Raw genomic sequence first — 57286 nt, 5'->3', positions numbered from 1 at the left:
CTTAGGATAATTTTCAGCGCAGTGTTGCCAACGGCATCCGCAGCGGTAGAGCCAACGCCGCGAAAGCTGCTTACTGGCACTTTACCTAGATTAACCGTTGCATTGTTACCACCGGTAGCGGAACCAATATTAACGGTACAAGAGGCATCTCCGATCTCTCCTGTGAAATTGACAGTACCATCAACCGCAGCAGCATTACCGGCTACTGACATCATGCAGCTTGCTAGAAGCGCTGCTGAAATAATATTTCTTTTCATTTTAACCAATTCCTTTTTAAATTAAAAATCATCACAACGATTGTGCTGTGAATGTCATTTTTCGAATGCCGATTTTTATGAGGCTAATAAAATTGGGCAAATGATTTTTTGCCTACCTCATTCCGCCATTCGCCAAGAGAATTTATATTTATTTGGTGGTTTTTGTTTAGTGAATAATACTTCACTGATAAGTATTCATATTTGTTCATTTTTATCATGCATGATTTAAGATTAGTTGGCCGTGGTTATGATGATAAATATGGATATTGATTTTATTAACTAGGGTGATAATAATTTGGTAGTCACCTTTGCTATGTTTTTATAGGTGATTAGTGAAAATTCATCATTCATCACATTAGATTCATTTTGAGAACGGTCTCTTTAATTATAAATTCAGATCGATTTAATGAAGTTCGGTTTTTGTTTCTTTCTTATAATTTTCTTATAAATAAACTATGCTGTTGTTATCAACGTATGATTTTATGGCTTATTATCTCTGTGAGATAATGATAAATCATATTACTTGCTTAATTCTGTTGGTTAACTGCTTTTATAATCACATGATTATGCTAATTGCATTATAATGGTATAAAAACTAACCAAGAATATCTGTGTCTGGATCTGAATTTATTGAATTTTATATATTACTGTTATAATTCAAAGGTTAAATGTAATTTATTCACGGCATCACTTAGTTATATTTAAGAAATTCATAATATAATGGATGGTATTTCTTAGTGTCTGGTAAGTAATGCCTTATAAAACGGGCAGGGATGAATGTATGAATAGTCGGTCATGTAAGTACTGTGTCATTAACAATGAAATAGCTTATTTTCCTGAGGAGAATAAATTAGCATCACTGGATATCATTGAGCAAAAAATCGCTATTAATGCACCTGCAAGTCGATGCTTTCAGCTTTTATTAGAGAAACGGGGGCAAGTTGTTTCACGAAATGAATTTCTTGAAGTAGTGTGGAAATCTAATGGCGCATATGTGTCACTAAATACTTTTTATCAGAATATATCTTTATTAAGGAAGTCACTTAAGAAAGTAGGGCCAAACCAAGATATTATTATTACTGTGAGGCGGAAAGGTTTTGCTTTAGCACCCAATACTATCGTTGAGCAGGTAACAGAACCAAAGACCAATGTTTATTCGAGAACTACGGTGTTAGAACCAAGAAAGTATGAACTTAGTGCAATGAAAAAAATGGTTAAAATGAACGTAAAGCTGCGTGAAATTTGTCTAAATATAAAGTACTTACTTATTGTGTTTGGGATGTCATTGCTTGTTATTATACAAATGTCATTGTTATATTTGATATTAGCACTATAGATTAAAATTATCTGATTGACTGTTTTTGATTTGAGTTTACTCATTGCCTGTCATTGTTAGCTTGATACTCATTAATTGAAGGATATCTTATTTGGTATCCTTAATTTTTATAGGAAGAGGAATCACCTGAAATAAGTGAGACTCATATCTTAATAAACTTGTTGATAATTTCTTATGATGAAATATTGAATATATTAATGAACTGGGCGCTATTACGTTATTGGATATTAAGAACCTATGAAATGAATTATTACATTTAATCATGGCTGATTACATCATGATCAAATCATTTACTTTAGACAGCGAATATAATCCGATGCGTAATTATATAACTATTTAATTGGCGAACATTTCTTGTTTCCGGTTATTTCGTTTTGGTCTTTTTAAAGGAAATTATGTGAAAAAGATTCTTGCAGTCTGCAGTTTGTTATTGGCTTTTCAAGTGAGTGCAAACGGTAACTCACCCCATTGGGAATATAGCGGTGAAGCTGGCCCTGAGCATTGGGATACCATTGCGCCTGAATTTGCTTCTTGCCATGCCCTGAATCAGTCACCGGTTAATTTGACCGGCGCGGTAAAAGCGTCATTAAAGCCGTTTCACGTTAGCTATAAAGCGGGTGCCGAAACGCTGGTGAATAATGGTCATACACTACAGGTTAACTACGCCAAAGGCAGCAGTCTGGAAGTCGATGGTATTCCTTTTGAGCTTAAACAGTTCCATTTCCATTCGCCGAGTGAAAACCAGATCAATGGTAAAACTTACCCGATGGAAATTCATTTCGTTCACGCCAGTGAAAAAGGTGCTTTGGCCGTATTAGCGGTGATGGTGAAGGAAGGTAAAGAGAACGCGGCTCTGGCTAAACTGTGGAAAGAAATACCGAAAAGCGGTACCGAAGTTAAACTTGACCAGAGCATTAACGCGAAAGAGCTGATGCCGGCTAATATGCATTACTATCGCTTTAGTGGTTCGCTGACGACTCCGCCTTGTACCGAAGGAGTTCGCTGGTTGGTAATGAAAGCGCCGATTACTGCCAGTAAGTCTCAAATTGATGCGTTTCAGGCGCTTATGGGTCATCCGAATAACCGCCCCGTTCAGCCAATCAATGCCCGTGAAGTATTAGAAAACTAATTCATTTTATCCGGTAAGCGACCGCCAGTTTGCTGGTGATGTTGGTCTCTTACCGGATCCTTTCTTGTCCCCACTGACTAAATGCTCCTTTTGGAAAGTTGTTAAAATATTATTCACAATAATGCCTTAGCTGAGCTTTATTGCTTCATCTTTGCAGGTTCCTGACGGCGGTCTGAGCCCGTTGGGATATAATATTTGATCAATGCGGTAGGGTGAAAAGATGCTGGTTGAGCAGAAGTGCCTGTCGATGAATCAGAAACTAGAGGAGGTATGCCGGCTGTGAGCGGTTTGTTGCAAACGCGGAACTAATTTTTCGCTTTGGCCTTAGCCTTGGTGTTAGATTTAGGATGCCCTGAACCCTTTAGCAGCCCTTTAGCATTTTTGTCTTTTTCAGAGGTTGATAGAATTTCTCGCGGGGATTTTCGGCTGTTGGTAGAACGGTAATAGTCATAGGGTAAAAGTACCGTATCCAGCAACGCAGTGAACGGCAAATCAACCATCAGCATAGAGCGCATCATCCAGCCATTGTCGCTGTCAGCGATCATTTCTGCGTCGTTAGACGTGCCAGCATAGTAACCCTCGTAAGGACCTACGTGCGCCATAATGCTGGAACAACCGCTCAGGGCCAATATCGATGAGCAGGCGCAGATAGGCAGCAAAGAGCGTTTAACACTGGTTATCATGTTATGTCGTCCACAAGATATATAATCAGACCCTTTGGGCCAGCCACTTACTGAGGCTAGTGTTATAGCACCCGTAAGGAAAAATTAGAATCACTAACGTTAGATTCTCTTACCACGCTTCTAAATTTAGCCACAAATATAAATTTTGCTATTGAAATATGTCAATGCACACCCATTTATTAAGTGTAAATACTTAAGGTTCTGCCGAAAGGGTTGCCTGTTTACACTAAGTGCGCCTGTCCTGTAGTGGAAGGCGGTTATATTTCCCTCGCTGGTTTTTTAGGAGGCGTTTAATGCGCAATTTTGATCTCTCCCCGCTATATCGTTCAGCCATTGGTTTCGATCGTATGCTGAATGCTCTTGAGTCCGGCCAAAGCCAGAGTAACGGCGGCTATCCTCCTTATAACGTTGAATTAGTTGATGAACATCATTATCGCATCGCTATTGCAGTTGCTGGCTTTGCTGAAAGCGAATTAGAGATTACCTCACAGCCTAACCTGCTGATTGTTCGCGGTGCGAAACAGAATCAGGAAAAAGAGAAGGCTTATTTATATCAGGGGATCGCCGAGCGTAACTTTGAACGTAAATTTCAGCTGGCTGAACATATTCAGGTAGAGGCAGCCCATCTGGAAAACGGCCTGCTCTACGTTGAACTGGTGCGGATTATTCCCGAAGCGTCTAAACCGCGTCGTATCGAAATTAAATAGTTTGATCCTGCCGACGTATTGCGCCACAGCAGTACTCCGGTGCAACACCGCAGCTCGCCGTAAAGGGGGCTAATATTACTCGCTTCAAAGAGGGGGTTTTATGATGAGTAACTATGATTTATCACCTTTATTTCGCCAATGGATCGGTTTCGACAAGCTGGTCAATGCAATGAAAAGCAGTGGCGATCCACAGGGGTTTCCGCCTTACAACATTGAGAAAAGTGACGATAACCACTATCGCATCACGCTGGCCTTAGCCGGATTTAAACAAGATGAGCTAGAGATTGAAACCGAAGGCCCGCGTTTGACCGTACGCGGCAAGCCGGTGCAGGTACAAAAAGAAGTGGTGTACCTGCATCAGGGGCTGACCTATAAGGCCTTCGACCTGAGCTTTACGCTGGCTGAGCACATGCAGGTTTCCGATGCGACATTTGATTTGGGCCTGCTGCATATTGATATCGTACGTGACGTACCGCAAGCGCTACAGCCTCAGCGTATTGAGATAGGCTATGCGAACAAATCGGACGCCGGGGTGCTGGGGCATCAGGTCTAATACTTGATTTGGCCAATATAACGATTAAAAAAAGAGGCAGTGACTGATAAAGCCACCGCCTCTTTTTACTATGAGTTACTACAAGGTCTGCAACTCAACCTTCCCGATGCGCCCGCTCAAGCTCTTCTGCCAAAATGGCAATACCCCGTTCAATCAGCTCCGGCTCCGGTACGTAATTCATCCGCATACACTGTTGGGTATGCGGCCAGCCTTCTTCTAAACCGGGGAAGAAATAATGGCCGGGCACCATCAATACGCCGCGGGCTTTTAATCGCTGATACAGCGTTTGACAACTGATAGGTAAATCTTTAAACCATAGCCAGAGGAAAATAGCCCCTTCAGGCTTATGAATTAAGCAGCGCGAGGCGGGAATATAGCGGCGAATGATTTCCATTGTCTGTTCAACCCGCTGCTGATAAAACGGCCGTATAACCTGCTCTGATAGCCTAAGCAGATCGCCGCGTTTAATCATCTCTAAGGCTATCGCCGGGCCGACGCTGCCGGGCGATAGGCTAATAATGCCGTTGATATTGCTCAGCGCCTGAATAGTTTGCTCGTTGGCGATGACGATCCCGCATCTGGTGCCCGGCAGGCCTAACTTTGACAGGCTCATGCACAGGATAGTATTCGGATTCCACAGCGGCGTTGCCTGACTGAAAATAATACCGGGGAACGGAACGCCGTAAGCGTTATCGATAATCAGCGGAATGCCTTTCTGATTGGCAATGGCATCTAAGCGCATCACTTCTTCATCGGTGAGCACATTACCGGTAGGGTTGGTCGGGCGGGAAACGCAGATCGCGCCAATATCGTCACCGATGCTCAGATGATCAAAATCAACGTGATACTTAAACAAGCCGTCAGGCAGTAGTTCGATGGTGGGTTTATACGACACCATCATTTCTTCTTCCAGACCGCAATCGGCATAGCCAATGTATTCAGGCGTTAGAGGGAATAGTACCTTTTTGACCTGTCCATTGGGCTGACGGCCAGCAAACATATTGAACAGATAGAAGAATGCGCTTTGGCTGCCGTTAGTCAGGGCAATATTTTTAGCTTCAATCGGCCAGCCTAATTCGTTGCTCAGTAGCTCAGCCAGCGCGGTTAGAAAGGTATTTTTGCCCTGCGGGCCATCATAGTTACATAGCGCATCCGCGAGCGCCCCTTCCGCCAGCAGGTCGGCACATAGCTTAGTGAAATAGTTCTGCATTTCAGGGATTCTCGCCGGGTTTCCGCCGCCAAGCATAATTGCGCCGGGAGTACGAAGCCCGTCGTTTAAATCGCTCATTAGCTGAGTGATGCCAGAGAAACGGGTAAATTTATTGCCAAAAGATGAGAGTGTCATGTTCACGCACTAATGTCTTATACCCTTCATGCGTCGAGCTGCCGGTGCGTTAGCTGCCGTTGTACCACTCGAATTATTTGGGGTAGGGGGTGAAATATAGAATAACGATACCGACAGATAGCTACGGGTGCAACGGGATAATATAAACAATGAGCTAATAGTAAAAGCGAATAGGCGCAAGCCACTCCTCCGGCTCCTGTATTCTATTGCTAACCAATCGCCTGCGGATTAACGCAGTTTTCTTTGATATTGCCGGTCATTGCCGCAATCAGATTATCCACCGGGTATTTTGCGTGGTGTTTCATTCCCGCTTTGCCAGCGTGGCATCGACAAAGGCGTGGGTTGATGCGTTAGAAGGCAATCGGCCGATTGGGCGCGATAGCATTTGGGATTCTTATCGTCGGGCTCACGGCCTGTTGGCTGTGGAAGCGAAGCGGTAATATAAAACGATAATATAAAAAAACGGAGCGTTTTACGGCTCCGGTTTCTGGGCTGAACCACTTATTTCAGCTTTTCTATTTATAACTACATGACTACGTTTACAGCGGGCTTAAGGTGATGGTCACGCGACGGTTCTGAGCCTTACCCTGTTCTGTGTCATTAGACGCAATTGGCTGGTCTGGGCCTGCGCCCATAGAGTGAATCCGGTTAGCGCCTACACCCTGAGTAATCAGCGAACTGGCTACGCTGTCAGCACGCTGTTGCGACAGCGTCATATTCAACGCGCGGGTACCGGTGCTATCGGTGTGACCAACGATATTCACTGCGGTTTTATTGTACTCTTTCAGTACCATGGCTACGCCAGTCAGCGTATTGGCACCGGCAGGTTTTAGCGTGCTGCTGTTGCTGTCGAAGGTGACATTGTTTGGCATATTGAGAATAATTTGGTCGCCCTGACGGGTAACGCTTACGCCAGTTCCTGCCATTTTTTCACGCAGCTTGGCTTCCTGTACGTCCATATAATAACCAGCACCGCCACCTAGGGCTGCACCGGCTGCAGCACCAATCAGAGCGCCTTTGCCCCGATCTTTCTTCGATGAAGACAGGGCGCCAATACCTGCACCTACGGCAGCGCCAATTCCGGCCCCGATGCCGGCTTTTCCTGCTTGAGATTCACCCGTATAAGGGTTAGTGGTACAACCGGATACTGCCAGCGTGCCGCTGATAATCAGGGCGATGGCGATGGTATGCTTTTTCATATTTTTTCCTTACTGTTGCGAACCGGAGCTACTGCCTAAAGCGGCTCCTGAGGCTGCACCAACCGCTGCGCCAGCGGCAGCACCAATTAGTGCACCCTTTTTATAGTCTTTGTGCGAAGAAGATAATGCGCCGATGCCAGCTCCCACTACGGCCCCAACGCCTGCTCCGACACCCACATTTCCGGCCTGATTACTTGACTGAGCGTTGCCACCATACGGGTTGGTACAACCCGACATTGCCATAACGGAAGCGGAAACGATGGTCATTACGGCGATAAATTTTTTCATTTTAAAACCCTCACGGAATCCTCTTTCTACTACCGCAAATTAAAGCCAAAAACTAGCAGAATGGAAGTTTCTTTACACAAGTTTTTCACTTGTCGGACACTTCTTTAACAATGCACAAAGCTAAGTTTGTTGTTCTATTTGCCGGTATTCGAATGGCTATAAGAGGCACCGGTGCTAATTATAGCAGTGCAAATCAATGAGGTAGGGTGAAAAATGCTATCGCTAGTGGTTTCCGCTATTTATTTAGCAGAGCTGTTTTAATTAGAACCGTTATTTGCATCAGATTTAATATTATAGACCAGCGCTGTACTTCTTAACTATCAACGATAGGGCTATTAATACTGCGATAAATCTGTCATCCATTGCATGATTAATGTGATTTGATGGGTTTCAGGATGCGGTTGCCGGCTGGCAGTTGAGAAGCCCATCGCCTGATAGAAACCAACGGCAGCTTGATTCTGCTGATAAACTTCCAACAGCAGCTTAGGATAGTTCTCCTGAGCTTGCCTCATCAGCGCTTTGCCCGCGCCTTTTCCTTGCTCTGACCGGCGGACAAACAGCGCACCGACAAACTGTTGCTCCATTACGCTGATAAATCCATCGATATTACCGCTATGGCTATACACCCAAGTGGTGGCCGCAGGCAGATAGACGTTGCGTATCAGCGGTTCGCTGATACGCCAGTGGCTTACGTCGATAAAGGGGTGCGCTTCAGTGGTGGTGGTTAACCACAGGTTCATCAGCGGTTCGAGATCCTGTGGTTGGTACTGGCGAATCATTTAACGTTATCCGGATGACAAAAACACTCGATCACGTGGTCGTTAATTAGCCCCATTGATTGCATATAGGCATAGCAAATGGTGGTGCCGACAAATTTAAACCCACGCTTTTTTAACGCCTTAGCCATGGCATCAGACGTTGGCGTGGAGGTCGGAAAGGTTTCTGGCGTTTTCAGCGAGTGGTGGTTAATGACCGGCTGATTATCAACAAATGACCAGATAAACTTAGAAAAATCATCGCCTTGGTCCTGCATGGCTAAATAGGCTTTGGCGTTATTAACAATCGCTTCCAGCTTTCCTCTATGGCGAATAAGCCCGGCATTTTGCATCAAAATATCAATATCTTCGGCGGTCATCGTGGCGATTTTTACCGGATCAAACTGGTGAAAACACTGGCGATAGGTTTCGCGCTTTTTGAGTACGGTAATCCACGATAGCCCGGTCTGCTGGCCTTCAAGACAGATCTTTTCAAACAGTTTTTTGCCATCGCGAATGGGTTTTCCCCACTCGGAATCATGATAATCAATATAAAGCGGATCTTGATTTACCCAACTGCAACGTTGCATTTTTTCATCCTAATATGTAAGAAATCCTATGCCTAATATGGATTTGAGCTGTATATCTAGCCGTCTATAGGTATACTGATCCACTACATTTAAATCCACTTAATATCGCGTGCGGATCCAACATGCAGAAGTTTGATAATAAAACCTTTCAGGGATTAATCCTAACGTTACAGGATTATTGGGCGCGTCAGGGCTGTACCATTGTCCAACCATTGGATATGGAAGTCGGCGCCGGTACGTCACATCCGATTACCTGTTTACGGGCCTTGGGGCCTGAACCTATTGCTGCGGCCTATGTGCAGCCGTCTCGTCGTCCGACGGACGGGCGCTATGGTGAAAATCCTAATCGCCTACAGCACTATTACCAGTTTCAGGTGATTATCAAGCCTTCACCGGACAACATTCAGGAGCTTTACTTAGGCTCATTGAAAGAGTTAGGCGTAGATCCGACCATTCATGATATTCGCTTCGTTGAAGACAACTGGGAAAACCCAACGCTGGGTGCCTGGGGCCTGGGGTGGGAAGTGTGGTTAAACGGAATGGAAGTGACCCAATTCACCTATTTCCAGCAGGTTGGCGGCATGGAGTGCAAACCGGTTACCGGTGAGATCACCTACGGTCTTGAGCGCTTAGCCATGTATATTCAGGGCGTAGACAGCGTTTACGATCTGGTCTGGTGCGATGGCCCACTGGGCAAAACTACCTACGGTGATATTTATCATCAAAACGAAGTGGAACAGTCCACCTATAACTTTGAATATGCTGACACTGACTTCTTATTCACCTGCTTCGATCAGTATGAAAAAGAAGCCCAGAAGTTACTGGCATTAGAAACCCCGCTTCCTCTGCCTGCCTATGAACGCATTTTAAAAGCGGCGCACAGCTTTAACCTGCTGGATGCCCGTAAGGCGATCTCTGTGACAGAACGCCAGCGCTACATTCTGCGTATTCGTACCCTGACCAAGGGCGTGGCTGAAGCTTACTATGCTTCCCGTGAAGCGTTAGGTTTCCCTATGTGTCACCCATCAGATAAGAAAAAGGTTTAAGAGGACGCCATGACTCAACAAACTTTCCTTGTGGAAATCGGCACAGAAGAGCTGCCACCGAAGGCGCTCCGTTCTCTTGCTGAATCTTTTGCTGCGAATTTCACGACTGAATTAGATAACGCTAATTTGGTTCACGGCGACGTCGAGTGGTTTGCCTCGCCGCGCCGTCTGGCGCTAAAAGTTGTCGATCTCGGCGCTTTTCAGCCCGATCGCGAAGTTGAAAAACGCGGCCCGGCAGTGTCCCAGGCATTTGATGCCGAAGGCAAACCAAGCAAAGCGGCTGAAGGCTGGGCTCGCGGTTGCGGCATTACCGTCGATCGGGCTGAGCGTTTAGCCACCGATAAAGGTGAATGGCTGTTATATCGTGCTAACGTCAAAGGCCAAGCGGTTCAGGCTCTGCTATCAGACTTAGTCGCTCAGTCACTGGCTAAGCTACCGATTCCCAAGCCAATGCGCTGGGGCGATAAAGAAACTCAGTTCATTCGCCCGGTTCATACGGTGACCATGCTGTTTGGCAGCGAGCTGATTGCTGGCACTATTTTGGGCATTGAATCTGCCCGCACTATCCGCGGTCATCGCTTTATGGGTGAGCAGGAGTTCACGATTGAAAACGCCGATCTGTATCCACAAATTCTGATTGAGCGCGGCAAAGTTATTGCCGATTACGATACCCGTAAGCTACTGATCAAACGTGATGCTGAAGCGGCGGCTGAAAAACTGGGCGGTATTGCTGATATCAGCGAAAGCCTGCTGGAAGAAGTGACCTCATTGGTTGAGTGGCCGGTAGTGCTCACTGCCACCTTTGAAGAGAAGTTTTTGGCAGTGCCTTCTGAAGCGCTGGTGCACACCATGAAAGGGGATCAGAAATACTTCCCGGTGTACGATAAGCAAGGCAACCTAATGCCGAACTTTATCTTTGTGACCAACATTGTGTCTAAAGATCCCCAGCAAATTATTTCCGGTAATGAGAAAGTTGTCCGGCCTCGCTTGGCCGATGCAGAATTCTTCTTCAAGTCTGACCGCAAGTTCCGTCTGGAAGATCGTTTACCGCGTTTAGATACCGTGCTGTTCCAGCAACAGCTTGGTTCACTGCGTGATAAAACCGCTCGTATTGAAACGCTGTCAGGCTGGATCGCCGGGCAAATTGGCGCAGACGTAAATAAAGCCGCTCGCGCCGGTTTGCTGTCTAAATGCGATCTGATGACCAATATGGTATTTGAATTTACCGACACTCAGGGCGTGATGGGCATGCACTATGCGCGCTTTGACGGTGAAGACGAAGAGGTTGCGCTCGCGCTGAACGAGCAGTATATGCCGCGCTTTGCTGGCGATAACCTGCCTGACTCACTGGTTTCTTGCTGCGTTGCTATCGCCGATAAGATGGATACCTTAGCCGGTATTTTCGGTATCGGTCAGCATCCTAAAGGCGATAAAGATCCGTTTGCCTTACGCCGTGCGGCGCTTGGCGTGTTGCGAATTATCGTTGAGAAGAATCTGCCGCTTGATTTAGCCACCCTGACTGAAGAAGCGGTGCGTTTGTACGGCGATAAGCTAACCAATACTAAAGCGGTCGAAGAGGTGGTTGAGTTTATGCTGGGCCGCTTCCGCGCCTGGTATTTGGATGAAGGCTATAGCATCGACGTTATTCTGTCGGTTTTAGCCCGTCGCCCAACTAAGCCCGCTGATTTTGATGCCCGCGTTAAGGCCGTTTCTCACTTCCGCACGTTGGAAGCATCATCGTCTCTGGCTGAGGCAAACAAGCGGGTCGCTAATATTCTGTCTAAGTCAGAAGATACGCTGCATGACACCGTTAATGCTGCCCTGCTGAAAGAGCCTGCTGAAGTGCGTTTAGCCGTTCATCTGGCGGTGTTGCGCGATAAGCTAGCGCCAATTTTTGCTGAAGGCCGTTATCAGGAAGGCTTGATGGAGCTGGCTGAGCTGCGTGAGCACGTTGACGCTTTCTTTGATCAAGTGATGGTTATGGATGAAGATGCCAGCCTGCGAATTAACCGTTTAACGCTGCTGAGCAAACTGCGCAGGCTGTTCCTGAAAGTTGCTGATATATCGTTACTGCACTGATAACGCATTGGAAAGGCCCACCGAGTGGGCCTTTTGTCTTTATGACATCTGCCCGAAGGGTGAGATTAGCGAATCATCTAGGCTTTAACCGGTAAATTAGCGTTTAGTTTTGTTCTTTACGTGGGGTTCCCCCTGTTAATTCGGCTATAGTTTTATAAACGCCGCATTTATTCACGCAAGCCTTTATTTGGGCTACGCTGAATGTTAACGTATATGGCGTTTTCCTGTGGCGTAGCAGCTCAGGTACGTCAAACATTAATGGATTTAGTGAATTTCACTTTTGGAGTAAGTATGTCTTTAACTAGTAAAAAAGTATGGGCCCGTTTTCTAACGCCTTTATTTGTTCTTGGATTGGTATTTCAGCTTGCAGGCTGTGGTGATAAAGAACCTGCACAGCGTAAAGCTTTTATTGAGTTTTTACAGACTTCCGTTAACAGCGGTACAAAAGTTAATTTACCAACGCTAACCGAAGAGCAGAAAAAATCTTTTGGCAACTACACCAAAGATTATGAGTTATTGACCGGTTTCACCAACCAACTGAATACTGCCTTTTCTGCTTCTATGCAGTCTTCAATGAATGAGCTAAGAACGCTGAACAGCATGAAAGCCATGGTTGAAGGTCGCGACAAAGTAGTAGCCGCGCAAACAGAAGTTAAGGCCGTTCAGGCTAAACTTGATGAAAACATCAAGAAAACAACCGATAGCTATGCAGCTCGTAAACTGCCTGACGATCTAAAAGCGGTTTACGATCAGGCTTACTCAAAAGTCGTTACCCAACAGGGCGACTTAGCTAAGCAAACGCTGGTTCTGCTGAACTCAACCTTTGATGACATCCTGAAAATCTCTGATTTCCTGAAAGCTCAGGGCAACAAGATTGAATATCAAGGTCAGGTTGTTCAGTTCACCGAACAGGCTGCGTTGGATCAATTCAACCAAATGAACCAATCTTTGCAAAATAATCAGCAGCAGCTGATGGCCGTTGCACAGAAAATTTCTCAATTAATGTAATATTCCTCGTTTTTTCAGGAATGCATTAAGGCAGGCCGCATCGCAGGATGCGGCCTGTTTTTTTATCCTGAGCCTGTCCATATTGGTAACTCTTTTTTTTAAACCGATCTCTCTATTAGTACTGGGATGGCGTTACGTTTATACTTTACCCAGACAATTTGGTTTCCGGGGTTTCATTACCCCATTTAAGGTCAGGTTTATGAAACAGCAAGCAGAAGAAATTAAACGGTTAAGCGATAAGCTTGATGCATTAAATCGTAAAGAGAGAACGATCATAACCACCGGTGTAGAAGGCGATTTAGCCGCCATCGATGCCGAAAAGTTAGTTTTGACCACCGAAATTGAAAGGTTGCGCAAAGAGAAGAGCAAGGTATTAAGCGTTAAGGCCCAGAAAATTCAACAGCTGGCCTTTAGCCGCCCGATAACCAAGGCTGAACAGGCCGATATGGGCGCGCTTAAAAAGACGGTCAAAGGTCTTGAAGTGGTTCACCCGATGACGGCGCTGGGCCGTGAAATGGGCCTGAAAGAAGTGACCGGATTTGCCCGCGGTAAATTTTAACCTCGAGCTTACCGGGCTTTTAAAACGAAAATACCCGCAACATGCGGGTATTTTCGTTTGTAGATAGGCTGCGATGAATATCGCCTGTTAAACTAGCCAACCAAGCGCCGCTCAAAGTCTTCAATGGTTTTGGTCAATAAACGCATTTGCATATTTTTACTCCAGCTGGCTGAAAGCCCGGCGGCGGCCAGCATCCGGTGATACTGCTCTGCATCAAACGGTGAATTAAACGCGATAGATGTGGCCTGCGCCACGGTGATATCGCTATTACGGCTAACCAGCTCCAGCGGCTGTTCGGTGTTGACCTTGCCAGCGACAATTACCCGATATAGCCAGCCGCAGCGGCCGTTATTTTGCATCAGGCGGGCAAAATCATTGATATTGCAGCGAACGTTGAGTTTGTAGCAAGGCGAACGCGGCTGAGTGATTTGAATCAGAGCGTTATCCCAACGGTAAATATCACCAATATAGACATTCTGTTCCGTGAGGCCAGTGGTTGAGATATTTTCACCAAACAGCGGAGCGATAAACTGCTCTGCCCGCTCCGGAAATTGATTACGCCAGTATTCATAGTGTTCACGGGGATAGTGGCACAAAGCCCGATCCGCGCCGCCGTGATGGCGCATGTCTGCCTGCTCGTCACCTTCAAACCCCAGCGTTGTTAACATCAGCTCACCGCTCATCTCTCGCTTTTCAATAGCGCTGGGAAATTGCCCGGCGTAGGGCGCAATTTTACCGATATAAACGTTTGGGCTATGCATGGCGGCCTCATTTTTTTGATGGAATTTGATGACGTAGGGTGATTTAGCCTACTGAGCGTCGAGGAAGTAATCTAGCAGATGTAGCGTCACCAAAAGGTGATTATATTTTATGACGGTTCGATTTTTTAGCGGTGAATAGCCCGGCTAAGATAAAACAACGCCACCGGTTAATCACTTAACCCGCGGCGTTGTCAGACTAGCATCCGTTATCAGACTTTTTTAACGAAGCAGGCCTTCAACATGATGCTGGTATTATCGATTTTACAGTCGATTTCATGGTCGCCGTCTACTAAACGAATTGGCTTGCTCTTGCTGCCAACTTTCAGCACGGTGGACGAGCCTTTTAGCTTTAGATCTTTAATCAGGGTTACGCAGTCGCCGTCGGCCAGAATGTTACCGTTGCTGTCTTTAACTACTCTTTCATCACTATCTGAGGCCGATGAGTCTGTAGGATCCCACTCGTGGGCGCAGTCCGGGCAGATGACCATTGATCCATCCGGATACGTATTCTCTGATGAACAGACCGGACAAGCTGGAATAGTGTGCATGTCAATTTTCCTAAAAGTATACCCTTCATTCTTCAAGCCTGATTGGAACGTGCTTTGTTGCCGCCTGATATCTGTTAGGTAATAGAACGTAAATAAAGTTAGGCCGCTATTCTACTACAAATGGCCACTTTTATCACAGGGATAAACCGGCAGCTTATGAGCCAGTCAGGAACTGGGGGCAATGTTAGGAAAAGGAAAATACAATTTTAACCAAGGAAAATGGCTATTTATAACCAGAATAGACAGGTTTTTGCCGCTGGAAGGTATCAAAACTAACGAAGGTAAGATAAGTGAATATTTATGACGGAGACCGCGGTGCTAGCCCGTTTGTCTCCGTCATTCAAAGTAAACTTAATCTGAAAGATTATTTCTTCGCTTCAGAAAAACGCTTAGCGGCTTCGTCCCAGTTCACCACGTTCCAGAACTCTTTAATGTAGTCCGGGCGGCGGTTTTGGAATTTCAGGTAATAAGCATGTTCCCATACGTCGAGGCCAACAACCGGGAAGCCTGAGGCACCGGCAACGCTTTCTCCCATTAGCGGGCTGTCTTGGTTTGCCGTGGATACTACGGCAAGCTTACCGTCTTTAACCACCAGCCATGCCCAGCCAGAACCGAAGCGGGTTGCTGCAGCCTGTTCAAATTTCTCTTTAAAGCCGTCAACGCTGCCAAAGTCGCGCTCAATGGCGGTTTTCAGATCGCCTTTCAGCTCGGTGCCTTTTTTCAGACCTTTCCAGAACAGGCTGTGGTTAGCGTGACCACCGGCGTTGTTTCTCAGCACCGTGCGCTTTTCAGCAGGAATTTTATCTAACTGGGCAATCAGCTCTTCGGCCGACAGCTTCTTCAGATCGTCCGACAGCGTTTCCAGCGCCGCGTTGGAATTATTCACGTAGGCCTGATGATGCTTACCGTGGTGGATTTCCATAGTTTGTTTATCAAAGTGAGGTTCCAGAGCATCGTAAGCATAAGGCAGGGTAGGAAGGGTATAACTCATCGTATCACTCCTCAAAAGTGGTTTTACGCCGTGTATAAGACAGCACATTTTATGGTTGCTTTTGAGTATAGCACCGAATATGAATTGATAATCATTATCATAAGTGTGGTTATTTTCTATCAATTTAATCAGCGAAAGCGTTTAATTTGTTGCCGCAGAGAAGGGGGACAAACGCTAGGTATTAACAGCCGCCTGCCCGAAATCGGCGGCTGTTAATTTGGCGAACGGAGGACTAAGCCAAGTCTGAGGGGCCGAAAGAGTAAGGCAGAAGTTCACCGATAGACGTTTGCACGACATCGCCCTTTAGATTCACCATCAGAATCGGCATATCCGGCGCACAGAACTCATTGATTACCTGACGGCAAGCGCCGCAGGGAGAGATCGGGCCAACGGTATCACCGATAATCACCAGCTTTTTAAACTGGTGCTTACCTTCAGAAACCGCTTTGAATATAGCGGTTCTTTCCGCACAGTTGGTTAAACCATAAGAGGCGTTTTCAACGTTACAGCCTAAAAAAACCTGACCGTCATCGGAAAGCAGAGCTGCGCCCACTGCAAAGTTGGAGTAAGGGCTATAAGAGCTTTGGCGGGCTTTTTTAGCCTGTTCAATCAGTTCGTTATCGGTCACGATGAATTCCTTTATTGAGTAATAACCGTATGGATAAGTTTAGGCGCCTGCCCGCTGTTAGATATCTCAATGCTGGCATACAGTTTGTCCATAACGCTGGCGACGTCTTCACGATTGGCATAAATGGTTACCAGTGAGTCACCGGCGTTAACGCGATCGCCCACTTTTTTACGCAGCATTAGGCCCACGGCTAAATCGATTTCGTCTTCTTTAGTGGCCCGCCCGGCCCCCAGCAGCATGGCCGCTACGCCAATTTCGTCGGCAATCATGTTAGAAACAACGCCGGAGGTTTTGGCCGGTACCTCGATTTTGAATTTAGCCTGAGGCAGCTTTTCGGGAGAATCGACAATGGAAGCGTCACCGCCCTGATTGGTTAAAAACTCTCTGAATTTTTCCAGCGCTTTGCCGCTGCTAATCGCGTCTAGCAGCATTTGGCGCGCTTCTTCCAGCGTCTTGGCTTTCTTGGCTAATACCACCATCTGGCTACCCAGAACCAGCGTCAGTTCTGTTAGATCGGCCGGGCCTTGGCCTCTTAAGGTATCAATCGCTTCTTGAACCTCCAGCGCGTTACCAATGGCGAAACCAAGCGGTTGCGACATATCGGAGATCACCGCCATGGTGTGCCGACCTACGTTATTACCAATGCGTACCATCGCTTTAGCAAGCTCAAGGGCGTCTTCATCGGTTTTCATAAACGCGCCCGCACCGGTTTTTACGTCTAGCACGATAGCGTCAGAGCCTGCGGCAATCTTCTTGCTCATAATGGAGCTGGCAATCAGCGCAATAGAGTTAACGGTGCCGGTAACGTCGCGCAGGGCGTACATTTTTTTGTCTGCCGGGGTTAAGTTGCCCGACTGACCAATAACCGCGACCTTATGACGGTTAACTAAATCAACAAACTGCTCTTTACTGATTTCGATATGAAAACCTTTAATTGACTCCAGCTTGTCCAGCGTACCGCCGGTATGGCCTAAACCTCGGCCCGACATTTTAGCCACGGGAACGCCAACCGCCGCCACCAGAGGGGCCAGAACCAGCGTGGTGGTATCACCGACGCCGCCGGTAGAGTGCTTATCCACCTTAATCCCATCGATGGCCGACAAATCGATGGTTTCACCGGAATTAACCATCGCCATCGTTAGGTCTGCCCGTTCCCTGTCGTTCATATCCTGAAAGTAAATGGCCATCATCATGGCGCTGGCCTGATAATCAGGGATGCTCCCTGTGGTATAGCCTTGAATAAAAAATTCGATCTCTTCCGTAGTCAGCTCTTTGCCATCGCGTTTTTTGGCAATTAAATCAACAATTCTCATGATGTTCATCCTGTTATTCAGTCAATAGCCGTTTAATAAACGGCTAGCTAGTTAATGCGTTAGCGCTCTATTTTATTGATGAATCAGCCCGACTACCGCCGCGCTAAGAAAGCTCACCAGCGTTGCGCCATACAGTAATTTAAGGCCGAAGCGCGATGCAACGTTACCCTGCGGGGCATTCAGCGCCTTGATAGCGCCGCAGATAATGCCGATAGAGGAAAAGTTAGCAAAGGAGACCAAAAATACCGAGATAATCGCTTTGGTGTGTTCTGAAAACAGCAGCGTACCGCTGGTTAAGCCTTGCTTGAGCTGGTCCATCGCTACGAATTCGTTACTGACCAACTTGGTACCCATTAGCGTACCTGCGCTAATGGCTTCATCCCACGGCACGCCCACTAAGAAGGCCAGCGGCGAGAAAACGTAGCCCAGAAAATCCTGGAAAGAGATGCCAAACAGAGCGCTGAAAATGGCGTTCACCATCGCAATAATGGCAATGAAACCGACCAGCATTGCGCCGACGATAATCGCAACCTTAAAGCCGTCGAGAATGTATTCGCCCAGCATTTCAAAGAAGCTCTGTTTTTCTTCGGCGACCACTTCTAACACGTCTTCTTCTGGATCAACACGATACGGATTAATGATAGAGGCAACAATGAACCCACCAAACAGGTTTAATACCACTGCCGTTACCACGTAGATGGGATCCAACAGCGTCATATAGGCACCGACAATCGACATTGAAATAGTCGACATGGCCGATGTACATAGGGTATAGAGGCGTTTTTCTGGCAGCAGCCCCAGCGTTTTCTTCAGTGAAATAAACACTTCAGACTGACCGAGAACGGCGGAGGCAACGGCGTTGTATGACTCCAGTTTGCCCATACCGTTAATTTTGCTTAGCAGTACGCCAATTCCTTTAATGACCATGGTAAGAAACGACTGACCTAAAAACTCGGTGGACGTGCTGCCGCCTTTGACTAAGCCTGACTTGGTTAATAAGGCATTGAGGCCGGTAACAACTTTGGTCGGCAGGTGAATAAATTGCAAAATGCCGATAAGCGCTGAAATGAAAACGATAGGCAGCAATACCATGATAAAGAAAGAGAAACTACCGTTATTCAGCAGCCCGCCAAAGACAAAATTTGCACCTTCAGCGGCGTATTTCAGCAACTTATCAAATACGCTGGCAATGCCGCCGATCAGGGCGCTACCCCCGGTGGTATTGAGCAACAGGAAGGCCAGTAAAAACTGCAGAATAATCATAATAAAGATATAACGATATCTGATACTTCTTCGGTTGTTACTGGCAAGTGAAGCAAGGGCTAAGATAACAATAATGCCCGCAATTCCAATGAGATATTTCACATTACGCTCCGTAATCCACATTAATCGACCAAGTCGTATAAAATAAGCACTGAGCCTGATATTTCACTTTCTAATCGAATATCAATTTCGGTGCTTATTGTTAATTCGTTAACATTAGATTCTACCTGATGTTTTTTCTGTGACATTTATCCCAATATACAATCATTAATAACTTTGATTTTAAATGTATTCTATGATGTTATTTAAATAACATTGCTGTGGCTTTGGGTGTACAACCGGCTTTAGTCCCCCTATCAGTTTGAATAGAAAAAGGTTAAATGATGAATCAATCAATCCGTTATGAGCAGTATATTGACCATACGTTATTGGCGATGAATGCCACCGAGCAGCAGATTATTCAGCTTTGCCGTGAAGCGCGCGAATACCGTTTTTTTGCCGTGTGCGTCAATTCAGGCTATGTGCCGTTGGCGAGTGCTCAATTAGCCGGAAGCTCAGTCAAAATATGCAGCGTGATTGGCTTTCCTTTAGGGGCCTGCCTGACTTCGGTAAAAGCGTTTGAGGCGAAAGCTGCCATCGCCGCTGGCGCTCAGGAAATTGATATGGTCATTAACGTCGGCTGGTTAAAAAACGGCTGGATTGATGAAGTCACCGCCGACATCAAAGCGGTTAAAGACGCCTGCGCCAGCACCACGCTAAAAGTGATTTTGGAAACCTGCCTGCTTAGCGACCAAGAAATTGTGCAGGTGTGTGAAATTTGCCGCGATTTACAGGTCGATTTTGTTAAAACCTCAACCGGTTTTAGCACCGGTGGCGCAACGGTCGAGCACGTCGCCCTGATGCGCAGCACCGTTGGCCCTGATATGGGCGTGAAGGCATCGGGCGGTGTTCGTTCAAGGGAAACTGCCGCTGTGATGATCGATGCAGGCGCAACCCGAATTGGTACCAGTTCTGGCGTTAGCATTGTGTCAGGCCAGCAAAACGGAAGCAGTGGCTACTAGTTCTTCGGGGGCAGAAATGAGCAGTCGTCGGACGGAGCGTATATCGCAGCTCACCCAGTTTTTAAAAGACAGCGATAAAATTTATTTGCGCGATGCGGCACAGCGGCTGAAAGTGTCTGAAATGACTATTCGCAGGGATTTAAGCGCCGAACCTTCATCGCTGATCCTACTGGGGGGATATATCGTTGCCGATCCGAAGGCGAGCGTTAACCACTACTTTTTTTGCGAGCAGCAGTTTAAGAATGTGGATGAAAAGCGCTATATCGGTCAGCTTGCTGCTCGGTTAGTTGAGCCAGATGAGGTAGTGTATTTTGATTCCGGCACCACCATGCCGTTTATCATTGAAAATATCCCTGACGAGTGCCGCTTCACCGGGATTTGTGCTTCACTCAATACCTTTATGGCGTTACAGGAAAAGCCTAACTGCAACGTCATACTGTGCGGCGGTGAGTTAAAAACCAGCTCTTACATTTTTACGCCGATCAACGGTCACAGTGAGCTGAACTATATTCATCCAAATAAAGCCTTTATTTCGGCGGCGGGAATTTCGCTAACACAGGGGGTGACGACTTTTATTCTGGATGAGATTGGGTTGAAAAGCCGTGCCATGGCGGCTTCCCAACAGAATATTCTGGTGGCCGACCACCATAAGTTTGAACAGATTAGAGTGGGGCGTTTTGCTACATTAGACGCTTTCACTCAGGTTGTGACGGACCTTCAACCCGACGTCCCGTATCAGCGTTATTTTGAGCAACGGGGCATCAGTATTTTGTATTAGGAATCGTCAAATAGGTTACTCGCGCTGCTGTCAGAGCGCCTTATCTGAAGGATATGAGCAATGAAACGCGTTTTTATTATGGTTCTTGATTCGTTCGGTATTGGTGCCACGCGAGACGCTGATAAATTTGGCGATGTGGGAGCAAACACGCTGGGCCATATTGCACAGGCCTGTCAGCAGGGTAAAGCCGATATCGGCCGCAGCGGGCCGCTTACGCTGCCTCATTTAAGCCAGCTCGGGTTAGGAAAAGCGAATCAACAGGCGAGTGGTTCATTCCCTCCGGGGCTCGATCCACAGGCGGAAATCATTGGCGCTTATGGGTATGCCGAAGAGCTCTCTTCCGGCAAAGACACGCCTTCTGGCCACTGGGAAATCGCTGGCGTACCGGTGCTGTTTGACTGGGGCTATTTCAGCGACCTTAACAATAGCTTCCCCGAAGCGCTACTACAGCGGCTGGTGGAACGGGCAAAGCTGCCGGGCTATTTGGGCAACTGCCACTCATCCGGTACGGCGATCCTTGAACAGCTGGGCGTTGAGCATATGCAAAGCGGCAAGCCGATTTTTTATACCTCCGCAGACTCAGTGTTTCAGATTGCCTGTCATGAAGAGAGCTTTGGCTTAGAGCGGCTATACGACCTGTGTGCGCTGGCGCGCGAAGAGTTGACCGAAGGCGGCTATAACATCGGCCGAGTCATTGCCCGTCCTTTTGTCGGCGACGGGCCAGAGAACTTTAAGCGTACCGGCAATCGCCACGACTATGCGGTAAAACCGCCGTCGCCCACCGTACTGAATAAGCTGGTGGACGAAAAGCAGGGTCAGGTGGTTTCGATCGGTAAGATTGCCGATATTTATGCCAATGAAGGCATTACCAAAAAGATTAAAGCCACCGGCATTGACGAGCTGTTTGATGCCTCTCTGCGTGAAATTCAGCAGGCGGGCGACAACACCATTGTGTTTACCAACTTCGTTGATTTTGACTCTTCCTACGGTCATCGGCGCGACGTTGCCGGCTATGCGGCAGCGCTGGAACATTTCGATCGCCGTTTGCCGGAGATGTTGGCGCTAATTCAACCCGGCGATCTGCTGATCTTAACCGCCGATCACGGCTGCGATCCTAGCTGGTCGGGTAGCGATCATACCCGCGAACATATCCCGGTGCTGGTTTATAGCCCTGACGTTAAGCCCGGCCCGCTGGGGCTGCGGCACACCTTTGCCGATATAGGCCAAACGGTAGCCAAACACCTGAACCTGTCGGCGATGGATTACGGCAAAGCGCTATTTTAATCCTATTAACCGGTTAACTACTTTGTGAAAGGAAACGCATATGGCAACTCCACATATTAATGCTGAATTGGGCGACTTTGCCGACGTGGTATTTATGCCCGGCGACCCGCTCAGAGCCAAACACATTGCAGAAACCCTGCTGCAAGATGCTCGATTAGTCACCGACGTCAGAAACATGCTGGGCTATACCGGAACCTACAAAGGGCGGCGCGTTTCGGTGATGGGCCACGGTATGGGCATTCCGTCCTGTTCCATCTACGTGAAAGAGCTGATTACCGACTATCAGGTGGATAAGATTATCCGCATTGGTTCCTGTGGGGCTTTACTACCGCAGGTGAAAGTGCGGGACATCGTGATCGGAATGGGAGCCTGCACCGACTCCGGCGTAAACCGCACCCGCTTTAAAGGCCATGATTTTGCCGCGATCGCCGATTTTGGCCTGCTGCGCAATGCGGTAGCGGCGGCGGAAGCGAAGAGTATTCCGGTTCACGTCGGCAATATGTTCTCTGCCGATCTGTTCTATAACCCCGACTCGCAGCTGTTTGACGTGATGGAAAAATATAACGTTCTGGGTATCGAAATGGAGGCGGCGGGCATCTACGGCGTAGCGGCAGAGTATGGCGCTAAAGCGCTGTGTATCTGCACGGTGTCGGACCATATTCGCAGCGGCGAATCGCTATCGTCGGAGCTGCGGCAGACGTCGTTTAATCAGATGGTTGAGATTGCGATGGATTCGGTGTTGTAGGGGGCTGGCGGATATTGGCTCGTGCTTAATTTGGGGTCCTTGCTGTTTCCAAACTACTACCGTACGGCGCATTGCGATAGGGCTAGAAAGAGTCGATGGTCTTGATGCCATCGGCTTCATAAACCTCTACTTTAAAGGGCTATTACAAATGGAAGGATTACGACATGGCTAGATGCACAGCACCAGTAAATGGTCACCGCACATCGAGTGGGGCAGCAGCCTGCCCCGCATGTAGTAGCCGTTATAGCGGCTACCGTTCATACTCACATTCATCCTCGTCTTACTCCTCGTTGGGCAGTAGTGGGGGAAGCTATGGAAACAGTGGCGGTGGGTCCAGTAGCAGTTCAAGGCCGCGCTGGTCGAAAGCGGGTTCGTCCGTGTCGTATACACCTGCCCAAGTGCAGTCACTCGCGCCAATCCGACAAACTGTTGAGGCACGAGCAGCGGAGCAACCTGATCTTCGTGACGTCTTTCTGTGCCACGCGTGGGATGACCGGCAGGGCGTAGCCAAAGAGTTACATGATTTACTCGAAGCAGCTGGTGTCAAAGTCTGGTTCAGCGAGAAGGATCTTGGTCTCGGAGTTCCTATGATGCGCGCCATCGATAAGGGCTTAGCAAATTCGCGAATCGGGCTTGTGCTGGTGACCCCTGCACTGCTGAACCGCCTCCCCAAAGAGGGCGTCGCTGACAAAGAGCTTTCGGCACTCTTGGCGGGGAACCGGCTCGTTCCAATTATACATAACACGACGTATCAAGCGCTCCGTAATGTCAGCCCCTTACTCGCATCACGAAGCGGCTTGGACACTGGAGAAGATTCAATGACAGTTGTCGCGACAAAAATCGCTGAACTGGCTGCCCTCTAGTCCTTCGGTCAATCTGGCCTGCCGGAGGCAGGCTAGTTACCTTCAACGTTACTGTTCTCTTCTTGCTCATAGTCGATTGTCAGATTTAGCAATAAAAACTGACAAGTGGGCCCCTAACAATGACTATTACAGGGGGAGGGCACAAACACCCCCCCCCCCAAATTCCTGCGATACAGATTCCAAATCCGCATGCAACTCCATGTAAATCCATCCCGCCTATTTCATTGTCAAAAGCTCAGGCATATAGTCATCTGGCTGCGGCAAAATCCGTAGCCAGAATTAGCGTTCTGACTAAACATGTGAAACGGTACTATGTCATAATGCCTGACGCTTTTGTTCATCCCGAATAATGGCGGTTCAGGCAGAGGCTTCGAAAGAAGCACCGGTTTCCCATATGTTCCGGTAACGCTAACTCTGTCTGAGCTGCCACCCAAGTTTAGCGTCTTGAGTGGTCATCTAAATTTTAAAATATGGGACTTAAAAGATGACTACTACTGAAACCACCAGCCAAGAAACTTCCATCACCATCCTCCGCTCACTAATCGCCGATCTGCAATTCAGCCAACTGAGCGACCTCCAGCTGCACGATCTCAGCGCCATCGCCGCCGAATCCGCCGAAGGACTGTGTCATGGATTACTCTATTTAGCGGAGTCGCTGGAAAATGGAACCCACGCTTCACCACAAAGCTCCGGGCAGATTAGCGCATGGCTGAAAGCCTCCGCGCATATTATTCCTGTGCTGCTTGAACTTTACGAACAGGCGAACAGCCAACTATTTCAGATGCAGAGTGCGAGCTGAGGTTAGTGGAACCAGTTCAGAAATGGGGTCCAGCCCTTAGGCTAAGTGCTAATTTGTTAGCTAAAACCTGGATCCCGACTTTCGTCGGGATGACGACAAGGATATGTTAATCAACGGGGAACCACGGCGTCGTTATCGATACTTTTGCTTTCAGAACGTGCTGGCATTATGGGCTTTGACCCACTCTTCGCTGACGGGATGAACAAAATGCAGCTCACTGGCGTGCAGCATCAGCCGTGGCGTCCGTTCGGCGCCCGGCAGCAGGCGGCCGCCATACAGGTCGCAGCCCAAAATGGGGTGACCCAACTGCTGACAGTGGATGCGGAGTTGATGAGTGCGTCCGGTCTCCGGGGTTAGTTCTACCCGCGTCAATGGCAGTAACGTCCCGTCTTCCAACTCATGATAAAAGCGCTCAACGACCCGATAGCAGGAGCGAGCGGGCTTGCCGTGGATTGCGCAAATTGACATCAGCGGGAACAACGCGGGGTCTTTGGCAATCGCAGCTTCTATCACCCCTTCGTTGTTGTCCAGATGTCCGCAGAGCAGTGCGCTGTACACTTTGGTCACTGTGCGCTGGCTGAACTGTTGGCAGAGGGCGGCATTGATAGCCTTACTGCGGGCAATCACCATCAGTCCGGAAGTACCAAAATCAAGGCGGTGGACCAGAGTACAGCCGGGGAATATCTGTACTAGCCGATGATGCACCGAATCGAGATTTTGCGGATTTTTCCCCGAGAGGCTGAGCAGCCCGGTGGGTTTATTGATAAGCACCAGATGATCGTCCTGATAGAGAATCTCTATCTTGTCATGGCACGGCGGGGCAATAAAGGTATCGATAATCTTAGACATCAGGTTACCCGGATGGAGAGCGGGAACGGATGATACCGAATTTTAAACCGACTGGCGAATCTGGTCGTTCCCCTCGCATCCCAGTAATTTATCATCCAGACTTAAACCAAAGGCGTAGTCTGTGCAGCCATTGTGCTTTACACTGCGCGTTGCAAAAACTGAGTTGATAAACGATTAGGTAGGCGATAATGGCGATGAATGGAACGATCACAACGTGGTTTGAAGATAAAGGTTTTGGATTTATCAAAGATGAAAACGGTGATAACCGTTATTTTCATGTGATTAAAGTCGCCAACCCTGAGCTGATTAAGAAAGGTGCGGCGGTGACTTTCGAACCCACCACGAATAACAAAGGTTTGTCAGCTTATTCTGTAAAAGTCGAACCGGAAAACAAATACATCTATATCGTGGGCGAGCGCCTTAAGCTTACGTCGATCAAGTCTTACCTGGTTTACAGCGAAGAAGTACCAGCCGATACCCATATTGATAAAGACAATGTAGTGCTTTCGGTGGGTGTACTGATGAATAGTATCAGGCCGAAATCAGCCGCTAAGCCCGGTGAAATGCGTTCGCTGAAAAAACTAGCGATCACCACCTTTCAGGGAGCGACGTTAATCTTCTCGGAAGATGAGATAGACGTGGATGCTACGGTGAAACTGTTCAAGGTCTGAGCTAGTACAACTTATAACAAGGCCAATTACCCGGAAAATTATTCTCTGCTTTCCTAATTTTCCTGTTTTGGCGGCGTTAATGTTCGCCTCTCGCTCTTAGCTGACTGTCAGATTTAGCAATAATGAGCCTCTAACAATGACTATTACAGAGGCTCACAAACAATTTCCCAATTTCTGCGATACTGATTCCATATCCGCCTGAAACTCCACGTAAATCCCCCCAGCCTATTTCATTGGCAAAACTCAGGCATATGGTGACTCAACTGAGCGACATCCAGTTCCACGATCTCAGCGCTATCGCCGCCGAATCTGACTAAGGGCTGTGCCATGGATGACTCTATTTAGCGCAATCGCTGGAAAATGGAACCCACATTTTCACCACAAAACTCCGCGCATATTATTCCCGTGCTGCTTGAGCTCTACGAACAGGCAACAGCCGGCTATTTCAGATGCAGAGCGCGATCTGCGGCTAGTCAGTATAGGTATGAAGAAAGGGATAGAATTGGCTATTCCCTTGATTTTTCCAGCCCGGCCTAAGGAAAGATCGGTAAGTTGTGATAGCTATCACCTTCATTTTAATCATATAGACAGGGTTTGCCGTTACTGGTCCATAGATCTAAGGAAATGGTCAGTATGCGGTCATAAGATGTGTATCAAGAGAAAAAAGCAGCGGCTAAATTAGGCGCATAGATACCTTCGTAAAGTTTATGGACAAGTCATGATGAACAGCACACTGAGTGGATTTATTTCACCATCACTGATCAAATTAAATGCAGCGTATAAGGATCAGGATGATTTTTTCACCCATTCTCATCAGGATCTTTACTTCCAGCAATACGTGGAAGCCAGCTATCTCAAGAAGATTATCGCGCGGGAAAAAGAGTACCCGACCGGGTTAGCCACTGCCGGGCTAAATATAGCCATCCCGCATACCGATCCTCAATACGTTAAGAAGCCCTTCGTTGCGATAACCCACTTGGCAAAACCCTTGAGCTTTTCCGTTATGGGGACCACCGATGAAAAAATAGACGTTGACTGGATTTTCTCTCTTGGCGTGACCGAGGCCGAAAATCAAATCGATTTACTGCAAAAATTGATGTCGGTGTTTGCGCAGCGGCAACGGGTTAAGACGCTGGCCGGGCTAACATCGGTAGAAAAGGTTTATGAATTCTTCCTTTCGATCTAAATACAAGGTGATGACATGATTATATACAATATTAACGAGGCGCCTTTCATTAAGGAGATGTGTGATGTCACTCTCAAGCTTTGGGAAAAGGGCTGGGCAGAAAGAAACGGCGGTAATATTAGCTATATTTTAAAAGAAGAAGAGGTCACACCCTATCTGGACACGCATCAAGCCATTGATGAGACTGAGCTGCCCATGCCTCTTCCTGAATTGGCTGGTAAAATTTTTCTGGTATCCGGGTCAGGCAAGTATTTCAGAAATGTCATAAAAAACCCCGCTGACGCCCTGGTGATTTTAAAAATATCTCAAGATGGAAAATATTATCAACGGCTTTGGGGATTAGCTAACGGCGGTAATCCGACCAGCGAATTAGCTTCTCACTTAAAATGCCATGCGATCCGTTTAAAACACGATCCCGACCATCGCGTTATTCTGCATACGCATGCGACCGCAACAATAGCAATGACCTTTGTGCACGATCTGGATGAAAAGAAATTCTCCAAAACGCTATGGCAACAAATTACCGAATGTCTGGTGGTTTTCCCGGAAGGCGTTGGTATTGTTCCGTGGATGGTCGCCGGCACGATTGACCTTGGCCTGGCATCCGCAGCGAAAATGGAATATTGCCGCATCGTTATTTGGGCTCATCACGGAATTATGGGGGCGGGCAGTAATTTAGACGATGCGTTAGGTTTGGTTGAAACGGTTGATAAAGCCGCAGATATATATTTACGGTCATCGGCAGCTATTACCGGAATTAAACAATCTATTACCAGCGATGAATTAAGAGCATTAGCAAAAACGTTTAATGTTACACCGCGGGAAGGCATTTTATAACCATACCTGATTTATTATAAAGGATAGTACCCATGAAAAATATCAATGTAATTTCAGTTTGTGGTTCAGGGACTGTGACAAGTTCGATGGTTGCAGAAAAAGTAAAAGATATATTAGAAGTTAATGGCTATAAGGCGAAAACGGTTGAAGTTAATCCCGCCGGTGTAGAAGGACAATTAAGTTCAGGAAAGTGGGATATTATTGTTCATACTAGTCCGTTGAAGGATAAATATAATATACCTACGATCAATGCCGTTGGTTTATTAATAGGAACTGACGAAGACGGTTTTATTGAAAAATTATTAAATGAAGTTGGAAGACTCGAAATTTAACGATGATATCTCCATAAGCTGAAGTTTGTGGAGAATATAGTCTATATGGCGTCATGGCCATTTTCTTGAGCAGTAATACGATCGTTCCAGAAAGCGTTATATCACTCTTAATCGAGTGAGGATGAATTATTGCGCCGTTTCTGCAGGATATATTCAGGATGATCGTGAGGTTTATAGTGCTCATTGCGTGAGAGGTGTTAAAAGTGTTAGAGCTTCTATCGAAAATCATGAGTTCTTTTGGTGCGGCCATTATTGTGCCATTCATCATTTATATTATAGCGATATTAATGAAGGTGAATCCTAAGAAGGCCTTTAAAGCCGGTTTAAATGCGGGCATAGGCCTAACGGGATTCGGTATGTTAATTGGTGCCTATACTCCCGTTGTTACGCCGGTCATTACAAGAATGGTGGAAACCTCAGGCATCTCTTTACGTATTCTGGATACCGGATGGCAGGCAACGAGCGTCGTCGCTTACTCGACCAATGTCGGTATGATCTTTTTAGGTATGGGCCTGCTATTTCAAACCATTCTGTTTGTCACCCGTTTCACCAATATCTTTATGCCGTCCGACATGTGGAACAATTTTTCCTTCATGCTATGGGGCTCAATGCTATACATCGCGACGGGGAATATATATCTGGCTATCGGCCTAATGCTTTTATCTAATTTATATTCTCTGGTCTGCTCCGAAATTGTGGCTAAGAGGTGGTCTACTTACTATGGCTATCCGGGTTGTACCATGACCGCCCCCCACCACGTTTGCTCAGTACCTCTGGCGATAGTGGTGGATTGGATACTGAATAAACTCGGTGCCAACAAAATAAAATGGAATCCTGAAACCTTACAGGAAAAATTGGGATTTATCGGCGAGCCAATAAGTTTGGGGTTGGTCTTAGGGTGCCTGATTGGTTTTTCAGGAAACTATACCCGGCTGGAGACCTTAGAGGCCTGGGGGGAAATTTGTAAAGTTGGCATAGCAACCGCTGCGGTAATGTGTATTTTCCCTAAAATTGCCGGCGTATTCGCTTCTGCCTTTACCACGATTACGGATGCATCCAGAAAAACGGCAAAAAACAGTGGTAAAAATCGGGTATGGTTTCTGGCAATTAATGATGCCGCGGGGTACGGAGAATCAGCAACCTTATTAACCGGGATGCTACTTATTCCAATCATCTTTATTTTGGCCGTTATTTTACCAGGAAATGAAACCTTACCGATGGTAGATCTTATTGCCATCCCTTATATGATTGAGCTTATTATCGCTATCTCCGGTGGTAATATTTTTAAATCTCTTATCTCCGGCGCTATCTGGTGCGTCGGTGGGTTATATATCATTACTGCCGTTGCCCCGGTATTTACCGATGTCGCTAAAAGCGTTGGAGTAATTCTGCCGGTGGGAGCCATGTTGATTTGTAGCTTCGCCGTAATGACCAATCATCTCATGGGCGGCCTATTCTTAATTTTCCTAACGCAAAATCCGGTTTATATCGCACTCAGCGTGATGGTTTACATCATATTCTATCTTTTTGTCCGCATTAAGAAAGAAGCAATACATAACTATTTAGAAAGACAAGTTTTTGTTTCTGACGAACAAATTAATTCACTGAATAAAGGATAATAAAGATGAAACTCGTTATTGTTGGAGATGCCTTGGTCAGTAGTGCAACATTAATAGACGCAGCTAAAGGTATTAATTTCCCCGGTAGAGATAATAGTGAACTGGAAATTAAAACGTTTGAATGGTTTTCTGAATTAGAAAAACAACATTTTCAAGAAAAGATCCTGCAAATTGAAAAAAACGGGCCTGAATATGTCGATCTCCCTGATGGCATCGTAGAGGCGATGCAAGATGCTGATTATCTGCTGGTCCACATTGCCCCCGTATCGAAAAAGATGTTAGAAGCAGCCGGCAGGTTAAAACTCATTGGAACCTGTCGTGGCGGCCTTGAACATATTGCGCTGGACAGCGTAAAAGAAAAAAATATCACGCTAGTTCACGTGATTCGCAATGCTGAACCCGTGGCGGATTTTACTATCAGCTTAATGTATGCCGAGACCAGAAATATTGCGCGGGCCCACCATGAAATAAAAAATGGTAAATGGTGTAAAAGCTTTTCCAACGATGCCTTCAAAACCATTCTGGCCAATCACACCGTTGGTTTAATTGGTATGGGCTACATTGGTAAATTAGTCGCTAAGAGGCTTAATTCTCTGGGGGTAAAGGTCATTGCTCACGATCCTTTTGTAGAACAATCCGTTCTTGAAAAAGACGGTATTCACGTTAAATTACAAGGTCTTGATGAGGTTATATCCCAGTCAGATATTTTGTCATTACATATGCGCTTAACGCCTGAAACAGAAGGCATGATAAATAAAGAGGTGTTTAATAAAATGAAGCCCGGCAGCTATATTATTAATACCGCCAGAGCGGGCGTAGTCTGTAAAGCCGATCTGATTGAGGCATTACAAAATAAACGCATCGCCGGTGCCGCTTTAGACGTGAGCTGGATCGAGCCGATTGAAGCCGATGACCCTCTTCTTGCGTTAGATAATATTACCCTCACGCCGCATATTGCGGGTGATACGATCGATGCCATTCCCAAAGCGCCTTATCTGTTAAAAAGCGTATTAAACGATTATTTTAAAACCGGACATAGCGACATGTTGATTAATCTCTAGTCTGATTTATTAAGCCATTAGTGACATCAATATATTTATACCTGGAATCATAATAATGATTAGAGAAATACTATGCGTGAATAATACAACGGGTCTGCATGCCAGGCCTGCCAGTGCCATTGTTAAAACGGTTTCTAAACACCGTTCGAAAGTAGAATTTCTTTTTAAGGAAAAAGTGATTAAAGGGAAAAGCGTCATTGGACTGATGACCGCAGGCATTACCGGGGGAGCAAAAATAGAAGTGATTTGTGACGGACAGGACGAAACGGACGTGTTTTTAGCAATCAAAGCGCTGTTTGATGCCGGATTTGGCGAAAAATAACGCACTATCATATCGTTAAATGCTTCAAAAATTTGTACGGGGGAAATCCGCGTAATATCAACGTTAATGGAATTGAGGAATTATATTGATTCTTTCTTTATAAAGGTTAAATGAATACCCCGTTTAACCTTTATAACTTTATTTCAGAGAGATAGTACAACATATTTTAGTGAGCTATTAATGCCATGCTGGATAAGGAAATCGGTGAGTGTTGGAAATATTGTGCACACATCCCAATACCACAAATGAAACTGGATATTCAGCATTCTGTCGGATAATATTTAAAAAAGCCTAACAGTTAGGTCTTGACTATGAATAGCTCAATCTCACCAGATTATTTTGTTTCCGATCATCAAAACGTTATTATCACATCCAGAATTCCTCATAATTATTCACCAAAACCTAACTTTAATTTTAGTAAAATCACCTTTATCACCAGCGGAATTGGCCTTCACGTTATTAATGGCAAATCTTATGCAATTTACCCCAGAATGCTTTTCTTTACTCAATCAACCGACCTGCATATTTACGAACACACTCAAAATCTAAGTACGATTAATATTTTTTACCAACCTTCAGACCATTTCAATCTCATTAAGGGATTTGAAGCGCTTATCCCTAAGCAATTTGCCTCATTTCATATTCATCGTTTTCTAGACAGTAATAGCGCAAATATGATCAATGGCTCATTGAGTAAACTGATTGCCAGTCAGGACAAAGGACATATTGAACAGGAAAGTCTGTTTTTGCGGCTATTAGTTGACCTGCGTTATTGCAGCTATTTTTATGATAAAAATAATACCAACGAAAGACGAATATTAAGATTGATCCGCTGGCTGCATGCCAATTTTCAGGAAAATGTTAATTGGACCGATCTTGCCTCACAGTTTTCTATTACCATAAGAACCATGCACCGCTATCTTGATAAAGATATAGGGCTCTCCCCTCAGCGTTATTTAAATAAACTACGTTTGTTTAATGCCCTTTATCAATTGCTTTATACCAACAAAGCGATTACATCCATTGCTCAGGATAACGGCTTTGACGATCATTCCTATTTCACCACCTGTTTCAGACGGGAGTTTGGTGTACCGCCGCGGGCGGTTAAATTAACCGGCACTAAGCATTGTCTGGAAATAATATAAATAATGACGGGAGCTACCTTACATCAAAATAATCACGTTCAGGAAGGCAACAATTGACGTTATTTTTAGCCCGTCATCCCGTTGAATTTGTTTCTTAATTATTCAATCGATTGAATAATACTAGAGAAAGGTCAAAAGCTGGATCCCGACTTTCGTCGGGATGACGAAGTAGTTTGTCAGTGGTCTTAAAAATAACTACCCCTAACCCCCAATAACCCTCTCCGGCCACGTATACACCGTCGCCCTGCCCGGTTTACTAAACCCCACCAGCGTTAGGTTACACTTCTGCGCCACCTGCACCGCCAGCGTAGTGGTAGCCGATACCGCAAACAAAATCTCAACGCCGCACATTGCCGCTTTCTGCACCATCTCATAGCTGGCGCGGCTGGAAACTAAAACGGCTCCCTGCTGCCAGCCCCGTGTGGCCCTTACGCCCAATAGCTTGTCGAGCGCAACGTGGCGGCCTACGTCTTCACAGCCGCCGAGCATTTTTCCCTGCGGCGATATCCAGCCGGCGGCGTGGGTACAGCCGGTTAATTGCCCAACGATTTGCACCGAGCTAAGCTGGGGCAGAACGCCATCCAGCAGGCTTAGATCGAAGGTTTGGCTAAAGGGTAGCGGTTTAATCGGGCGCAGCACTTCGCCCAGTTGCTCAACGCCGCATACGCCACAGCCGGTTCTACCTTCCATCGCTCTACGACGCTCTTTTAGCCCGACAAAACGCCGGGTAGCCAGCTCAATTTCAACTTCAATGCCGTTACAGCTTTCACGTACGTCGATGCCGTAAATCTCTTTGGGTGATTCGATAATTCCCTCGGCTAAAGAGAAGCCAATGGCGAACTCTTCCAACTCTTTTGGCGTGGCCATCATCACAACGTGAGCGATTCCGTTATAGCTCAGCGCAACGGGGATCTCCTCTGCAACCCAGTCTGGCTCGGGCGCGTTCAATGCGTTGTGTCGACGAACGGTAAGCTGCCGAACGCCAACGATAGATTGAGAGTCGTCATTTTGCATGGAGTGATCGGTTTTCACGTATAGACCTTCAAATGTTGTGTACTTGGTAATTACTCATTTCGAGTTAACATTAAGAGTACAAATAAAGTAAAAATAGCCAACAATAAGTTAAATTTCGTAACATTTAGGAGGTGGATCAAATTAATACCTATTCTATCCCCGTACAATACTAATGTCTTTATCGTGCGGTTGTTAAAGCACCCGCTTGGTTTCGCGTAACTAGCAGTTTGTTTTTTATACTTTTCTTTTTTGGCTCAATTTGCCGCAAAACGATGAAAAAAGCACCACGTCATCCTTCAGCGCAGGTCGGTCAGTAAAGCGTTTGTACGTCATTTTATTTAGAGCAATGTAACAGTAAATAAGAAAAAAGGAGAAAACCATGCAGTTCAGCAGAAGGCAGTTTTTCAAAATCTGCGCTGGCGGTATGGCAGGTACAACGGCAGCAGCGCTAGGGTTCGCTCCCTCAATGGCGCTGGCAGAGACGCGCAGCTATAAGCTGTTGCGCGCTCAGGAAACCCGTAATACCTGTACCTACTGTTCGGTGGGATGTGGGCTGTTAATGTACAGCATGGGTGATGGTGCTAAAAATGCCAAAGCCAGTATTTTCCACATCGAGGGAGATCCGGATCATCCGGTAAACCGCGGTGCGCTTTGTCCTAAAGGGGCAGGGCTTATCGATTATGTTAACAGCGCAAGCCGCTTAAAATACCCTGAATACCGCGCGCCGGGTTCAGATAAATGGCAACGCTTAAGCTGGGACGATGCACTAACCCGCATTGCCAAGCTGATGAAAGCCGATCGCGATGCTAACTTTCAGCAAACGGCGCCTAATGGCACGACCGTTAACCGTTGGACTACCACCGGTATGCTGGCGGCATCGGCTTCCAGTAATGAAATGGGGCTGTTAACCCAAAAATTTGTCCGCTCGCTCGGTATGCTAGCGGTCGATAACCAAGCTCGCGTTTGACACGGACCAACGGTAGCAAGTCTTGCTCCAACGTTTGGTCGCGGTGCGATGACCAACCACTGGGTTGATATCAAAAACGCTAACTTAGTTGTTGTTATGGGTGGAAATGCGGCAGAAGCGCATCCGGTGGGGTTCCGCTGGGCGATGGAAGCCAAAATCCATAACAATGCCAAGATAATCGTTATCGATCCTCGCTTTACCCGTACGGCTTCGGTTGCCGACTTTTATACTCCGATTCGTTCCGGTACTGACATCGCTTTTCTGTCGGGCGTTTTACTGTACCTGATGGAAAAGAACAAGATTAACGCCGAGTACGTTAAAGCCTACACCAACGCCAGCCTGCTGGTGCGTGAAGACTTTACCTTCGAAGACGGTTTGTTCAGCGGCTATGATGAACAAAAGCGTCAGTATGATAAAACCACCTGGAACTATCAGGTTGGTGACGACGGCTTCGCTAAACGCGATCCAACGCTGACCGATCCTAACTGTGTGTGGAACCTGTTGAAGAAACACGTTAGCCGCTATACGCCAGACGTGGTTAGCAACATTTGTGGTACGCCTGAAGACGACTTCCTGAAGGTGTGTGAACTGATTGCTGAAACCAGCGCACCGGATAAAACCACCTCGTTCCTGTATGCCCTCGGCTGGACCCAGCATTCCGTTGGTTCTCAAAACATCCGGACTATGGCGATGATCCAGCTTCTGCTGGGGAATATGGGCATGGCCGGCGGCGGCGTTAACGCCCTGCGCGGTCACTCCAATATTCAGGGGTTAACCGACCTTGGCCTGCTGTCGCAGTCTCTGCCGGGGTACATGACGTTACCGTCAGAAAAACACACCGCGCTGCAAACCTATCTTGATGCCAATACGCCGAAAAAAGCGCTGGCCGATCAGGTTAACTACTGGGGTAACTACCCGAAATTCTTTATCAGCATGATGAAGAGCTTCTACGGCGATAAGGCTCAGAAAGAGAATGACTGGGGCTTTGACTGGCTACCTAAGTGGGATCAGGTTTATGACGTACTGAAGTACTTCGAAATGATGGATCAGGGAAAAGTGAATGGCTATATTTGCCAAGGCTTTAACCCGGTCGCCTCGTTCCCGGATAAGAATAAAATTGTCCGTTCACTGTCAAAGCTGAAGTTCTTGGTCACCATCGATCCGCTGAATACCGAAACGGCAACCTTCTGGGAGAACCACGGTAAGCAGAACGACGTTGATCCGTCGACCATCCAGACCGAAGTTTTCCGCCTGCCTTGTACCTGTTTTGCCGAAGAAGACGGCTCAATCGTCAACTCTGGCCGTTGGCTACAGTGGCACTGGAAAGGCGGCGATGCGCCGGGAGAAGCCATCACCGATGGTGAAATCCTGTCTGGCCTGTTGTTCAAACTGCGGGAACTCTATGCTCAAGACGGCGATAAAGCCGTGGGTAAAGAGCCGCTGATGAACATGACGTGGAATTATCTGGAGCCAATGCATCCGGCGGCAGATGAAATCGCCAAAGAGTCTAACGGCTATGCGTTGGCCGATATTACCGACGCCACCGGCAAAGTGATTCTGAAGAAAGGCCAACTGCTGGACAGCTTCGCGCAGCTGCGCGATGACGGCACCACCGCCAGCGCCTGTTGGATTTTTGCCGGTAGCTGGACCGAAGCCGGTAACCAAATGGCCCGCCGCGATAACGCCGACCCCTCCGGTCTTGGTAATACGCTGGCGTGGGCATGGGCGTGGCCGCTTAACCGTCGAATCCTCTATAACCGTGCGTCGGCCGACGTTCAGGGTAAACCTTGGGATCCAAAACGTAAGCTGATCGAGTGGGATGGCGCTAAGTGGACCGGCGTTGACGTGGCCGATTACGGCGCAGCGCCTCCGGGCAGCAACGTGGGTCCGTTTATCATGCAAAACGAAGGGATGGGCCGTCTGTTTGCTACCGATAAGATGGCTGAAGGTCCGTTCCCTGAGCACTATGAGCCGTTTGAAACGCCGATTAGCACTAACCCGCTGCACAGCAAGGTGATCTCTAACCCGGCGGCGCGCATGTTTAAAGCGGATATCGCTAACCTCGGTAATGCCAAAGACTACCCTTATGTCGGTACCACCTATCGCTTAACGGAGCATTTCCACTTCTGGACTAAGCATTCGGTGCTCAATGCCATCATGCAGCCAGAGCAGTTCGTCGAAATTGGCGAAGGTTTGGCTGAGGCTAAAGGCATTAAGAATGGCGATACGGTGAAAGTCAGTTCGCATCGTGGCTTTATTGAAGCGAAAGCGGTGGTCACTAAGCGCATTCGTACGCTGAAGGTTAACGGACAGAATGTGGATACCGTGGGTATTCCAATTCACTGGGGCTTCCAGGGCGCAGCTCAAAAAGGCTTTATCGCCAACACCCTGACGCCGTTCGTCGGCGATGCCAACTCGCAAACGCCGGAATATAAGGCGTTCCTGGTTAATGTGGAAAAGGTGTAACGGAGAGACATTATGTCAATGCAATCTCAAGACATTATCAAGCGTTCCGCCACCCACTCCCTGACGCCGCCTCCACAGGTGCGTCATCATCAGGAAGAAGTGGCGAAGCTGATTGACGTAACCACCTGTATCGGCTGTAAAGCCTGTCAGGTGGCCTGTTCAGAGTGGAATGATATTCGTGATGAAATCGGTCATAACGTTGGGGTGTACGACAACCCGGCGGACCTGAGCGCCAAATCATGGACCGTCATGCGCTTCTCGGAAGTAGAAGAAAACGGCAGGCTGGAATGGCTGATCCGTAAAGATGGCTGTATGCACTGTGCGGATCCGGGCTGCCTGAAGTCTTGCCCGTCGGCCGGTGCTATCGTCCAGTACGCTAACGGTATCGTTGATTTCCAGTCAGAACACTGTATCGGCTGTGGCTACTGTATCGCTGGCTGTCCGTTCGACGTTCCGCGTCTGAACAAAGAGGATAACCGGGTTTACAAATGTACCCTGTGCGTTGACCGCGTAACCGTAGGTCAGGAGCCCGCCTGTGTGAAAACCTGCCCAACCGGTGCTATTCATTTCGGCACCAAAGAAGACATGATCCAACTGGCTGGCGATCGAGTGACGGAACTCAACGCTCGCGGTTACGCTCATGCAGGCCTGTATAATCCGGCTGGCGTTGGCGGCACCCATGTGATGTATGTTCTACACCACGCGGATCGCCCGCAGCTTTACCATGGGCTACCGAACGATCCGTCCATCAGTCCGGTGGTTGGGTTCTGGAAAGGCGTATTAAAACCACTGTCAGCCGCGGCATTCGTTGCCAGCTTCGCCGGCCTGATTTATCACTACATCGGCGTTGGTCCGAACAAAGTGGATGAAGACGATGACGAGGAGGGGAATCATGAAGCAAAGTAAGATGATTAAACGCTACTCGTTTATCGAGAGGGCATGCCACTGGACGGTGGTCATTTGTTTCTTTCTGGTGGCGCTGTCGGGCATTGCGATGTTCTTCCCGACCTTAAGCTGGCTAACTCAGACATTCGGTACACCGCAGATGGGGCGCATCCTGCACCCGTTCTTTGGCGTATTGATTTTTTGCGTGCTGGTGCTGATGTTCTTCCGCTTTGTGAAGCACAACATGCCGAAGAAAGACGATATCACCTGGTTCGTCCATATTGTTGAAGTGCTGAAGGGCAACGAACATATTGTCGCCGACGTGGGGAAATACAATCCCGGCCAGAAGGCCATGTTCTGGAGCATTATGGGGTTGATCCTCGTTCTGCTGGTAAGCGGCGTGATTATCTGGCGCCCTTACTTTGCCGAGTTTTTCCCGATTTGGGCAATTCGCTTAGGCCTGCTGATTCATGCGGTGGCCGCCATTGTGCTGATCCACGCTATCCTGATCCATATGTATATGGCTTTCTGGGTAAAGGGATCGATTACCGGTATGGTTGAAGGTATAGTAAGCCGCAAATGGGCTATGAAGCATCACCCTCGGTGGTATCGTGAAATTGTTGCCGAAGAAGCTAACGCCAAGGAAACAAAGAAAGATGAGTAGCATCCGCATCGTCCCTCAGGGCGAAGTGGCAAAGACGGCGGGAGTAATCCCGCCGTTGTTATTTGCCAACTTAAAGAGTTTATATTCCCGCCGGGCTGAACGTTTATGCCAGTTGGCGCAGCAGCATCCGCTGGGTGATTACCTGAATTTTGCCGCCACGGTGGTTGAGGCGCAGCAAAATGCCCAGCACGATCTTCCGTTATCCATTGATTTAACTGAAGTGCTGAAGGCTTCTACTGCCGCAGGCCACTCACCGTTATCGGTGAAATATTTCCCCCGCAGCAAGCACTGGCAAACGCTACTGAGCGCGATTATTGCCGAGCTGGAACCGACGGCTCCCGGGCATGTGCTACCGGTTTTAGAAGCGCTAAGCAAAGCTGGTTCTCAGGAACTGGAAGACTTAGCCACGGCGTTACTGTGCGGTGAAATCGGTAAAGTAGGCAGCGATAAAGCCCCATTCCTGTGGGCGGCGTTATCGGTTTATTGGGCGCAAATGGCGACCCAAATTCCCGGTAAAGCTAAGGCTGAATACGGCGAAGAGCGCCATAACTGCCCGGTGTGCGACAGCCCGCCGGTGGCGAGCGTTGTGCATATCGGCACTGAAACCGGGCTGCGCTATTTACACTGTAGCCTGTGCGAAAGCGAATGGCATATGGTGCGGGTTAAATGCAGCAACTGTGAGCAAACCGGTAAGCTAGACTATTGGTCGTTGGACACCGAACAGGCGGCGATAAAAGCGGAAAGCTGCGGCGACTGTGGCAGCTACCTGAAGATTTTGTATCAGGATAAAGATCGGTTCGTCGAGCCAGTGGCTGACGATTTAGCCTCGCTGGTGCTGGACGCTAAAATGGAAGGGGAGAACTTCGCCAGAAGCGGCTTGAATCCTTTTCTTTTTCCATCCGGAGAGTAGACCCTCAAAGAATTGGGCTATAAACATAGCCCAATTATCCCTACTCATCATATCCCCTTTCCCATAGTACGGCTCAATTAATGTCCTGCGCCTCTCGTCCATTAGAAAATGGTTATATTCCGATGTTGATTATGCGGCCGAAATTTACACTGAAACCAACTTAAACAACTTTGTCAGCAATCTTAGGCTGCCATATAGGCAGCCTACAAATGTTAACCAGTTACCAAGTAAGGGTATCCAGCGCGGCTTTACCACTCTGTTGATATTTTTCCTGCAGATCTACGGTGGTATTAAACGCGGCTATCAGTAGTTTTCCGTTCATAGACGAAAACTGCATAACGTTAAAGATTTGAGTACCGCCAGGGTTAGTGGTATCTGGGGTGAGCACCTCAATGCGTATGGCTTTTTTGCCATTCACTTTGATTTCCGACACTTTGGGTGAGAAAGCACTAAACTGGTTTTTCATTGCTTCGGCAAAGCCCGGTAGCTGAGCATCGGTCATGGCCTGAGCCGTTTGGCTAAAGGCGAAAGAGACCTTGCTTTTTTCACTTTCTACATACCAGGCTTCGTTAGGCCGTTGGGCCTGCGGGTACATGGTTTTTAATAGATCTTCCGGCATTTTGATAAAACCGGCAGGCAAGGTAATGGAGGCCTGTCTATTTAGAATATTCCCTTTTTCGTGCTTTGTTCCACCGTCACAGCCGGATAAAAGCAGTGCGGGTACAACAACAAATAAACCTGCCAGTAATGAAGTGAGTTTCATTATAAATTTCTTCCTTTATTTATTTCTTAATTAAAAATATTCAGCATATCTCTTCAATATACCGAGTTTGAGAGCGTTAATAGTTATTGATGCCTGCTCATTGCTGAGGCGATGGGGCACTCATTGCATTCTGCTTATTGGCAATATTATAAATATACTTAGTCTGAAAAGTGCGGCTGCATGAGGTACAAAAATAACGCTGGTAGCCGGCTGTTCCCCTACCGTGTCTTTTTATATTGCCCGTTTTACTACAGTGCCGACAGGGAGGCATTGGGTTAAATAATTTATCAAATAGCATATTAGTATCCTTATTATATATATCAGGATTTAACCTAGCCTTTGGGTAATCGAATGATAAACTTTGCTCCTCCTAGTTCTGAAGTTTCAATATTAATGTGACCATGGTGGACCAGAACTATTTTCTGAACGATGGATAACCCTAGCCCATAGCCGCTAACCTTCTTATCCCAGATACTTTCCAGCCGATAGAACGGCTCAAATATGCGTTCCCGTTCTTCAACGGGTATTCCGGGGCCGTCATCTTCAATGACAATTTCGTAATCGCCGCTGGGCAGTTTTTTTGCCGATAGGTTAATTCGCTGTGCGGCATATTTACCTGCATTATGCAGAACGTTAGTAACCACTCGCTCCAGAAGGCGCTCGTCGCCCTTATAGTCACCCAGTTCAGCCGACCATGAGGTGGTAATATATTTAGCCTTGTTGCTGCGCTTCAATATCCGTAGGCTGTCATGCAGCATAGCGCCTAAGTCAAACCATTGTGGGTTAGTCAAATACTGTTGCCCAACGGTAGCAAGCTGGAGTAGTTCGTTAACTAAATCATTAAGCTCATCGACATCCCCTTGCAGTTCGCAGATTCTAAGCTTTAGCTGTGTGCGTTGACCGGATTTCTGGCCTATTTTCTGCAGCAATTCCAAACCGAAGCTGAGTCTGGCAATCGGGCTTCTGAGCTCATGAGAAACGGAATGAATTAAATCACGCTGACCATTAATTAATCGCTCAATGTAAGCCGCCATTTGGTTAACCTGATAGGCCACAGGGTAAGTGCTTGCATACTTATTTACCTTTGCTCTGGCAGAGAAGTCCCCTTGAGTTATCCGCTCAGTTGCTCGTATTAGTTTTTTAAACTCAGCCCAATGAAAACATGACCAGAGTGAAAGAAAGAACAGGCAAACCAACAGGCCAGAGACATTAATCATTGCGTCAATGCTTGCCGTGTTCTCAAAGTACACTTTATAGTCAATAATAACGGCCCGATCTGAGTCGCCAGCGCGAAAATAGATCACCGGATATATCATCGATACATAGTCAGTTCCAATCTGAGATACCGTTTTACCATCAAGTAACTGCCGTTTCTTTTCTGGTGAAAGTACCGTTAGGTGAGCGATAGGCACCATGTAGCTACCGCCTACGTATTGCTGCTGGAAGACCTTAAAACGCTGTTCTAGCTCCGTCTCGCTGTGGCTTTGAGATAGGTACTCTTTAAGCAAAAATACGTCACTTTTAGTATGGGTTAATGTAATTTCTTCCATCCAACTCTGGGATGAGTAATACAAAACCCAAACAACGATAGCTATAGCCGATATCATCGAGATGACCACTACCGGAAAAATTCGGATCAGTAAGCGCCACATAGCTTAGTCCCATGCCGAAGGGATAAATAAATAGCCTTGGCCCCAGACCGTTTTTATTTTCTGTGCGTTTTCATCATCAAGCTTACGCCGTAGGCGCGAAATATTATTATCAATACTGCGGTCAAGGCCATCAAACTCGATTCCGCGCATTTTCTTTAGCAAATCATCGCGCGATAGCACATTACCGGCAGACTCAATGAGAGCAAGCAGCAGCTTATATTCAGAGTTGCTTAATTCCGCGGGCAATCCGCGCCAGAAAACCTGACGGTTGCGTCTGGAAATGGTGAGTTTGCCAATAGTCACTTCTTCGTTAATTTTGGGTTTATCTATTCTCCCCCGCCGCAATAGGGCTCGCAGCCGGGCTAATAAAATACGAGGCTTAACCGGTTTGTTAACATAATCATCGGCCCCTTGTTCCAACCCGAGCACTTCATCAAAACTATCTTCCCGCGCAGTCACAATAATAATTGGCACATTGCTCACTGCGCTGAGCTGTCGGCAAACGGTCATGCCATCCAGACCGGGCAGCATTAAATCAAGAATGACAATGTCTGGCTGAATTTCGCCAAAACGGGTTAAAGCAGTATCTCCGCGACTAACGATGCTGACGTCAAATTCATAGTCAGATAAATATTCATCGATCAAAGAGGCTAACCGGGAGTCGTCTTCTACCAACATTACCTTATACATTGTCATTATTATTTTCCCTATCGACATGTGCTTTAATTATACAATCCGGTAGCCGGAGTAAAACCCTAGGATACAATTGAGTACAATTCAGTGCATTTGCGTACAATATGCACAACTGAGCTCATTTTTTTGCAATTTCCCTACATATATTAACCAGACTGCAGTGGCTCTATTCATCGTAATATGAAGGAGCTACGCGTTCTGCATAAGGGGTGTCCCATCAGGGCATTATTCGCATTTGATTTAGAACGCCGGGCCGTTATTTTATGTGTTGGCAATAAAGAGGCTAGCCCCAAACGTTTTTATACGCGAATGATTCCGGTTGCTGATGCCGAATTTACCACGCATTTACAGGCATTGAAGAGGTAATGATGGGCAATTTAAAAGACATGTTGGCTTCCCATTTTTCTGAGAGCCAAGAACGTATTAAAGGGATGGGGGAGCAAATGCTACTCATTTCAAAAATACAGGCTTTACGCGATGAACTACAAATGTCGCAGGTCGAATTAGCTGCTTACATGGGAATCTCTCAACCCTCTGTCGCCGCTATTGAATCTCGCGGTAACGATCAGAAATTGTCTACCCTAAAACGCTACGTTGAAGCAATGGGGGGGAGTTGCAAATAGATATCAAACTACCGACAGGTAAGCATATCGGCTTTATCGTCTGATGACTTCTGGTTCACAATAACATAAGAGATAGAGTGGACCTGAACATGTTGTTATCCCGGCGAAAGCCGGGACCCAGATTTTAACTGACAAATTAGCACTCGGCTTAAAGGCTAGACCCCGGTTTGCACCGGAGTGACGAAGGCGAGAACACGGGCTGATTCATTCCCTCGGAAACACCCAAACCTGATCCATCGGCATCGATAGGCGGCACTGCCCGCTGTACGGTTGGTGAGTGCCAAAGGCCCGTAATACCGGAGAGTTATCGTCAGGTTCGCGGAATAAATATTCCCAGTGGCTGCCAAGATACATTTGTGTCAGCAACGGTAATTCCAGATAGTTCCCTTCAGCATTGTCGTTGAGCTTCACCTGTTCTACCCGAATGATGGCCATCACCTCCTGCCCTACGGCTAAATCTCCCACCGGTTTGCCCCATAAATTCCAGCTAGCGCCTTGAATACGCGCATAGCCGTCTTTTAGCTCCACAATCCGGCCGTTGAGCCGGTTGTTACTGCCCATAAACTCGGCGGTAAACAGCGACTTGGGCGTGCCGTACATCTCCTGCGGTGTTCCCTGTTGCTCAATGACGCCGTTATTGAGCAACAGAATACGATCGGATATGGCCATGGCTTCGTTCTGATCGTGGGTGACCATCAGGGCCGATAGCCCGAGATCGACAATCAACCTGCGCAGGAACACCCTGGCTTCTTCTCGCAGCTTGGCATCGAGGTTTGATAACGGTTCATCTAATAAAAGCACCGGCGGGTTGTAGACCAGTCCGCGGCCGATAGCCACGCGCTGTTGCTGTCCGCCTGACAGTTGATGAGGATAGCGCTGGCCTAGCTGGCCCAAACCTAACTGTTCTAGTACTGCCTGAACCCGCTGTTTAATTTCTGCGGATGACACTTTGCGCAGCTTTAGCGGGTAGGCAATATTGTCGAAAATAGTCATATGAGGCCACAGGGCATAAGACTGAAACACCAGCCCCAGATTACGTTCTTCTACCGGAATTTCTTTGCCGGTGCTGCCCTCATAAATAACCCGATCGCCAAGGGTAATTCGCCCTTTACTTGGGCCTTCAAGCCCGGCAACGGCGCGTAATAAAGTGGTTTTCCCGCTACCAGAGGGACCTAATAGCGTGACAACCTCCCCTTTGTGTAGCTGCATCGACACCCCTTTAAGCACCGGGTTGGTGCCGTAGTCCAGATGCAGGTTCTCTACCAGAAGTTCAGTCATTGAGTTTTACTCCAAAACGCAGGGCGATGCCTAATCCGAGCATGACCAATACAATATTGATAAACGATAGGGCGGCAACAATATCGACGGCACCGGTGGCCCACAGGGAAACCAGCATCGAACCGATGGTTTCTGTGCCGGGTGACAACAGGTAGACGCCGGTAGAATATTCACGCTCGAAAATCAGGAACATCAATAGCCATGAGCCGATAAGCCCGTATCGGGCCAGCGGAACGGTAATATGTCGGGTTACCTGACTGCGCCGTGCGCCGGTGCTGCGCGCCGCTTCTTCCAGCTCGGCCCCGACCTGTAACAGCGCCGATGAGATAAGCCGCAGGCCATAGGCCAGCCACACCACGGTATAGGCCAGCCAAACGCTGAAGATGGTATTGCGCACCGTACGCATCCAGACAATCACATTCTCGCGGATCCATTCTGAGCCCGGAATGATCGACATATAGCCATTGGCGAGGGACTTATCCATCCACATTGGGGTGAACAGAAATACCCATAAAAACGCCAGACCGGCCAGTAATCCCGGCACTGCCCGGGGTACCAAAATGCTGTAATCCAAGAACTGGGTGACGCGGTCCGGCTTTCTGTGCATGGCCAGACTGATAAAGGTGTAACAGATAACCGCCAGCGCACCGCCGAATACGCCGATAGCCACCGAGTTAATAATCGCGCGTATCAGGTTCGGTTGAGAGAACACGGTGCGGAAAGTGTCGAGAGACAGTTGGTCAAATAGCGAGACACCGACTCCCCAGTTGGAGACAAATGCCCGCAGCAGTATGCCGGTAAGCGGAACGAAAATAGTCACTATCAGCCAGAGAACGACAATGCTGGCAGAGATCCAACGCCACTTGCCTAAGGGTAAAACGTGGGACTGCGAAGCTTTACCTTTCACCGTGACAAAGCGGTTATTGGTTCGCATCAGACGACGCTGAAGCATAATGAGCGGTACGGTAATACTGATTAGCACCACCGCCACCACGGCCATCAGATGGTAAGATGGAATGCCGAGCTTATTGGTGAGCTTATACAGATAGGTTGCCAGTACCAGATTTCCCTCTGGATCGCCGAGTACTAACATCAGGCCAAACACTTCCAGCCCAAGAAAAAACAGCAGTACGGTAGCGAACAGAATGGCCGGTCTTACCATCGGCAGGCTGACCGACACCATCACCCGTAATGGCGATGCGCCGGAAATGCGCGCCGCTTCTTCGACGTCCGACCCCATGTTGCGCAGCGCCGATGAAATATACAAATAGGCATGAGGAACGTGCGTTAGCCCGGCGATGATCACGATACTGGTCATCGAGTAGATATTCCACGGCACGAAGCCAATAATATCCTGCATCCACAGAGAGAAGAATCCGACCGGACCGGCGGCGACCACATAGCCAAAGCCTAGCACCATCGGTGAAACGAATACCGGTACCAGTATCATTGGTTCAATCCAGCGGCGACCGGGAAGGTCACATCTGACGATCAAAAACGCCAGAATTCCGCCCAATGGAATAACAATAACTACCAGACCAAAAGCTAAAATAAATCCGCTTTTTAGCGCCTTATAGAAATCCGGATCGTCAAAAACGAAGCGATAAGCATCCAGAGTAAAAACTTTATTAGGAACAAAAAACGGGGCCGAAAGAAAGCTTTGGGTGACAATAAGCGCCAACGGTCCATAGATAAATAATGCCGTTAAAAACACTACTGCACCGCGCGGTAAGCTCTGCTTTATTCTGCGCAATGAGTACATAGTCGAACCCTATTTATAATAATAATGTTAACGGCAAAGGCAGACTGTCTTTGCCGTTAAGTTAGCCTTGGGTTATTTCCCCGTGGTGGCCCGCCATTTCTTCAGGTATTCCAGCCGCTTATTCTGCTCTAAGTATTCCAGCAGGCTCTCATTGACCGGGATAGGTTTTAACGAATCACCTAAGAGTTTTGTGGTACCGGCTACGTCGTTATCTCCGGTAATATCGTCACGAATGGAGGTAATATTGGCCTGATTGGCTAAGATATCCTGTCCTTTTTGAGATAACACATAGTCCAGCCACAGTTTGGCTGCGTTGGCATGCTCAGCCTGTTTACTGATAAAGCTTACGCGTGACAGCACTAAGGTGTAATCCTTTGGATAGGCAATGCCGAGGGACGAATCCTTAGCCGCCCGGGTTTTAGCATAGGGTTCTAATATATTGTAACCAATTAGGTTTTCACCCGAAGATACCCGTTCCAGCATGGTACCGGTCGATGACTGAACCACCATACCGGCGCTAGAAATGTCTTTTAGATGCTCAAAGTATTTGGCATCGTTTTTGGTGTCTTCAACGGAGAGCATAAAGCCCAGCGCTGACTTTTCGATATCATAAGTCGTGACTTTGTTCTTGAACCGATCGGGGTGTGATTTAACCAGCGCCGCTAAATCAGAATGGGACTTCGGTACTTCATCTTCTTTAAGCAGGCGCTTGTTGTAGATAAATACCAGCGGTTCATAAGTGGTACCGTAGGCGGTATCTTTCCAGACCGCCCATGACGGAAGCTTACCGGCTTCAGGCGATTTATAAGGGAGAGCATAGTCGATGGCGAGTTTGACCCCGGTATCCATCGCCGAGCTCCACACCACGTCGCCGCTGCCGCTGGATGATGCCTGTTCGCTGATATAACGGTTATACAATTCCGTGCTGTTCATATCGTTATATTCAACCGAGATCCCAGGGTAGAGCGTCTCAAAGCCTTTGATGATTGGCGCGGCCGCCGCGGTGTCAGTGGTTGAATAGATAACCACTTTGCCTTCTTTCTTGGCGGCATCGATAATTTTTTGATAGTCGGCCGGGTAATTTTCAGGAGCGGCAGCGGCAGCACCGATATTGAGGGCTAGCATACTGACCATGAGTAGGTTCAATTTTTTTGACATGCTTACATTCCCATTTTAGTTCCCGTGGTAGTTGACGTCGCAGCGGATTTAGCCCGCCTGCGGCCTTGCTGCAACGCTAATTATTTTGGGTATATATCAACCTGCAGAATAATAATTATGGTTAAAAAACAATCAATGGCAAGAAAGTGATAATGGAATGTTAATTAAATGTGACGTAATTCAAAGTTATGACGGTGGGTTACTTCGGGGGGATTAACGGATTTATTTTGTGGTTGAGTCTAGGCTGAGAAAGAAAAAGAGGGCTTTCAGGCTGCCGATATTGCTTTGAATGTCAGCATATCGGCCTTTGGCTAAGCGTCAGTTTGTTCGTTAAATCTGGGTCCCGGCTTTCGCCGGGATGACGGTAGTAGAGGGCAAGAAAATCCCTATGCTTCTACTTCAATCGACTTCATATCAATCACAAACCGGTACTTCACATCGCTTTTCAGCATACGGGTATAGGCCTGATTAATGTCCTGAATATTAATCATCTCCACGTCACAGGTAATGTCGTGCTGGGCGCAGAAATCGAGCATCTCCTGAGTTTCAGGGATACCACCGATCAGTGAACCGGCCAGCGTCTTACGGCGTCTTACCAGCGGCCCGCTGTGAAAGGCTGGCTCTATCGGTTCCAGCAGGCCAACTAACACATGGACACCGTCACGCTTCAGCGCGGCAATATATGGGTTGAGGTCATGCTGATGCGGCACGGTATCAAGAATGAAGTCAAAATGGTCCACTAACTCTTTCATTCGATCGGGATTAGTGGATAGCACCACGCGATCGGCACCTAAGCGCAGCGCTTCTTGTTCTTTTCCGGCTGAGCGGGTAAACAGCGTCACGTCTGCGCCCATTGCTTTGGCAAACTTCACGCCCATATGGCCCAGACCGCCAAGGCCAACTATCGCCACTTTGTGACCTTTGCCAATATTCCAGTGGCGCAGCGGTGAATAGGTGGTAATACCGGCGCATAGCAACGGTGCGGCAGATTTAGGATCGAGCTTTTCCGGCAGGGTTAATACAAACCTGTCTGAAACAACGATTTGTTCTGAGTAGCCACCGTAGGTCATGCTACCGTCGTGGCGATCTTTGCCGTTATAGGTGAACGTAGCGCCGTTTTCACAGAACTGCTCAAGGCCTTCAGCGCAGGAAGCGCAGTGCTGGCAGGAGTCGACCATACAGCCAACGCCAACCCAGTCGCCTGATTTAAACTTAGTCACGTTTGTACCCACGGCGGTAACCTGACCAATAATTTCATGCCCCGGTACTACCGGATAAATTGTGTTATGCCACTCATTGCGGGCCTGATGGATATCAGAGTGGCAAACGCCACAGTAAGCAATGTTAATCACCACATCGTTTTCTCGTGGGTCGCGGCGAATAATGTGGTGTAAAGCGACAGGTGCCGTTTCGGCGGTTGCGGCAAAGCTGCGAATATTCATAGACATGATGGTTATATACCTTGTAATGCTTGTGGGGTTGAACGAATAAAGGCTATCAAAAGCTGATTGGATTGATGAAGATGTGGAGTCTGTTTATTCCCGCTAAGCATAGTTGTTATTCATTATTTTCACCATTTTCTGGACATGAGCCCCGAGCGGTAAACCTCGCGCTTCACCTCACGGCAACTAGCCGATATATTAGCGTTATTAATTTTTAACAGGCCGCAATAATGAATAGCCAGACTCAGTCTCTTTATAGCCAAATCCCATCCGTTGACCGTTTACTCAATGAGCCAGAAATGTCTGCGCTGGTGTTGGAGTTTGGTCAGCATTTAGCGGTTGAGTCATTGCGTTATTTACAGGATCTGGCCCGACAGGAAATTACCCGCACCGCCAGCCTACCTGCCTGGGCTTCTGACTGGGCCGGTGAGGCGCAGCGTTATTTAACCGCCAAGCTGCGGCCGGGGCTACAGCCGGTGTTTAATCTAAGCGGTACCGTGCTGCATACCAATCTGGGGCGGGCGCTTTTGGCCGAAGAGGCGATAGAGGCGGTTGCCAGCGCAATGCGTAATGCGGTTACGCTGGAATACGATCTCGACGGCGCAGGCCGCGGCCACCGGGACAACGTCATTTCTGACCTACTCTGCGAGCTAACCGGCGCACAGGCGGCTTGTATCGTTAATAACAATGCGGCGGCGGTGCTGTTGATGCTGGCAACCGTAGCGCCGGGCAAAGACGTGGTAGTGTCTCGCGGTGAACTGGTTGAAATTGGCGGAGCGTTCCGGGTACCGGACGTGATGCGTCAGGCCGGGTGCCGACTGGTTGAAGTCGGAACCACCAACCGTACCCATCTACGCGATTATCGCGATGCGGCGAATGAAAACACCGGCCTACTGATGAAGGTTCATACCAGCAATTACAGCATTCAGGGGTTTACCGCCGCGGTAGATGAACAGGATCTGGTTACGCTGGGCCGTGAGCTAAACCTACCGGTCGCCACCGATTTGGGCAGCGGCTCTTTGATTGATTTACAGCAATACGGGCTACCGGCAGAGCCGATGCCACAGAATCTGATTGCGGCGGGCGTAGATTTAGTGACCTTCTCCGGCGATAAGCTTTTAGGCGGCCCACAGGCCGGGATTATTGTCGGCTCTAAGTTCTGGATTGACAAAATACAGCGTCATCCGCTGAAGCGGGCGCTGCGGGCGGGTAAAATCACGCTGGCCGCGCTGGAAGCGACGCTTCGTCTTTATCAACAGCCCGATCGCCTCCGGTCAACCTTGCCAACTCTGCGATTACTTAGCCGCGATGCGTCGGAAATGAAGCAAATGGCGGCGCAGCTTTTATCTCCTTTACGGCAAAAATACGGCGATCGGTTTAACGTAGAGGCAGAGCCTTGCCTGTCGCAAATCGGCAGCGGCTCGCTACCGGTCGATCGCCTCCCCAGCTATGCATTAACCTTCACGCCAAAAGACGGGCGCGGTCGCACGCTGGAAGCCTTGGCCGAGCAGTGGCGCAGATTGCCGGTGCCGGTGATTGGTCGTTTACAAGAAGGTAAGCTGTGGCTGGATTTACGTTGCCTTCAGGATGAAAGTAAACTGCTGGAGATGCTGTTAGCATGATTATTGCAACCGCCGGGCACGTTGACCACGGCAAATCTACCTTGCTACAGGCCCTGACCGGCAGCGGTGACACCGACCGGCTACCGGAAGAAAAACGCCGGGGAATGACTATCGATCTCGGCTATGCCTACCTTCCGTTGGCAGACAGTCAGGTGCTAGGCTTTATTGACGTTCCCGGACATGAAAAATTCTTAGCCAACATGCTGGCCGGCGTTGACGGCGTACAGCATGCCTTGCTGGTAGTGGCCTGCGATGACGGCATCATGGCCCAGACGCGTGAACATTTGGCGATTTTGCGCTTGGTCGGGGTTCCGGCAATTACCGTGGCGCTGACTAAAGCCGATCGCGTGAGCGTAGATCGGGTTGATCAAGTTCGGCGACAGGTTAGCGATGAGCTTAACGCTCAGGGCTGGCATGACTGCCCGATGTTTGTCACGGCTGCTCCGGCAGGAACCGGCGTTGCTGAGCTTCGCCAGCGCTTGGTTGCTCTGCATCAGGCCAGCCTTGATAATATTCAGGCAACCGAGCACCGCTTCCGCTTAGCGGTAGACCGTGTTTTTACCGTGAAGGGCAGTGGCTTGGTCGTGACGGGTACTGCCTTTAGCGGAAAAGTCAGGATTGGCGACACGCTGTGGCTGAGCGGCGCTCATCGTCCGGTTCGGGTCAGAGGCATTCACGCTCAGAATCAACCGTCGGAGCAGGGCGGAGCTGGCGATCGTATTGCCCTGAACATTGCCGGTGATATTAGTAAACAAGAGGTTAGCCGCGGCGATTGGCTGCTTGAGCAGCAACCGCCGGAGAGCCGCGATCGGGTGCTGGCTTTGCTGCACTGTGATAAACCGCTGCGCCACTGGCAATCGGTGCACCTTCATCACTCGGTGAACCATACAACCGGTCGGGTTTCTCTCTTGCAGGACGAGGCGATGAGCGTCGGCAGAGAGGTGCTGGTAGAGCTGGTATTCGATGAGCCGCTATTGCTGGTGGAAAATGACCGGATTATTGTGCGGGACATCAGCGCCCGCGAAACGTTGGGCGGGGCGCGGGTATTATCCCTTTTGCCGCCGCGCCGGGGTAAACGCCAGCCGGAATATTTAGAGCGGTTGCATCAGCTTAGTCTGGCCACCAATGACGCTCAGATTCTTGGTTTACGCTTGGTCGAAGGTAGTTTGTCTTTGGCGGAGTTTGGCTGGGCGCGTCAGCTAACGGATGCCGGGCTTCAGAACTTGCTGGCTAATGCTCAGGCGAAAGTGGTGGGTGATACGGCGCTGGACCCAAGTAAAGAGGATGCTTTCAGACACTGCCTGACTGAAACCCTCAGAATTTTCCATGAGCAGCATTTAGATCAACTCGGACTCGGCCGCGCCCGCTTGCGGCGTATGGCTTTGCCTTCTGAGCCTGAAGGGTTGGTATTTGCTTTAATCGATAATTTACTCAGCGATGGGGTAGTGAGTAACAGCCGTGGCTGGCTGCATCTGCCCGAGTTTAGCCTAGCCTTTACCGGTGAAGAGCTAGCCGTATGGGAACGTTTAGCGACTCAGTTTGGCGACGAGCCTTACTGGGTGCGCGATTTGGCAACGGAGCTGGGGTTAGATGAGCAGCAGGTCAGGGCGGTGCTGCGTAAAGGGGCCCAGCTAGGCCACGTGACGGCGGTGGTTAAGGATCGCTACTATCTGAGCGGCCGAATTCGTCAGTTTGCTGATTTAATCCGAACGATGCACACCACTCAGGGAAGTACCTGTGCGGCAGATTTTCGCGACAGGCTCGGGGTCGGGCGTAAGCTGGCGATTCAGGTGCTGGAGTTTTTTGATCGCAGTGGATTTACCCGTCGGCAGGGGAATGACCATTTGTTGCGCGATAGTGGTTTGTTTTTGGACTAGATAGAGCGATGCCCGGCCTGGTTGGGTTCGGGTATCGCTATCTACTTACTGGTTTTGGTTATTTATTCTTTTGGGCTTCTTCTAACTCTTTTGCCTTAACCGCTTTGCTTTCAACGGCGAACGGGTCGATGCCGCGTTTCTGCATGCGGTAGAAGCGAATAATATTAAAGCCGTTCATGACTAGAAAGCTGGATTCAATCAGCGATCCGCCAATAGAGCCGATCCAGATATTATGGGTAACCCAGCAGACGGTTGAGCACCACATAATGCTGCGCATTTTTAATCCGTGGGTGCGAAACATGGCCCAAGTACTGGCGATGGTGCCGCCAACGGGTAGAATTTCGATCGGATGCTGGATTTTGATGGTGGCTAAGGTGAACGTCAGGGCAATAAAAATCATCATCACCCAAACGCTGCGCCACCAAATTGATGTTAGGGTTCGTATGGCGCTTAACAGCACGCTCATGCTGGCGGCATTGGCTCCCATCATAAAAAAATGGATGCTCATAATGGCCGAATAGCCGGAAAGCTGGTACTTAAAACCGCGTTCGTTACGGTTAAAAAACATCGTGATACCGACCAGAAATGCTAAGCCCCCGATAGACTGAGCAATCCAATAATATGTCATAACATCATGCCCTTGTAATAAATGGCGGTATTTCCGTATAGAACGATATACCTGTGGTACTCGAGGTGGTAACGGCGTTCGTTGACTCGATATGTATCGAGCTTCTCTTGCGCGCTGATAGCTCTGGGTACAGACGTAGAAAAATGGGTGAAAGGATCCACCGAAGACTGGTCAGAATATGCGTTATTAGGTCATTGTGGGGAGTAACTGTAGTAATAGACGACTTGGTTAATAATTTACCATGCTTTATCTCAACCACCTATAACCGGGCTGCTTAGCGCTATAAATAAAGTCAGATGTCTGGTTATTTTTGTTCCATATAGCGTTTGCGTTTGCTTTATTCTGAAATGACAACAAATAGTAAAAACGAGAAATGGCGCTTTCCTCTTGCGGTGAATAATTCGCTGACAGCGTAGAACGGCTGTGGGTGTAGACAATAAACGTTATATGAGCCGATTGAGTACTTATCGTGTTTTATAGGGCTCTATTATTGGAAATGCAACGCAAAATGGCTGTTTTATGTTAGTGGTTACTAACATAGATAGGGATGGCGCGTTTATCTGACTAATAAATAGCCATTTTATAGACCTCTACTTTGAATTATATGGGCGTAGGCTTTTATCGGGTAGGCGGGATGATGGTAAAGAATGTTAGTAAGCGCTTACAGGGAGAGGGCTATTTTCTTTGGTTTTGCCCCTGTCCTAGGGTCGTCATCCCGTTTTTTTGAACTGACCCCAAAAGCTAGCAGGCCGGAGAAGTATCCCTACCAGCCTATCGGTGCCGAAAATCAAAAAAGCCAAGGCTCTTTCAATATCATCAACGCTTCTTTTTCTTACCGCCCTGCACCGCTTTAAACCGCGGATTCGACTTACATATCACGTAGACTCTGCCGTTGCGACGAACTATTTTACAGTCGGGATGGCGCCGTTTAGCGGAGCGTAGAGAGCTTAAAACCTGCATAAATACCTCATGAATTGATATGTTATAATATAACAATATCATGCGCTTTTCTGCGAACGAATTCAAGCCTAAATGTTGTTGGGCTTGCTATTGGATTTGCTGTCGGAGGTAAAGCAGAAAGGATTAACTAGCGAAAGAACAGCAACAAGCAGTCAGCAGAACGCCCTTAAACGGGCATTCTGCTGGGAAATAAACTCAGTAAATCGTTATTACGCGGCTTTTTTCAGGCAGCTAGACATAAAGGTTTTACGCTCTTCGCCTTTGAGGCCCTTACCGGCGGCTTCGGTATTACAAGCCCCCATTTTTTGCTGCTGCGGGGTCATTTTCTTACCTTCTTCAGCGGCTGGTTTGGCTTTCAGACAGTTAGACATAAACGCTTTACGCTCATCACCTTTGAGTGATTTATCCGCAGCTTCTTTATTACAGGTGGTCATTTTTTCACGCTGGGCGGTTTGAGCTTCGGACGGAGCTTTAGTCGTGGTATCAGCGGCCATGACGCCGGAAGCAAAACATAAGCTCAACAATAGAGGTAAAGCAACGGTCATTCGCATAGTGAATTCCTTCGGATAAATGGATAACGCTATAAGCATAGACCTGAACGAATTAAATAACATCTGGGCGAAAGGGAAATATTATTATTGAGTTTGAATAATAACGGAAAAATCGGCTATCAACTCTGAGATTCTAGCAGTACCGGCCACCGCAAGATGGCCAGCCCGATTGAGATGATTTAGCACAGCGGAAGCAACTGCAGATAGAGTTGCTTGAAAATTACCCGTTTTTGCTGATAGTACTGATGACGTTCGGCAACAGGAGTGTGTAATTGCTCCAGCGGTAGCCGCGGGCAAAGATCGGCGAGCGGCGTATTTTGGTTCCGCCGATTAAAGTCGTTGAACGGCGCTCAACGGACTACCGCTCTCTGCGCGACCCTGCGGTGATTCAGGCGATGCATTTTATCCGCTATCACGCCTGTAAAGGCATCAAAGTTGAACAGGTACTGGACGCCATTGGTATCTCTCGCTCTAACCTTGAGAAACGTTTTAAAGATGAAACCGGCAATACCATTCATGGGCTTATCCATCAGGAAAAGCTTAACCGGGCCAGTGAGTTTTTAGCTGCCAGTACGCTGGCGATTAATGAAATTTCGCAGATGTGTGGATATCCGTCATTACAGTATTTCTATTCAGTATTTAAGAAAGAGCACGGCATCACGCCAAAAGAGTATCGGGATAAATACGGAGAAATAATCTTTTAAACCGGCCGATATTGGGGCCGAAAAGGTGGAATGGCAGAGAAAAGCATGAGGCCACTATTGCCCTTTAGCGCACGGCCGTTGGCGGGGGAACCAAAAATAGAGGATACGAATCTTAGAGTTTTATATGTATAATCATCGATCTCGCTCATTGTACATTTTCCGCTAAATGGAAGGTCATCGCTCCCGGTGGGGCGGCTGGATTTCAAATCCAGATGGGGCCGCCAGCGGTCCTTGGCAGGTTCGACTCCTGTGACTTTCCGCCAATTCGGTTCTTCTGTCGTCAACCAACTTCAATGATACCTTTATAAAGGTCTGAATAAATCTATAACTATGTTCTCTATTTGTTAGCACTCATTAACTGGAATCAATATGGTTGTGGGGGCATAAAAGTCCCGCAATCATTATTGCAGGATTTTTATTAGCTGATTATTATAACTTATATTTAAATCAGTCGGTTAACTCCGTATCGCTATAGCCATCATCCCTCATTTGCATTCCCAGATGACGGGCAATTTCTGAATAATCTTGTCCTTTATCTAATCATTTTTAATTACACGATTACTATCAGATTTATTTCTCTGATAAATATAACGGGTCTGAAAAGTTCTATTACAGGCAGAGCATAAATAGCGCTGAATACGTGCTCGCGATGTGCCGTGTTTTCTAACGTGTCGGCTATCTTCGCAATAATGACAGCAAGGTTTAGATCTGATTTCCATATGTTCTACATTCCTTGATCCGGATAAAACGTAAACTATGACCGTTGATAAGATAAAGGCCCGCCATTATTCATGGCGGGCCTTTTATTAGCGGATTATCAGAACTTATATTTAAATCCGACGGTTAACGCAGTATCGCTATAGCCTTCATCACCCATTTGCTGAGCCACGTTGGTCCACAGATTAACGTGCTTATTCAGTTGACCTTCGGCCCCCAGCTTCAGCTCGCCCACGTTAGCGTTGCCCGCTTGCTTGACCGCCACGCCGTCCAGCACGGCACCCGACTGCTGGCTGTTGTGCAACCAGTTAGCTTCGGCATACACGGTAAATAGCTTGTCTTTACCTTTGTCGCCGTCGCTCACGCCGTCACGGGACAGCTTCACGCCCAGACGGGTCTGCACGTTGTTCTCACCCGATGAAGTCACGCGGGTACCGTTAACTTCACGGTGGTCGTCAGCGCTGATACCGCTCCAGGTTACCTGAGCCTGTGGCGTGATAAACACATCGCCATTTTCGCCCTGATAAACCGGCATACGGTACCCGGCTTCAACCGAGGCACTCATTCCGTCGATGTCGTAGCTCTCGTTAGATAGCTGCTCGCCGTTCACATCCGCGTTCAACCAGCTGTACTGCATCCAGCTGTCCACATACAGACCGTTCAGGGTGTTGGCATCCTGATACCAGGTGGCGTAAACGCCGCCGCTGTAGCCGTCAACCCGGCCTTTGGAGCTATAACCGCTGCGGCTATTCCCACTCTGGCTGTCTGACTGGCCGTAGCCCAGCATCACGCCCACGCCTAAGCGGTCTTTATCGCTGAACTGTGCCTGCGCCACTTCACCGCCGCCCTGAATCACATAGGTGTTGGTGGCGGTTTTAATCTGACCGCTGGTGTCTCTGAACTTGGTGCGGTTGCCCACCTGACGTAGCCACATACTGGAGTTCTCTGCCCGACCTTCACGATCTTCTAAGCGCAGGTTAAACAGTTTACCGGCCGCGGCCATATTGGCCATGTAGCTGCCCGCCTCAGGACGGATGATATTGTCAGCAGGCGTTGGTGTTAGTGTCGGCGTCGGCGCATCCGGATCGGTTGGATCAACCGGCGTTGGTGACGGGATCTGAGAGCGCAGATACCAGCCGCCGTCGTTCGGTGTTGCAACACCGCCCTTATTCAGGAAGTACTCATAAGCTCCGGCTACCGCACGGTTATTGAGCGTAAAGGTACCGTTAGATGCACCGCCAACCCTCACCACTTCAATCCCGTTCACCGTCTGGTCACCGGCACCGTTGACGTTGTTGACAACAACGCCGGTATTACCGGAGGTATCGCCGGTCACTATCAGTTTATCGGTCGCCGAGCT

At 47.9% G+C, this 57286-nt stretch carries 58 protein-coding genes, 1 tRNA gene and 2 pseudogenes (1 of these 61 cut by a window edge); 33 read left to right on the top strand and 28 right to left on the bottom strand.

Annotated features, from left to right (window positions below; all coding sequences use genetic code 11):
* On the bottom strand, window positions 1-257 hold the start of the coding sequence (locus tag GVI43_RS06885; protein WP_159566129.1) for a fimbrial protein. Its footprint begins 298 nt before the window's first position; the window shows 257 of its 555 coding nt (coding positions 1-257); the start codon lies at window positions 255-257; its stop codon lies beyond the left edge, outside the window.
* Window positions 258-1038: 781 nt separating this feature from the next.
* Here GVI43_RS06885 and GVI43_RS06880 point away from each other — a divergent pair.
* Window positions 1039-1593: a winged helix-turn-helix domain-containing protein gene (locus GVI43_RS06880; RefSeq protein WP_159566128.1), complete on the top strand. Its 555-nt coding sequence runs from the start codon at window positions 1039-1041 to the stop codon at window positions 1591-1593.
* A 397-nt stretch (window positions 1594-1990) separates the two neighbouring features.
* Window positions 1991-2722 carry a carbonic anhydrase gene (locus GVI43_RS06875; protein WP_159566127.1) on the top strand — a complete coding sequence of 244 codons (732 nt, stop codon included), beginning with the start codon at window positions 1991-1993 and terminating at the stop codon, window positions 2720-2722.
* Window positions 2723-3027: 305 nt separating this feature from the next.
* Here GVI43_RS06875 and GVI43_RS06870 read toward each other — a convergent pair whose 3' ends face one another.
* Window positions 3028-3405: a YceK/YidQ family lipoprotein gene (locus GVI43_RS06870; RefSeq protein ID WP_159566126.1), complete on the bottom strand. Its 378-nt coding sequence runs from the start codon at window positions 3403-3405 to the stop codon at window positions 3028-3030.
* 293 nt (window positions 3406-3698) lie between these two features.
* On the opposite strand from GVI43_RS06870, the gene ibpA reads away from it, so the two are divergent.
* A complete protein-coding gene (gene ibpA, locus GVI43_RS06865) occupies window positions 3699-4112 on the top strand; it encodes a small heat shock chaperone IbpA (RefSeq protein WP_159566125.1) in 414 nt (137 codons plus the stop codon).
* A gap of 103 nt (window positions 4113-4215) precedes the next feature.
* Complete coding sequence (ibpB, locus tag GVI43_RS06860) at window positions 4216-4665, top strand: small heat shock chaperone IbpB (RefSeq protein ID WP_159566257.1); 450 nt, start codon at window positions 4216-4218, stop codon at window positions 4663-4665.
* Between the two features lie 94 nt (window positions 4666-4759).
* Here the strand turns inward: ibpB and GVI43_RS06855 are convergent, their stop codons facing one another.
* The gene (locus tag GVI43_RS06855; protein ID WP_159566124.1) at window positions 4760-6010 is read right to left on the bottom strand and encodes a valine--pyruvate transaminase; all 1251 of its coding nucleotides are present in this window, start codon (window positions 6008-6010) and stop codon (window positions 4760-4762) included.
* A 206-nt stretch (window positions 6011-6216) separates the two neighbouring features.
* Here GVI43_RS06855 and GVI43_RS06850 point away from each other — a divergent pair, with 206 nt between their 5' ends.
* Complete coding sequence (locus tag GVI43_RS06850) at window positions 6217-6450, top strand: hypothetical protein (RefSeq protein WP_159566123.1); 234 nt, start codon at window positions 6217-6219, stop codon at window positions 6448-6450.
* A 99-nt stretch (window positions 6451-6549) separates the two neighbouring features.
* Here GVI43_RS06850 and GVI43_RS06845 read toward each other — a convergent pair whose 3' ends face one another.
* The 4 genes from GVI43_RS06845 to GVI43_RS06830 form a co-directional block, all read right to left on the bottom strand.
* Window positions 6550-7209, bottom strand: coding sequence for an OmpA family lipoprotein (locus tag GVI43_RS06845; protein WP_159566122.1), 660 nt, complete (start codon window positions 7207-7209; stop codon window positions 6550-6552).
* A 9-nt stretch (window positions 7210-7218) separates the two neighbouring features.
* A complete protein-coding gene (locus GVI43_RS06840) occupies window positions 7219-7497 on the bottom strand; it encodes a glycine zipper 2TM domain-containing protein (RefSeq protein WP_159566121.1) in 279 nt (92 codons plus the stop codon).
* A gap of 335 nt (window positions 7498-7832) precedes the next feature.
* Window positions 7833-8276 (bottom strand): N-acetyltransferase, encoded by a 444-nt coding sequence (locus GVI43_RS06835; protein ID WP_159566120.1) that lies wholly within the window; start codon window positions 8274-8276, stop codon window positions 7833-7835.
* A complete protein-coding gene (locus GVI43_RS06830) occupies window positions 8273-8842 on the bottom strand; it encodes a DNA-3-methyladenine glycosylase I (protein WP_159566119.1) in 570 nt (189 codons plus the stop codon). The genes GVI43_RS06835 and GVI43_RS06830 overlap by 4 nt, the downstream gene beginning before the upstream one ends.
* Window positions 8843-8964: 122 nt before the next feature.
* On the opposite strand from GVI43_RS06830, the gene glyQ reads away from it, so the two are divergent.
* The 4 genes from glyQ (at window position 8965) to GVI43_RS06810 (ending at window position 13534) form a co-directional block, all read left to right on the top strand.
* Window positions 8965-9888, top strand: a complete 924-nt coding sequence (gene glyQ / locus GVI43_RS06825; RefSeq protein WP_159566118.1) for a glycine--tRNA ligase subunit alpha — start codon at window positions 8965-8967, stop codon at window positions 9886-9888.
* A 9-nt stretch (window positions 9889-9897) separates the two neighbouring features.
* A complete protein-coding gene (gene glyS, locus GVI43_RS06820; RefSeq protein ID WP_159566117.1) occupies window positions 9898-11967 on the top strand; it encodes a glycine--tRNA ligase subunit beta in 2070 nt (689 codons plus the stop codon).
* Between the two features lie 291 nt (window positions 11968-12258).
* The gene (locus GVI43_RS06815; RefSeq protein WP_159566116.1) at window positions 12259-12975 is read left to right on the top strand and encodes a DUF3053 family protein; all 717 of its coding nucleotides are present in this window, start codon (window positions 12259-12261) and stop codon (window positions 12973-12975) included.
* A 199-nt stretch (window positions 12976-13174) separates the two neighbouring features.
* Window positions 13175-13534 carry a YibL family ribosome-associated protein gene (locus GVI43_RS06810; RefSeq protein WP_159566115.1) on the top strand — a complete coding sequence of 120 codons (360 nt, stop codon included), beginning with the start codon at window positions 13175-13177 and terminating at the stop codon, window positions 13532-13534.
* 92 nt (window positions 13535-13626) lie between these two features.
* Here GVI43_RS06810 and yiiM read toward each other — a convergent pair whose 3' ends face one another.
* From yiiM to GVI43_RS06780, 6 genes are all read right to left on the bottom strand, one after another.
* Entirely contained in the window at window positions 13627-14295 is a 669-nt protein-coding gene (gene yiiM, locus GVI43_RS06805; RefSeq protein WP_159566114.1) for a 6-hydroxyaminopurine reductase, read from the bottom strand.
* Between the two features lie 209 nt (window positions 14296-14504).
* The gene (locus GVI43_RS06800) at window positions 14505-14843 is read right to left on the bottom strand and encodes a zinc ribbon domain-containing protein YjdM (RefSeq protein ID WP_159566113.1); all 339 of its coding nucleotides are present in this window, start codon (window positions 14841-14843) and stop codon (window positions 14505-14507) included.
* Between the two features lie 364 nt (window positions 14844-15207).
* A complete protein-coding gene (gene sodA / locus GVI43_RS06795) occupies window positions 15208-15834 on the bottom strand; it encodes a superoxide dismutase [Mn] (RefSeq protein WP_159566112.1) in 627 nt (208 codons plus the stop codon).
* A gap of 232 nt (window positions 15835-16066) precedes the next feature.
* Window positions 16067-16462 (bottom strand): cytidine deaminase, encoded by a 396-nt coding sequence (gene cdd, locus GVI43_RS06790; RefSeq protein ID WP_159566111.1) that lies wholly within the window; start codon window positions 16460-16462, stop codon window positions 16067-16069.
* Window positions 16463-16473: 11 nt separating this feature from the next.
* Window positions 16474-17775 (bottom strand): pyrimidine-nucleoside phosphorylase, encoded by a 1302-nt coding sequence (locus GVI43_RS06785; protein WP_159566110.1) that lies wholly within the window; start codon window positions 17773-17775, stop codon window positions 16474-16476.
* Window positions 17776-17847: 72 nt separating this feature from the next.
* Entirely contained in the window at window positions 17848-19140 is a 1293-nt protein-coding gene (locus GVI43_RS06780; RefSeq protein WP_159566109.1) for a NupC/NupG family nucleoside CNT transporter, read from the bottom strand.
* A 281-nt stretch (window positions 19141-19421) separates the two neighbouring features.
* Here GVI43_RS06780 and deoC point away from each other — a divergent pair, with 281 nt between their 5' ends.
* The 6 genes from deoC to GVI43_RS06750 all read left to right on the top strand — a co-directional run bounded on the left by deoC (window position 19422) and on the right by GVI43_RS06750 (window position 24568).
* Entirely contained in the window at window positions 19422-20099 is a 678-nt protein-coding gene (deoC, locus tag GVI43_RS06775) for a deoxyribose-phosphate aldolase (RefSeq protein ID WP_425482132.1), read from the top strand.
* Between the two features lie 16 nt (window positions 20100-20115).
* Window positions 20116-20877 (top strand): DNA-binding transcriptional repressor DeoR, encoded by a 762-nt coding sequence (gene deoR / locus GVI43_RS06770; protein WP_159566107.1) that lies wholly within the window; start codon window positions 20116-20118, stop codon window positions 20875-20877.
* 60 nt (window positions 20878-20937) lie between these two features.
* Window positions 20938-22161, top strand: coding sequence for a phosphopentomutase (gene deoB / locus GVI43_RS06765; protein ID WP_159566106.1), 1224 nt, complete (start codon window positions 20938-20940; stop codon window positions 22159-22161).
* A 40-nt stretch (window positions 22162-22201) separates the two neighbouring features.
* Entirely contained in the window at window positions 22202-22906 is a 705-nt protein-coding gene (deoD, locus tag GVI43_RS06760) for a purine-nucleoside phosphorylase (protein WP_159566105.1), read from the top strand.
* 377 nt (window positions 22907-23283) lie between these two features.
* Window positions 23284-23769, top strand: a complete 486-nt coding sequence (locus tag GVI43_RS06755) for a toll/interleukin-1 receptor domain-containing protein (protein WP_281350990.1) — start codon at window positions 23284-23286, stop codon at window positions 23767-23769.
* A 484-nt stretch (window positions 23770-24253) separates the two neighbouring features.
* Window positions 24254-24568: a hypothetical protein gene (locus tag GVI43_RS06750; RefSeq protein ID WP_159566103.1), complete on the top strand. Its 315-nt coding sequence runs from the start codon at window positions 24254-24256 to the stop codon at window positions 24566-24568.
* Window positions 24569-24718: 150 nt separating this feature from the next.
* On the opposite strand, the gene GVI43_RS06745 is transcribed toward GVI43_RS06750, so the two are convergent.
* Complete coding sequence (locus GVI43_RS06745; protein ID WP_159566102.1) at window positions 24719-25417, bottom strand: RluA family pseudouridine synthase; 699 nt, start codon at window positions 25415-25417, stop codon at window positions 24719-24721.
* A 188-nt stretch (window positions 25418-25605) separates the two neighbouring features.
* Here GVI43_RS06745 and GVI43_RS06740 point away from each other — a divergent pair, with 188 nt between their 5' ends.
* From GVI43_RS06740 to GVI43_RS06705, 8 genes are all read left to right on the top strand, one after another.
* A complete protein-coding gene (locus GVI43_RS06740; RefSeq protein WP_159566101.1) occupies window positions 25606-26088 on the top strand; it encodes a cold-shock protein in 483 nt (160 codons plus the stop codon).
* 718 nt (window positions 26089-26806) lie between these two features.
* Window positions 26807-27274 (top strand): PTS sugar transporter subunit IIA, encoded by a 468-nt coding sequence (locus tag GVI43_RS06735; RefSeq protein WP_159566100.1) that lies wholly within the window; start codon window positions 26807-26809, stop codon window positions 27272-27274.
* A 15-nt stretch (window positions 27275-27289) separates the two neighbouring features.
* Window positions 27290-28111 (top strand): rhamnulose-1-phosphate aldolase, encoded by an 822-nt coding sequence (gene rhaD / locus GVI43_RS06730; protein ID WP_159566099.1) that lies wholly within the window; start codon window positions 27290-27292, stop codon window positions 28109-28111.
* A gap of 32 nt (window positions 28112-28143) precedes the next feature.
* Entirely contained in the window at window positions 28144-28443 is a 300-nt protein-coding gene (locus GVI43_RS06725; RefSeq protein WP_159566098.1) for a PTS sugar transporter subunit IIB, read from the top strand.
* A gap of 203 nt (window positions 28444-28646) precedes the next feature.
* A complete protein-coding gene (locus GVI43_RS06720; protein ID WP_159566097.1) occupies window positions 28647-30062 on the top strand; it encodes a PTS galactitol transporter subunit IIC in 1416 nt (471 codons plus the stop codon).
* A gap of 5 nt (window positions 30063-30067) precedes the next feature.
* Window positions 30068-31123, top strand: coding sequence for a 2-hydroxyacid dehydrogenase (locus GVI43_RS06715; protein ID WP_159566096.1), 1056 nt, complete (start codon window positions 30068-30070; stop codon window positions 31121-31123).
* Between the two features lie 55 nt (window positions 31124-31178).
* Complete coding sequence (locus GVI43_RS06710) at window positions 31179-31445, top strand: HPr family phosphocarrier protein (protein WP_281350989.1); 267 nt, start codon at window positions 31179-31181, stop codon at window positions 31443-31445.
* Window positions 31446-31756: 311 nt separating this feature from the next.
* Entirely contained in the window at window positions 31757-32590 is an 834-nt protein-coding gene (locus tag GVI43_RS06705; protein ID WP_159566094.1) for a helix-turn-helix domain-containing protein, read from the top strand.
* 201 nt (window positions 32591-32791) lie between these two features.
* On the opposite strand, the gene fdhD is transcribed toward GVI43_RS06705, so the two are convergent.
* On the bottom strand, window positions 32792-33604 hold the full coding sequence (gene fdhD / locus GVI43_RS06700) for a formate dehydrogenase accessory sulfurtransferase FdhD (RefSeq protein WP_159566256.1): 813 nt from the start codon (window positions 33602-33604) through the stop codon (window positions 32792-32794).
* A gap of 379 nt (window positions 33605-33983) precedes the next feature.
* Here fdhD and fdnG point away from each other — a divergent pair, with 379 nt between their 5' ends.
* The 4 genes from fdnG to fdhE are packed head-to-tail and all read left to right on the top strand — an operon-like array spanning window position 33984 to window position 39496.
* On the top strand, window positions 33984-37037 hold the full coding sequence (gene fdnG, locus GVI43_RS06695; protein WP_159566093.1) for a formate dehydrogenase-N subunit alpha: 3054 nt from the start codon (window positions 33984-33986) through the stop codon (window positions 37035-37037).
* A 12-nt stretch (window positions 37038-37049) separates the two neighbouring features.
* The gene (gene fdxH / locus GVI43_RS06690; protein WP_159566092.1) at window positions 37050-37943 is read left to right on the top strand and encodes a formate dehydrogenase subunit beta; all 894 of its coding nucleotides are present in this window, start codon (window positions 37050-37052) and stop codon (window positions 37941-37943) included.
* Window positions 37927-38586 carry a formate dehydrogenase-N subunit gamma gene (gene fdnI, locus GVI43_RS06685; protein WP_159566255.1) on the top strand — a complete coding sequence of 220 codons (660 nt, stop codon included), beginning with the start codon at window positions 37927-37929 and terminating at the stop codon, window positions 38584-38586. The genes fdxH and fdnI overlap by 17 nt, the downstream gene beginning before the upstream one ends.
* On the top strand, window positions 38579-39496 hold the full coding sequence (gene fdhE, locus GVI43_RS06680) for a formate dehydrogenase accessory protein FdhE (protein WP_159566091.1): 918 nt from the start codon (window positions 38579-38581) through the stop codon (window positions 39494-39496). Before fdnI ends, fdhE begins: the two co-directional genes overlap by 8 nt.
* 220 nt (window positions 39497-39716) lie before the next feature.
* Here the strand turns inward: fdhE and GVI43_RS06675 are convergent, their stop codons facing one another.
* The 4 genes from GVI43_RS06675 to GVI43_RS06665 all read right to left on the bottom strand — a co-directional run bounded on the left by GVI43_RS06675 (window position 39717) and on the right by GVI43_RS06665 (window position 42607).
* Window positions 39717-40259 carry a hypothetical protein gene (locus tag GVI43_RS06675; protein ID WP_159566090.1) on the bottom strand — a complete coding sequence of 181 codons (543 nt, stop codon included), beginning with the start codon at window positions 40257-40259 and terminating at the stop codon, window positions 39717-39719.
* A gap of 97 nt (window positions 40260-40356) precedes the next feature.
* Complete coding sequence (locus GVI43_RS16045; protein ID WP_425482131.1) at window positions 40357-40530, bottom strand: IS1/IS1595 family N-terminal zinc-binding domain-containing protein; 174 nt, start codon at window positions 40528-40530, stop codon at window positions 40357-40359.
* Window positions 40531-40591: 61 nt separating this feature from the next.
* Window positions 40592-41911: an ATP-binding protein gene (locus GVI43_RS06670; protein WP_159566089.1), complete on the bottom strand. Its 1320-nt coding sequence runs from the start codon at window positions 41909-41911 to the stop codon at window positions 40592-40594.
* Window positions 41912-41914: 3 nt separating this feature from the next.
* The gene (locus GVI43_RS06665; protein ID WP_211959072.1) at window positions 41915-42607 is read right to left on the bottom strand and encodes a response regulator; all 693 of its coding nucleotides are present in this window, start codon (window positions 42605-42607) and stop codon (window positions 41915-41917) included.
* A 165-nt stretch (window positions 42608-42772) separates the two neighbouring features.
* Between GVI43_RS06665 and GVI43_RS06660 the strand changes: the two genes are divergently transcribed.
* A complete protein-coding gene (locus GVI43_RS06660) occupies window positions 42773-42970 on the top strand; it encodes a type II toxin-antitoxin system RelE/ParE family toxin (protein ID WP_281350995.1) in 198 nt (65 codons plus the stop codon).
* Between the two features lie 2 nt (window positions 42971-42972).
* Window positions 42973-43271, top strand: a pseudogene (locus GVI43_RS06655) (helix-turn-helix domain-containing protein).
* Window positions 43272-43431: 160 nt separating this feature from the next.
* On the opposite strand, the gene GVI43_RS06650 reads toward GVI43_RS06655, so the two are convergent.
* From GVI43_RS06650 to GVI43_RS06635, 4 genes are all read right to left on the bottom strand, one after another.
* Window positions 43432-44505, bottom strand: a complete 1074-nt coding sequence (locus GVI43_RS06650) for an ABC transporter ATP-binding protein (RefSeq protein ID WP_159566087.1) — start codon at window positions 44503-44505, stop codon at window positions 43432-43434.
* Window positions 44498-46267: an ABC transporter permease gene (locus tag GVI43_RS06645; protein WP_159566086.1), complete on the bottom strand. Its 1770-nt coding sequence runs from the start codon at window positions 46265-46267 to the stop codon at window positions 44498-44500. The genes GVI43_RS06650 and GVI43_RS06645 overlap by 8 nt, the downstream gene beginning before the upstream one ends.
* Window positions 46268-46339: 72 nt before the next feature.
* Complete coding sequence (locus tag GVI43_RS06640) at window positions 46340-47425, bottom strand: ABC transporter substrate-binding protein (protein ID WP_159566085.1); 1086 nt, start codon at window positions 47423-47425, stop codon at window positions 46340-46342.
* A gap of 386 nt (window positions 47426-47811) precedes the next feature.
* Entirely contained in the window at window positions 47812-48873 is a 1062-nt protein-coding gene (locus GVI43_RS06635; protein WP_159566084.1) for an NAD(P)-dependent alcohol dehydrogenase, read from the bottom strand.
* A 224-nt stretch (window positions 48874-49097) separates the two neighbouring features.
* On the opposite strand from GVI43_RS06635, the gene selA reads away from it, so the two are divergent.
* The gene (selA, locus tag GVI43_RS06630; protein WP_159566083.1) at window positions 49098-50489 is read left to right on the top strand and encodes an L-seryl-tRNA(Sec) selenium transferase; all 1392 of its coding nucleotides are present in this window, start codon (window positions 49098-49100) and stop codon (window positions 50487-50489) included.
* Window positions 50486-52366, top strand: a complete 1881-nt coding sequence (gene selB / locus GVI43_RS06625; RefSeq protein ID WP_159566082.1) for a selenocysteine-specific translation elongation factor — start codon at window positions 50486-50488, stop codon at window positions 52364-52366. The genes selA and selB overlap by 4 nt, the downstream gene beginning before the upstream one ends.
* A 58-nt stretch (window positions 52367-52424) precedes the next feature.
* Here selB and GVI43_RS06620 read toward each other — a convergent pair whose 3' ends face one another.
* The 3 genes from GVI43_RS06620 to GVI43_RS06610 form a co-directional block, all read right to left on the bottom strand.
* The gene (locus GVI43_RS06620) at window positions 52425-52994 is read right to left on the bottom strand and encodes a YgjV family protein (protein ID WP_159566081.1); all 570 of its coding nucleotides are present in this window, start codon (window positions 52992-52994) and stop codon (window positions 52425-52427) included.
* 816 nt (window positions 52995-53810) lie between these two features.
* The gene (ykgO, locus tag GVI43_RS06615; protein ID WP_159566080.1) at window positions 53811-53954 is read right to left on the bottom strand and encodes a type B 50S ribosomal protein L36; all 144 of its coding nucleotides are present in this window, start codon (window positions 53952-53954) and stop codon (window positions 53811-53813) included.
* Between the two features lie 209 nt (window positions 53955-54163).
* Complete coding sequence (locus GVI43_RS06610; protein ID WP_159566079.1) at window positions 54164-54505, bottom strand: PsiF family protein; 342 nt, start codon at window positions 54503-54505, stop codon at window positions 54164-54166.
* A 308-nt stretch (window positions 54506-54813) separates the two neighbouring features.
* On the opposite strand from GVI43_RS06610, the pseudogene GVI43_RS06605 reads away from it, so the two are divergent.
* Window positions 54814-55209, top strand: a pseudogene (locus GVI43_RS06605) (helix-turn-helix transcriptional regulator); the annotation flags it as partial.
* Window positions 55210-55377: 168 nt separating this feature from the next.
* A tRNA-Sec gene (locus GVI43_RS06600) sits at window positions 55378-55472 on the top strand.
* A 273-nt stretch (window positions 55473-55745) separates the two neighbouring features.
* On the opposite strand, the gene GVI43_RS16040 is transcribed toward GVI43_RS06600, so the two are convergent.
* Window positions 55746-55928, bottom strand: a complete 183-nt coding sequence (locus GVI43_RS16040) for an IS1/IS1595 family N-terminal zinc-binding domain-containing protein (RefSeq protein WP_425482129.1) — start codon at window positions 55926-55928, stop codon at window positions 55746-55748.
* 98 nt (window positions 55929-56026) lie between these two features.
* Window positions 56027-57286 (bottom strand): autotransporter family protein (locus tag GVI43_RS06595; protein WP_159566078.1); only part of this gene is annotated, 1260 nt, incomplete at its 5' end.

This window comes from Budvicia diplopodorum, assembly GCF_009800925.1.
Taxonomy (GTDB): domain Bacteria; phylum Pseudomonadota; class Gammaproteobacteria; order Enterobacterales; family Enterobacteriaceae; genus Budvicia; species Budvicia diplopodorum.
The sequence above is the reverse complement of the archived record's forward strand: the minus strand, read 5'-3'. Positions and strand labels throughout refer to the sequence as shown.

What these genes read in the sequence shown, in the direction of transcription:
- GVI43_RS06880 (WP_159566128.1), top strand. Translation starts at nt 1,039, where the DNA reads ATGAATAGTCGGTCATGTAAGTACTGTGTCATTAACAATGAAATAGCT.
- GVI43_RS06870 (WP_159566126.1), bottom strand. Translation starts at nt 3,405, where the DNA reads ATGATAACCAGTGTTAAACGCTCTTTGCTGCCTATCTGCGCCTGCTCA.
- ibpA (WP_159566125.1), top strand. Translation starts at nt 3,699, where the DNA reads ATGCGCAATTTTGATCTCTCCCCGCTATATCGTTCAGCCATTGGTTTC.
- ibpB (WP_159566257.1), top strand. Translation starts at nt 4,216, where the DNA reads ATGAGTAACTATGATTTATCACCTTTATTTCGCCAATGGATCGGTTTC.
- GVI43_RS06855 (WP_159566124.1), bottom strand. Translation starts at nt 6,010, where the DNA reads ATGACACTCTCATCTTTTGGCAATAAATTTACCCGTTTCTCTGGCATC.
- GVI43_RS06845 (WP_159566122.1), bottom strand. Translation starts at nt 7,209, where the DNA reads ATGAAAAAGCATACCATCGCCATCGCCCTGATTATCAGCGGCACGCTG.
- GVI43_RS06840 (WP_159566121.1), bottom strand. Translation starts at nt 7,497, where the DNA reads ATGAAAAAATTTATCGCCGTAATGACCATCGTTTCCGCTTCCGTTATG.
- GVI43_RS06835 (WP_159566120.1), bottom strand. Translation starts at nt 8,276, where the DNA reads ATGATTCGCCAGTACCAACCACAGGATCTCGAACCGCTGATGAACCTG.
- GVI43_RS06830 (WP_159566119.1), bottom strand. Translation starts at nt 8,842, where the DNA reads ATGCAACGTTGCAGTTGGGTAAATCAAGATCCGCTTTATATTGATTAT.
- glyQ (WP_159566118.1), top strand. Translation starts at nt 8,965, where the DNA reads ATGCAGAAGTTTGATAATAAAACCTTTCAGGGATTAATCCTAACGTTA.
- glyS (WP_159566117.1), top strand. Translation starts at nt 9,898, where the DNA reads ATGACTCAACAAACTTTCCTTGTGGAAATCGGCACAGAAGAGCTGCCA.
- GVI43_RS06815 (WP_159566116.1), top strand. Translation starts at nt 12,259, where the DNA reads ATGTCTTTAACTAGTAAAAAAGTATGGGCCCGTTTTCTAACGCCTTTA.
- GVI43_RS06810 (WP_159566115.1), top strand. Translation starts at nt 13,175, where the DNA reads ATGAAACAGCAAGCAGAAGAAATTAAACGGTTAAGCGATAAGCTTGAT.
- yiiM (WP_159566114.1), bottom strand. Translation starts at nt 14,295, where the DNA reads ATGCATAGCCCAAACGTTTATATCGGTAAAATTGCGCCCTACGCCGGG.
- GVI43_RS06800 (WP_159566113.1), bottom strand. Translation starts at nt 14,843, where the DNA reads ATGCACACTATTCCAGCTTGTCCGGTCTGTTCATCAGAGAATACGTAT.
- sodA (WP_159566112.1), bottom strand. Translation starts at nt 15,834, where the DNA reads ATGAGTTATACCCTTCCTACCCTGCCTTATGCTTACGATGCTCTGGAA.
- GVI43_RS06785 (WP_159566110.1), bottom strand. Translation starts at nt 17,775, where the DNA reads ATGAGAATTGTTGATTTAATTGCCAAAAAACGCGATGGCAAAGAGCTG.
- deoC (WP_425482132.1), top strand. Translation starts at nt 19,422, where the DNA reads ATGAATCAATCAATCCGTTATGAGCAGTATATTGACCATACGTTATTG.
- deoR (WP_159566107.1), top strand. Translation starts at nt 20,116, where the DNA reads ATGAGCAGTCGTCGGACGGAGCGTATATCGCAGCTCACCCAGTTTTTA.
- deoB (WP_159566106.1), top strand. Translation starts at nt 20,938, where the DNA reads ATGAAACGCGTTTTTATTATGGTTCTTGATTCGTTCGGTATTGGTGCC.
- deoD (WP_159566105.1), top strand. Translation starts at nt 22,202, where the DNA reads ATGGCAACTCCACATATTAATGCTGAATTGGGCGACTTTGCCGACGTG.
- GVI43_RS06750 (WP_159566103.1), top strand. Translation starts at nt 24,254, where the DNA reads ATGACTACTACTGAAACCACCAGCCAAGAAACTTCCATCACCATCCTC.
- GVI43_RS06745 (WP_159566102.1), bottom strand. Translation starts at nt 25,417, where the DNA reads ATGTCTAAGATTATCGATACCTTTATTGCCCCGCCGTGCCATGACAAG.
- GVI43_RS06740 (WP_159566101.1), top strand. Translation starts at nt 25,606, where the DNA reads ATGGCGATGAATGGAACGATCACAACGTGGTTTGAAGATAAAGGTTTT.
- GVI43_RS06735 (WP_159566100.1), top strand. Translation starts at nt 26,807, where the DNA reads ATGATGAACAGCACACTGAGTGGATTTATTTCACCATCACTGATCAAA.
- rhaD (WP_159566099.1), top strand. Translation starts at nt 27,290, where the DNA reads ATGATTATATACAATATTAACGAGGCGCCTTTCATTAAGGAGATGTGT.
- GVI43_RS06725 (WP_159566098.1), top strand. Translation starts at nt 28,144, where the DNA reads ATGAAAAATATCAATGTAATTTCAGTTTGTGGTTCAGGGACTGTGACA.
- GVI43_RS06715 (WP_159566096.1), top strand. Translation starts at nt 30,068, where the DNA reads ATGAAACTCGTTATTGTTGGAGATGCCTTGGTCAGTAGTGCAACATTA.
- GVI43_RS06710 (WP_281350989.1), top strand. Translation starts at nt 31,179, where the DNA reads ATGATTAGAGAAATACTATGCGTGAATAATACAACGGGTCTGCATGCC.
- GVI43_RS06705 (WP_159566094.1), top strand. Translation starts at nt 31,757, where the DNA reads ATGAATAGCTCAATCTCACCAGATTATTTTGTTTCCGATCATCAAAAC.
- fdhD (WP_159566256.1), bottom strand. Translation starts at nt 33,604, where the DNA reads ATGCAAAATGACGACTCTCAATCTATCGTTGGCGTTCGGCAGCTTACC.
- fdxH (WP_159566092.1), top strand. Translation starts at nt 37,050, where the DNA reads ATGTCAATGCAATCTCAAGACATTATCAAGCGTTCCGCCACCCACTCC.
- fdhE (WP_159566091.1), top strand. Translation starts at nt 38,579, where the DNA reads ATGAGTAGCATCCGCATCGTCCCTCAGGGCGAAGTGGCAAAGACGGCG.
- GVI43_RS06675 (WP_159566090.1), bottom strand. Translation starts at nt 40,259, where the DNA reads ATGAAACTCACTTCATTACTGGCAGGTTTATTTGTTGTTGTACCCGCA.
- GVI43_RS16045 (WP_425482131.1), bottom strand. Translation starts at nt 40,530, where the DNA reads ATGCCTCCCTGTCGGCACTGTAGTAAAACGGGCAATATAAAAAGACAC.
- GVI43_RS06670 (WP_159566089.1), bottom strand. Translation starts at nt 41,911, where the DNA reads ATGTGGCGCTTACTGATCCGAATTTTTCCGGTAGTGGTCATCTCGATG.
- GVI43_RS06665 (WP_211959072.1), bottom strand. Translation starts at nt 42,607, where the DNA reads ATGACAATGTATAAGGTAATGTTGGTAGAAGACGACTCCCGGTTAGCC.
- GVI43_RS06650 (WP_159566087.1), bottom strand. Translation starts at nt 44,505, where the DNA reads ATGACTGAACTTCTGGTAGAGAACCTGCATCTGGACTACGGCACCAAC.
- GVI43_RS06645 (WP_159566086.1), bottom strand. Translation starts at nt 46,267, where the DNA reads ATGTACTCATTGCGCAGAATAAAGCAGAGCTTACCGCGCGGTGCAGTA.
- GVI43_RS06640 (WP_159566085.1), bottom strand. Translation starts at nt 47,425, where the DNA reads ATGTCAAAAAAATTGAACCTACTCATGGTCAGTATGCTAGCCCTCAAT.
- GVI43_RS06635 (WP_159566084.1), bottom strand. Translation starts at nt 48,873, where the DNA reads ATGTCTATGAATATTCGCAGCTTTGCCGCAACCGCCGAAACGGCACCT.
- selA (WP_159566083.1), top strand. Translation starts at nt 49,098, where the DNA reads ATGAATAGCCAGACTCAGTCTCTTTATAGCCAAATCCCATCCGTTGAC.
- selB (WP_159566082.1), top strand. Translation starts at nt 50,486, where the DNA reads ATGATTATTGCAACCGCCGGGCACGTTGACCACGGCAAATCTACCTTG.
- GVI43_RS06620 (WP_159566081.1), bottom strand. Translation starts at nt 52,994, where the DNA reads ATGACATATTATTGGATTGCTCAGTCTATCGGGGGCTTAGCATTTCTG.
- ykgO (WP_159566080.1), bottom strand. Translation starts at nt 53,954, where the DNA reads ATGCAGGTTTTAAGCTCTCTACGCTCCGCTAAACGGCGCCATCCCGAC.
- GVI43_RS06610 (WP_159566079.1), bottom strand. Translation starts at nt 54,505, where the DNA reads ATGCGAATGACCGTTGCTTTACCTCTATTGTTGAGCTTATGTTTTGCT.
- GVI43_RS16040 (WP_425482129.1), bottom strand. Translation starts at nt 55,928, where the DNA reads ATGGAAATCAGATCTAAACCTTGCTGTCATTATTGCGAAGATAGCCGA.